The organism is Kaistia nematophila (assembly GCF_026343855.1).
Classification (GTDB): domain Bacteria; phylum Pseudomonadota; class Alphaproteobacteria; order Rhizobiales; family Kaistiaceae; genus Kaistia; species Kaistia nematophila.
On record NZ_JAPKNK010000004.1, the window covers coordinates 171,017 to 228,687 of the forward strand.

Here is a 57,671-nt window from a genome sequence, read left to right on the forward strand (position 1 = left end):
GAGCGTCGCCTTCGGGTCGGCGCCGTTGCGGACGTCGCTGAACGCCTTGTTCATGACTTCCTCGAAGGCGACATAGCCGATGGTGCGCGGACGGCTGACCGAGGTCTTCGACAGTTCATAGGCGAGCAGGTCGCCATAGGGGGCCGTCGAAGCACCGCCGAGCTTGGTCTGTTCCTCGACGTTCTTGACGAAGGCAGCCTTGTTGGCCGGCGGCAGCGGGTTGGCGGCCGTGGTCAGCAGCGCGCCCTCGTCGTCGATCGTCGTATAGGCGGCGAACTTCAGCGCCTCTTCCGGATGCTTGCTGTGCGGGCTGATGCCGACCGCCCACGAATCCGTCGCCGTGACCGGCTTGCCACCCGTGAAATAGGGATGCGGCGCGATACCCCACTTGAGGCTCTCGGACTTGCCGAAATCGTAGAAGTTCCACGGGCCGGCGACGAAATAGGCGATCTGGCCATTCAGGAACAGGGGCGACATCTGCTCGGCCGGGATGCCGCGCGGCGACAGGCCCGACTTGTAGAGATCACCGTACCAGGTCAGGGTCTCGACCCATTTGGGGCTGTTGACGTCCGGCGTCAGCAGGTCGTCGCCCTTCAGGCCCGAGCCCGCGCCGCTCGATTCGAACAGCGGCTGCAGCTGGTAGTAGCGGTCGACCTGCTCGAAGCCGAAGCCGTACTTGGCGCCGGCCGCCTGCGCCTTCTTGGCATTGGCAAGCAGCTCGTCCCAGGTCATGCGCTTCGCCGGATCGGCCGAGGGCGGCTCGATGCCGGCCTTCTCGAGCAGTTCCTTGTTGTAGAAGAGCAGCTGCGTCGAGGTCCATTGCGGCAGCGCGTAGAGCTTGCCGCCGGCGCTGGTCGCCGAAACGGCCTCCGGCGTCGTCGCGGCGGTGACCTTCTCGGTCTCCGACGACAGGTCCTTGAGCAGGCCGCGCTTGGCGAGAGCCGGCACGCGCGGCTCGTCGGCGCCATAGATGTCGATGCTGTCGTCGCCGGCGCCGATGCGGGCCTGGATCTGCGCATTCAGCTGGTCGAAGGGCACGATCTGCTGGCGGATCTTGATACCGGGATTGGCCTTCTCGAACGCCTCGATCGCCGGACCGTAGGTGCGCTCGTTCTGCGCATGCAGGAAGTTGATGGTGACGTCTTCGGCCTGGGCCGGCGCGAGCGACAGGGTCGCTGCCCCGGCGAACAGGATCGCCGCCGTCAGTCTTAGGGTAAGCGAACGATGCTTCATGTTGGTCTCCTCCCAAAAGACCCGGAGATGCGATCGATTTTCCTGGATCGAGCGCCCGGGCGTCGAACAGTGGGCCGGCGGATCGCTCCGCCGGTATTCCAGGACCTGTTTCCGGCCGTGGCGGCCGTCCGCCGGCCTATTTCGACTTCGCGAACGCCGCGAGCTTCACGAAGAAATCGCGGAAGATCGCATCGCGATCGATCCGGTGGACGTAGCGGATGAGGTGGCGCGAATTGTCGAAGCTCCACGTCACTTCCGGGGTGAGGATCGGGCTCGGCACCAGCGTCGAGGGGGTCCAGCTGGCGTCGATCAGGTAGGCGACCGGCGCCATGTCCCAGATCGGCTTCGACCAGCCGATATGCTTGTCCTCGTCCTCGTAGCCCTTGACGCGGCCGGCGAGGAAGGCGCCGAGCGGACCCGACGGCTCGACATAGCGTTCGAGCTCGGGAATCGTGGTGCTCAAGGTCGAGACGACGCCCTCGCAAGGCAACATCACCAGCGGCACGCCGCTGTCGAACAGCACGCGGGCGCCGGGGACGTCCTGCTTCAGGTTGAACTCGCGCGTATGCGGCCACTGGAACGAATGGCCGCCCAGCCAGCAGACGACGATCCTGTCGATGATGCGCGGCTCGATCATGATGGCCGAGGCGACATTGGTGATCGCCGCCAGAGCGATGATGTAGAGCGGGTCCTCCGGGGTCGAGGCCATGGCGCGCGCGATCAGGTCCTCCACCGCCGCGTTGCGCTGTGGCTTCAGGCCGGCGCCGACATAGTCGGTCGAGCCCTTGAACACGAAGCCGTCCGCCGGGCGGCCCATCAGCTCGAGCAGGCGGAGGATTTCCTCGTAGCTCTTCTCCATGCCGTCGGCGGGGCCGGTCGAGCGCGAATTGAAATAGGGAGCCGCATAGATGGCTTCCGTCGTCATGCGATCCTCGGAAAGAAGCGCGTAGACGATGGCGAACTGATCATCGATCTCGTTGAACGTATCCGTGTCGATCACGACCCGGGCCTTGCGGACATGCGGCGCGAGGCGGGCAACCCGGACGCTTTCGTCGATGGCCGGAAAATTCATCTTGGGACTCTCTCCTCCAGGTTACGCAAACGTTTGCGTAGCATCTACAGAACGCCGGGATTTTTGAAATATTCCCAGCGAACGACAAGACGGAGCGCAGCAAAGCCCGAAGCGCCCGAAAGTGCAAGTCCGGGTTTACACTTTGGGATCCAAACTAAATACACGGAGTGTTCCGCAGACATCGACGGAACGAATTCCTGGACTTGATGCATCGCAGCATCGACTGCTGCGATGCAATATCTCGATGTCTGGCGGGATTGCCCTGAAGATGGCCGGCGGCCAAGACTGTTCCGGCCGAAGCGGCGCGACGATCGGCCAAGCCGTCGCGCTGGAGATCCCGCGCAGGGCTAGCGCAGGGTCTTCAGCACCGTCTCGGCGATATCGAGGGTGCGCTCGACATCGGCCAGCGTATGCGCCGCGCTGATGTGATTGCGCTTCAGCGCCATGGGCAGCATGAAGATGCCCTGGTCGACCATGGCACTGCGGAACGCCACGTCGCTGGCGTTGTCGTTGCGCAGCAGGTCCTCGTAGCGGTCGATCGGCCCGTCCATGAAATAGGGCGTGAACACCGAGCCATAGCCGCCGACCGTCATCCGGATGCCGAGGCGGTCCGCGATCGACTGGATACCGCTGCGCGCATGCTCGCCGAGCGCGAACAGGTGCCGGTGCACCGAGCCGTCCTCCATGGCGGCGATGGTGGCGAGCGCCGCTGCCGCGCCGACCGGGTGGCCATTATAGGTGCCGCCGACGAACACCTTGCCGCCGGGCGCCGTCGAGAACTGCATCATCAGGTCGCGACGGCCGGCGATCACGGCGCAGGGATAGCCATTGGCGATCGCCTTCGCCATGGTGGTGAGGTCCGGCGTGACGCCGAGCTTGGCCTGGTAGCCGCCGAGGCCGTGGCGAAAGCCGGTGATCACCTCGTCGAACACCAGGATGATGCCATGCGCATCGCAGATCTGGCGCAGGCCCTCGACGAAGGCCTGGGTCGGCAGCACGCAGCCGATATTGTGCGGGATGGCCTCGAGGAAGATCGCGGCGATCTCGCCGGGATGGGCGGCGATCGTCCGTTCGACGGAATCAAGGTCGTTGAAGCGGCAGATCAGCGTGTTCTCGACCGCATCGGCGAGCTGCCCGGCGCATCCCGGATCCTTCTGGCCGATCTTCTCGGCCGGGGTGATGACGTTCATCAGCAGATAGTCGTGCCAGCCATGGAACGTGCCCTGGAACTTGATCAGCTTGGTGCGGCCGGTGACGCCGCGCGCCAGGCGCACCGCCATGTAGGTCGCTTCCGAGCCGGTCGAGAAGGCGAGCGCCATCTCGGCCGACGGCACATGCTCGACCACCTTCTCGGCGAGCTGGATCTCGCGCTCCGTGACGCCGACGCCGACCATGTCGAGGCCCTCGATCGCCTCGGCCACGGCGGCGGTGACGCCCGGATGCCTGTGGCCGAGCACGATCGGCCCGAAGGCGGCGTGATAGTCGAGGAAGGTGTTGCCGTCGACGTCGCGCATATAGGCGCCCTCGGCCCATTCCCACGCCATCGGGCGGGCGAGGCGGCGCGTGGCGGAATTGACCCCGCCCGGGATCACCCTTGTGGCGCGGGCATAGAGATCGGCGGAATTCTGGAACGTCATGGCAGAGTTCTGAAAGGTCATGGCGGAATCCGGGTCCTGTGGCGTCAGTTCAGGCCGAGCAGCGCCAGGCTGTCGCGGTGGATGATCTGCTCGATGCGGTCGAGCGGGACGCGCGGCAGCCTGGTGCCTTCGACGATCGCGTTGACGTTGCACAGGCCTTCGAGGGTCTCGGCCGGCGTGGTGATCGGGTAGTCAGAACCGAACAGGATCTTGTCGAGCACGTTCCACTCGGTCGCCTTGATCATCGCCTCGTAGAATGTGTAGGGGCGGTAGAGCAGGCCCGAAATGTCGGTGAAGACGTTCGGATGCTTGCGCACCACCACCGCCGTATCGACCGTCCAGGGATGGCCCATATGGGCCATGACGATCTTCAGATTGGGGTAGCGCATGGCGATCTCGTCGACGACCAGCGGATGGGCCGAGGCGATCGGCGCCATGCGCACCGCCGAGGTGCCGATGTGGAACAGGATCGGCAGGCCGTGCTCCTGGGCATACTGGTAGATCGCCAGCGCCCGGCTCTCCAGCGGATCGAAGATCTGGTAGTTGGCGCCGAGCTTGACGCCGCGCAGCCCGAGATCGACCCGGCTGCGCTCCATCTCGTCCAGCGCCTTGCGGTCATGCGGGTGCACCGCCATGAAGCCGATCAGCCGATCGGGGAAGGCGCGGACGAAGGCGGCGGTGGAATCGTTGACGCCATCGGCGACGTCGCCGACATCGCCGAAGCCATTGGTGCCGCCAACGCGTTCGCCGGGCTCCCAGGCGATGCCGAAGACGATGGATTTTTCGGCCGGCGCCTGCGCCGCCATGTAGTCGTTCCAGCTGTAGTTGCCCTGCACCGGGCGGTCGGGCCGCCAGGCCGTGTTGATCACCAGCTTGTCGGCGGGAACGCGGTCGCGGAATTGCGGCGTGTGACTATGGACGTCGATGATCATCGGGCAGGCTTCCTGGCAAGATATCCGAGGGCGGCGGAGATGCGGGCGGCGTGCTCGCGCACGACCCCGACGAGATCGCGCATGGCGGCTTCGTCGAGGCGATAAGTCGGCCCGGAATTGCTGATCGCGGCGACGACCTTGCCGGTGTGGTCGCGGACCGGCGCGGCGACGCAGCTCAACCCGTCCTCGATCTCCTCGTGGTCGACCGCGTGGCCGAGCGCCACGATCTGGCGCAGATGCGCGCGCAGCGCCGCGGGGTCGGTGATGGTGCGCTCGGTGTGCTTCTCGAAGCCGATCCTCTCGATCAGCGCCTCGCGCGCCGCTTCGTCCTGGAAGGCGAGCAGGATCTTGCCGACGCCGCTGCAATGCAGCGGATCGCGGAAGCCGACATAGGACGACATCCGCACCGCGCGCTTGCTGTCGATCTTGTCGATGCAGAGCGCCGACCGCTCGTTCAGCACCGACAGGTGCACCGTCTCGCCGGTCGCTTCCGCCAGCTGCTCGATGATCGGCCGGGCGACGCGCTTGACGTCGAGATCGCCGAGCGCCCGCACCCCGACCAGCAGCGCCAGCGTGCCGAAGCGGAAGGTCTGCCGCTCCGGGTCGCGATCGAGCAGCCCACGCCCGAGCAGAGTCGCCAGCACGCGGAAAACGGTGCTCTTGGGCAGGCCGATGGCGGCCGCGATCTCGTCGGCGGTCAAGGCCGAGTCGCTGGCCGCGAGGCACTGGATCACGTCGATCGCGCGATCCACGGCCCGGATCGAATATCGGTCACTGTCGGCAATTGAGTTCATCTGGTAAACTCACGTTTCATATTTGATAGCGTAGCTGCGAACGCCCGCTTGTCAAGCCGCCAGAGCCCCTCGTCCCGACGCCGAGAACGCCCCGGATGACGGCGCGCGCAGACGAGAACGTCCCCCGGAATCCGATCCGGAGGACGTCATGGTCCGTCTGGAAAATGCGGCGAGCGGCCTGGCGCTACTCGCCCCAGACGTCGCGCCAGGCCGGGAGCGTGCCGGGCTGCGGCAGGGCGGTCGCCTCATGGACGGCGCGAGCCGAGGCGCGGGCGAGCGTGCGCACGATGGCGTCGCCGATCAGCGCCAGGTCGAAGACCGGATCGGCGAGCGGCTTGCGGGCGGTTGCGGTGGCGAAGATGGTGTCGCCATCGAGCGGCGTGTGCACGGGCCAGATGGCGTGCGCGTAGCCGTCATGCGCCATAACGGCGAGGCGCTTGCACTGCGCCTTGGTCAGGACAGCGTCTGTGGCGACGACGGCGATCGTCGTGTTGGCGCCGGACGACAGCCCCTTCAGCGGCGGCCGCGCCGGCAAGGCGGGCAGCGGATGCGGCAAGCCGAGGCCGCCGAACTCGCCCGCCTGCTCGAATGGCGCCGCCCAGAAATGCGGTCCTTCGCCCAGATTGACGGAGCCGCAGGCATTGACCGCGACGAGCGCGCCGACCCGGTGGCCGGAGGCCGCGATCATCGAGGCGGAGCCGAGCCCGCCCTTCAGGTTGACGGTCGTGGCGCCGGTGCCGGCGCCGACCGTGCCGAGCGGAAAGTCGAGCCCGGCCGCCTCGACGGCAGCGTGGCCGAGATCGCGATAGGGCGGAAACCGGCCCCAATCCTTGTCGCCGCCATTCAGCAGGTCGAACAGGACCGCGCCCGGCACGATCGGGACGCGGGCGGTGCCGACCTCGAAGCCAACCCCGCGTTCGGCGAGCGCGGCCATGACGCCGGAAGCGGCGTCGAGCCCGAACGCCGAGCCGCCGGAAAGCACGACCGCATGGATGGCGCCGACCGTCTCGTGCGGCTCGAGCAGATCCGTCTCGCGCGTTCCCGGGCCGCCGCCACGCACATCGACCGAGGCGACGGCGGCCTCATCGAACACAACGACGGTGACGCCGGAGGCAAGTCCGAGGTCGGTGGCGTTGCCGACCCTGAGGCCCGGAACGTCGGTGATCAGATTGCGCATCGGGACGGAAACCTCGCAGCCAGCATGATGGCCGCCCAGTCGACGGGCGTTCGCCCCCAGCGTCAAGCCGGCGCAGATCGCCGGCCCGCGGCGGATGCGACAGGAGGCCGGCTCGGATGCTGCGGGCGGCCGAAGAGTTCGACAGCCGAAATAAGTCGCTCATGCTAGCGAAGGCCAGGGAGAACGCCGCGGGCTGGCCTCTAGACGAATGTGATAGAAAATAATCCTGAATATCACTTTGCATTGGAATTAAATGCTTCGACGACGCAGGGCCGTTCGAGGAGACTTCGGCCCGAAACGAGTCCCGGCCACCATGTTGGAAGCGCGGGCGGAGCAGGAGAGACAAACCGATGTCGCGGTCGCGCAACGAGTTCGGCGGCGTAAGCCGTCGCGGGTTCCTTCAGGGTGCGGCCGCCGCGGCCATGCTGCCGATCCTGGCCGGTCCCGGCTTCGCCGCCGACAAGCCGCTGGCCGGGCAGAGCCTCAACCTGCTCGTCATCCAGCCGCACACGGTCTCCGGCAACAAGCTGGCCGCCGATTTCGAGGCGGCGACCGGCGCCAAGGTCAACGTCACCGTCGTTCCCTACGACCAGATCCAGGCCAAGGCGACGCTCGACGTCCAGTCCGGCGTCAACGAGTTCGACGTCGTCGACTATTGGTACCCGACCAAGGGCCAGCTCGCCGAGGACGGCGTGATCGAGGACGTGACGGCGTGGATCGAGCGCGACAAGGCCGAGGTCAAGCCGGACGATTTCCTGCCGCTGGTCTACGACGCCTACACGCTGCACGACGGCAAGCGCTTCGGCCTGCCCTATGATGGCGACGCGCATCTCCTCTTCTACAACAAGGAGATCCTCGACCGGAACGGCGTCGCCGTGCCGAAGACCTGGGAAGAATACCTCGCCGCGATCGAGAAGATCACCGCCGCAGAATCGAAGAACGGCATCTATGGCGCGGCCGTGCTCGGCGGCAAGGCGCCGATCATCATCGGCTCGAGCTACGCCAACCGCCTCGCCGGCTTCGGCGGCAAGTTCCTGAACGACGACGGCAGCTCGGCGCTCGACAGCGAGGCGGCGGTCGCCGCCGCCAAGGCGCTCGTCGCCGCCAATCCCTACGCTCTGCCGACGCCGCTCGAGACCCGCTTCGAGGAAGGCCTGCCGGCGTTCCTCGGCGGCAAGGTCGGCTTCATCGAGTTCTGGAGCGACCTCGGCGTCTATGCCCAGGATCCGAAGGGCTCGCAGATCGTCGACAAGTGGGGCGTGACGCAGATCCCCGTCGGCGGCAGCAACACCCAGCCGCGCCTGGCGCTGAACGCCGGCTTCGCACTTGGCGTCTCCTCCGGCTCGGCCAAGAAGGACGCCGCCTGGCAGCTGATCAAGTTCGCGACCAGCCCGGCATACCAGGAGGAGCTGCTGCTCCTGACCGGCAGCGGCATCGATCCGGCCCGCCAGTCGCTGCTCGATTCCGACAAGTACAAGGCTTTCGCGCCGCAAGTGCAGGCGGCGCTTTCGAACGCGCTCGGCCAGAGTCTGCCCTGGCCGACGACGCCGGCATCGCCGAAGCTCCAGCAGGCGCTGGCCGACGAGCTGGCGCTGGCGCTCGCCGGCACCAAGACCGCCGAGGAGGCGATCAAGGACGCGCACACCCAGTGGCAGCAGATCCTGGCGGAGTAACGGCTTGATTTGACACGATCCCACCCGCTTTCGCGGGTGGGATCTTTCTTTTGTGACAGAGCATGCTAATGGCGTCGCGACCGTCGCCATGCCATCCGGGCCGGGCGTCGCAATCTGAGATCGCGGCCGGGCGGCTCGAGGCGCCTCGCCGCCAGAGGAAAAGCATGACCAGCATTCCCGAGGCCGAACGCGCCGATCCGGGCCGTCTTGCCGCAGCGCGGGGCAACGCGCCGACCCTGCCGCGCGACTGGCGAAAGTTCCTCTGGGTCGCGCCGCTCGTCGTCTCGCTCCTGGTCACGACCGTCTATCCGACGATCTTTCTTGTTAGCCTTGCGTTAACCAAGAGCACGCTCGGCAAGCCATTCGGCGCCTTTGTCGGCCTGAAGCAGGTCACCCGCGCGCTGCTCGACCCGAATTTCCACAGCGCCGTGCTGAAGAGCATCGCCTTCGCCTTCGCCTCGGCGACGGTCGAGCTCGTCATCGGCTTCGCGCTGGCGAGCCTGTTCGTCGCCCTGCTCAAGGCCGGCCGTTTCCTGCTCACCCTCGTGCTGCTGCCGCTTATGACGCCGCCGGTCATGGTCGGCATCGCCTGGAAGCTGATCCTCGCCCCCTCCGGCGGTCTTGTGAACGGCATCCTGCTCTCCTGGGGCGTCATCGACCAACCGATGTCGTTCCTCGCCAGCCCGACTCTGTCCTGGATCTCGATCGGCATCGCCGACCTCTGGCAGTGGGTGCCTTTCGTGACGATCCTCTGCTTCGCCGCGCTGGTCAGCCTGCCCGACGGCGTGCGCGAGGCGTCGATGATCGACGGCGCCGGCCGCTGGCAGCGCCTGCGGCATGTCATCCTGCCGCTGGTCGCGGCCCCCCTCGCCTCGATCTTCCTCCTGAAGCTGATCATCGGCTTCAAGCTGTTCGACCTCGTCTATGTGCTGACCTTCGGCGGCCCCGGCTTCACCACCACCAACGCCACCTTCGGAATCTGGCGGCTCGCCTTCGAGCAGTTCGACGTCGGCCGCGCCGCCGCGCAGACGCTCATCTTCGCCATCGTCATCGGCATCGTGACGATCCCCGTCGCCAGGCTGCACCAGCGCGCGTCGGAGTATTATTCATGACCCGGCCGTCGATGCGCGCCCTGCAGGTCCTGGCCGCCGTCTTCGCCGTCGGCTTCTTCCTGCTCCCCGTCGCCTATCTGCTCTCTGTCTCGTTCAAGCGGCCGGACGACGTGCTGGCGGGCCGGTTCTGGCCGACCGACCCGACGCTCGCCAACTGGCCGGCGGCGTTCGAGGCGACGTCGCTCTCGACCTTCATCCTGAATTCGGTCGTCGTCTCCGTGCTCTCCGGCGTGCTGACGATCGCCATCACGCTGCCGGCCGCCTATGCGATGATCCGGCTCGGCATCGGCAAGAAGTTCCTGCCGCAGGCGACGCTCGCGAGCTACATCGCGCCGCCGATCGTGGCGCTGCTGCCATTCTTCTTCCTGTTGAAGACGATCGGGCTCCTGAACACCCATGCCGGGCTGATCCTGGTCAACGGCCTCCTCAACATCCCGGTCGCCTTCTGGCTGCTGGCGCCCTTCCTGCGCCGCGTGCCCGTCGAGATCGAGGAAGCGGCGGCGCTCGACGGCGCCGGCCGCCTGCGCACGCTGGTCTCCATCGTCGCGCCGATGATCGCGCCGGGGATCGCCGCCACCTCGCTCATCGTCGTCATCCTGAGCTTCAACGAATTCCTGCTGGCGTCCGGCCTGACGCTGTCCGACAGCATGCGCACGCTGACCGTCGGCATCTCGCTGTTCCAGGGCGACCGACTCGTCAATTTCGGCCAGATGGCCGCCGCTTCCCTTGCCGGCATCGTGCCGATCTATGCCATCGCCCTCCTGATGCAGAAGCATCTGGTCGAGGGTCTTGCGCATGGCGGCGTTAAATGATGTCAAGGCGCGATCAGGAGGATCCATGTCCGCAGTATTGAACGCCCGCACCGACGGCTATCGCGTCCTGGCCCAGGCCGACATCATCCCGCATCTGGCGACCCTGACGGAGATCGCCGCCATCCTCGGCGGCGCCCCGTCCGAATGGACGATCCGCGACGTCGCCGACGGCTATATCAACGCGGTCTATCTCGTCGACGGTCCGAAGGGCGGCATCTGCGCCAAGCAGGCGCTCCCCTGGGTGCGCTATCACGGCGAGAGCTGGCCGCTGGCGGAAGACCGGGCGTTCTTCGAGGCGAGCTACATGCGCCGGCTCGATCCGATCGTCGGCGCGCTGGCGCCCAAGCTGCTGCATTTCGATCCCGTGCTGCAGTTCCTGGTGATCGAGAAGCTCACGCCGCACATCGTGCTGCGCGGCGGCCTGATCGAGGGCCTCCGCTACCCGAAGGCCTCCGCCGATGTCGGCCGCTATGTCGCCCAGGCCGCCTTCCACACCTCCGACCTCGGCGTGCCGTTCGAGCGCAAGTTCGAGGATATCGGCCTCTTCGCCGCCAACCGCTCGCTGCTCCGCATCAGCGTCGACCTGATCTTCCTCGATCCCTACCAGGAGACGTGGCGCAACCGCTTCGTGCCCGAGCTCGACGCCTGGGCCAAGGCGTTCCGCGACGATATCGAGCTGAAGACGGCCGTCGCCCGCCACCGCAGCGCCTTCCTGAGCAACCGCCAGGCGCTGCTGCATGGCGACCTGCATTCCGGCTCGGTGATGGTGACGGAGGACGACACCCGCGTCATCGACGGCGAGTTCTCGACCTTCGGCCCGATCGGCTTCGACCTCGGCGCCTATGCGGCGAACCTGATCCTGAACTGGTATGCGCAGGGCGGCTATGACCGCCCGGCCGATGAGCGCGACAGCCATCGCCAGTGGCTGCTCGAACAGGTCGCCGTGCTCTGGGACAGCTTCCGGCACGAATTCGTCGCCATCTGGGAGCAGAACCCCGACACCGGCGGCGACCTCTACCCCGCCGCGCATTTCTCCGGCCCGGCCGGCGCGGCGCGCCTCGCCACGATCCGGCGCGACTATGTCGACGCGATCTTCGCCGATTTCGTCGCCTTCGCCGCGATCAAGATGATCCGCCGCGTCATCTCCTACGCCCAGATCGCCGATTTTGGCGTGATAGAGGACACGAAGCGGCGCGCCGAGATGCAGGCCGACGCGCTGGCCTTCGCCCGCGAGGTGCTGAAGAACCCGGGCCGCTTCACCGACCTCGGCGCCTTGCTCGACGCGATCCCGCGCTTCGAGGGCACCGGCCTCGATCCGCATGCGAAGGGCTGAGCCGGCATGACCCAGCTGACCTTTTCCCCGGACGTGGTGCTGCTCGACATCGAGGGCACGATCAGCTCGCAGCCCTATGTGATCGAGGTGCTCTACGGCTATCTGCGCCGGCACATGCCGGCCTATGTCGCGGCGCATCGCGACGATCCGGTGATCCAGAAGATCCTGGCCGACACGGTCGTGCTTTCCGGTTCGGATGCCGATCCGGTCGAGACGCTGCTCGGCTGGCTCGCCGAGGACAGGAAGGCGCCGCCGCTGAAGAAGATCCAGGGCCTGATCTGGGAAAACGGCTATGCCGAGGGCGCCTTCAAGGGCCACATCTACGCCGATGCGCTCGCCGTGCTGAAGCGCTGGCACGCCGCCGGCATCCCGCTCTACATCTTCTCGTCCGGCTCGATCCAGTCGCAGGTGCAGTTCTTCCAGTTCAATAGGGCTGGCGACCTGCGCTTCCTGTTCAAGGGCCATTTCGACACCGACACCGGCGCCAAGGTCGAGACGGCCTCCTATGGCAAAATCGCCGAAGCGATCGGCGTCGCGCCGGAGCGGCTGCTGTTCTTCTCCGACAATCCGCGCGAGCTGGTGGCGGCGACGGCGGCCGGTGTCCCCAATGTGCATGTGTTGCGCGAAGACACCCCGCCCGATGCCCGCTTCGCGGAAATCCGCTCCTTCGAAGAGGTGGAACTGACCCCGGGGGCAAGGTGAGCCCCGGCGAACCGACGCTCGACCGGCGGCGGATGGAGGCGGAGATCGCCGCCGACAACCGCTTCGACGCGGTGGTCGTCGGCGGCGGCATCACCGGCGCCGGCACATTTCGCGACCTCGCCCTGCAGGGGCTTCGCGTGCTGCTGGTCGAGCGCGACGATTTCGCCAGCGGCGCCAGCGGCGCCCTCACCCGCATCGCCCATGGCGGCTTCCGCTATCTCGAGCGCGGCGATGTCGGCCTCGTGCGGGAATCGGTGATCGAACGCGACCTGCTGGTCGCCAACGCCCCGCATGTCATCCGCCCGGTTCGCGTCGTGCTGCCGCTCCGCACGCGCCTTGGCGGGCTGCTCGCCGCGCCGTTCCGCTTCCTGAAGCTGATGCCGGGACGCGGCATGCCGGGCGTGGTGCCGATGACGATCGGCGTCCGCCTCTATGACGCGCTGGCCGGCCGCAGGCGGGCGCTCGCCCGCGGCGGCGCGGCGATGGGCGCGAGCGCGCGGCGTCTCTTCCCCTATCTCGGCCAGGCCTTCGCCGGCGCGATCTGGACCCAGGAGGGCCGCATCCACGCGCCGGAACGGATCGCCGTCGAACTGGTCGAGGACGGTGTCGCGGCAGGAAGTGGTTCCGCCGCGCTCAACTATTGCCGGCTTGCCGGCGCCGACGGCTGCACGCTGACGCTGGAGGACCGCCTCTCCGGCGCGACTTTCACGGTTGAGGCCCGCGTCGTCGTCAATGCCGGCGGCGCCCATGCCGACAAGGTGGCGGCGCTGTTCGGCATCACCGGGCGCATGACCGGCGGCGTCGCCGGCATCCATGTGGTCATCGATGCGCCATCGATCGCCGCGAGCCTCAGGGACGACCTGCTGTTCTTCGAGGACCATCACGCCGACCCGGCCAAGCGCCGGCTCTGCGTGCTTTATCGACTGGCCGGAAATCGCCTGCTGCTCGGCACCACCGAATTCGCCTGCGACGATCCGGACGAGGCGACCATCCGCCCGGCGGACGAAGACTATCTGCTCAAGGCGCTCGACGCCGCCCTCCCCGGCCATGGCGTGACGCGAACGGCCATCACCGGCCGGATCGTCGGCGTGCGGCCGCTGATCCGCTCGAAGACGGCCGACCTGACCAGTCGCAGCCGCAGCCACGCCGTCATCCAGCACCAGCCGAAGGGCGTGGCGCTCATCACCATCATCGGCGGCAAGTGGACGACCTTCCGCCGCATGGCCGAGGATGCCGCCGACGCCGTCCTCGCCGAGCTCGGGCGGGCTCGCACCCTCTCGACCGCGCATCTCGCCATCGGCGGCGGCCGCGACTTTCGGCGGGCGGACATCATCCGGGATCTGGTCGCGGGCGGGCTCGACGCCGCGCTCGCCGAGCGCCTGGCCGACACCTATGGCAACCGCGCTTCGCGTGTGGCGGAATGGATCCGGAAGGAAGGCGGCGAGCCGGTCTCGGCCGATGGCCGCCTGACCCGCGGCGAGATCGCCTTCTTCGCGCGGGCCGAACTCGCCGCCACGGCGGAGGACATCGTCCGCCGGCGCAGCGACCAGTTCTTCCGGAGCGACGACCTCGAGACCCTGACGGCGCGGGTCGCCGACGAACTCGATCGGTGGTCATAGGGCGCCTGCGGCCCTCCTCCGCTTGAGGAGGACAGGCAGCGGTGGTGATCGGGAGGTCGGTCTTCACGCGACCGGCCTCCCGTGGCGATCTCAGAGGACGTCGAGTTCGATCTCGTCCGCCAGCGCCTCTTGCTTCTGCTCGTCCGTCAGGGTGACTTCCTCGGATTCGCCTTCGGCATTCTTCACCTCGAAGGTGTCCGGCAGCTCGTCGTTGAGCGACCAGTAGGCCAGCATCGCCGCTTCGGTCGGGTTGCTGGCGATCACGTCGACGGTGATCGTCACCTGATAGTGGTCGCCTTCGAATTCGTCGAAGTCCGTGTCGAGCTCGGCTTCCGTCTTGTCCGACATCCATGTCTCCGCAACTTTGTCGGCGAGGTGGTTCCCGCCGATCCAGCTGCTCTCCTACGCAGTTTGCGTGTCAGCGGAAAGACCTCTTCCGGCGCGATCCCCCACCGCCCCCGCTAGCAGAGCGGCCGGCCGCCATCGATCGGGATGATCGAGCCGGTGGTGAAGGTCAGAAGGCTCGCCACCGCCAGCACCGCATTCGCCACCTCTTCCGGCTCGGACAGCCGGCCGAGCGGCGTCTGCGCCGCCTGCCGGTCGCGCCATTCCGGGTCGAGGCCCCTGACGAATTCCGTGTCGACCAGCCCCGGCGAGACCGAGACGACGCGGATCTCGGGCGCCAGCGCGCGCGCCAGCGACTTCGTCAGATTGTCGACCGCCGCCTTCGAGGCGCAGTAGGCGATGTTGCTGCCCATCGCCGTCACCGCGGCGATCGAGGAGATGTTGACGACGAGCCCGTCGCCGGACGCCTTGAGCAGCGGACGGAAGGCGCGGACCATCGCGATCGGGCCGCGCACATTGACCGCCAGCACCTGGTCGATCAGCGCATCGTCGAGCCCGTCGAGATCGCCATGGGCGACGAAGCGCGTGGTGCCAGCGCAGTTCACCAGCATGTCGAGCCGGCCATAGCCGGCCTCGACCTCCACGGCGAGCCGGCCGATCGCGGCCGTATCGGTGACCGGGGCGGCGAGCGCCCGATGCCCATCGCCCGGCAGCGAGGCGGCCAGCGCCTCGGCCGCCTCGGCGGAGGCGTTGTAGCCGACGACGACGGTCGCGCCCGCCGCCGCCAACGTCCGCACGATCGCCGCGCCGATGCCGCCCGCCCCGCCCGTGACGAGCGCGACCCTGCCCTGAAGCGCCTTGGCGCCGATCGATGCTGAGGCGGTCATCTCAGTCCTTCTGGGCCTGCTTGTGCGCCACGAGCCGCATCAGCCGGCCGTCCCGCCAGGCGCGGCGATCGGCGAGGGCCTCGCTCGGCAACGCACCGCGCCGCTCGGCCGCGACCCGCCCGACGAGCTCGTCCGACCAGGGCTTCGGATCGGTCCTGTCCTGCGCGACCGAATGATAGAGCGGCCCGAGGCGCTCTGCGTAGTCGGCGACGCCGCCCGGAGCGTTCAGGTCGATCGTCTCGAACGGCCCCATGAACGACCAGCGCAGGCCGAGGCCATGCGCGACGGTGGCGTCGATGTCGGCGGCGCTGGCATAGCCATCCTCGAACAGGGCCCAGGCCTCGTTCAGCAGCGCGCCCTGCAGGCGGTTCAGGATGAAGCCGGCAATCTCGCGATTGACCACCACCGGCACCTGGCCGAAGCGTTCCATCTCGGCCCGCAGGAACGGCACGATCGCCGGGTCTGTCCAGGGCGCCGGCACCAGCTCGACCACCGGAACCAGATGCGGCGGATTGACCGGATGGCTGATCAGGAAGCGGCCGCGATTGCGGCAGCCCTCCGTGAAGGCCGAAGCGGGAATGCCGGAGGACGAGCTGCCGACGATCGCATCCGGCCGCATCGCCGCGTCGATCGCCAGCGAGATCGCCGTCTTGACGTCGACGCGCTCGAACACCGACTCCTGCACATAGTCGGCCTCGGCCACCGCCTCGGCGAGGCTGTCGGCGACCGAGATGCGTGCGAGGATGGCCTCGACCTCGTCGACGAGCCCGACCGAGCGCATCTCGGCCAGGCTTTCGCGAATGCGATCGAGCACGGAGGCGCGGATCGACGCCTCCGCATCGAAGACCCGTACGGTCGCGCCGGATCGGGCGAAGACGATCGCCCAACCCGAACCGACCAGCCCGGCGCCGACGATGGCGACGTTGCGGATCGGCTGCATCAGTTCACCTTCGAGGCTTCGCCGTCGGCGAGGCAGATCTCGGTGATGCGCAGGCCGTCGGCGGTGATGCGCGAGGGGAAACGGTCGCGCAGCCGCTCCTCGTGGATCGGGATGACGCGGCGGGATTCGTAGCCGACCTGCTTCATCATCTCCTCGGTCGCCAGCACCAGATTGGTCTGGCTGCCGGTGGCGAGGCCGACCGGCACATAGATCGGATCGTTGACGTCGACGGCGCCGCCCGGGCCTTCGATGTTGTCGAACACATAGACGAGGTCGCCGGCGAGCACCCAGGTATCGGACGAATCCTTCTCGCCGTCATTGCGGACCGTGATCCACTGCGAGCCGAAGGTGTGGCTGTCGAAGGCGGCGTGCAGGTCGACGCCCGGCAGCACGTCGGCGCGGGCGCCGTCGACGGTGACGAGGCGGCGCTGGCGGGCGAGGTCGAGGCCGCGCACGATGTCGCCGGGATCGACCGCCGTCATCATCCACCGCATGCGGTCTGGCAGCGCCATCGCCCAGGCCCATTTCGCGACCTCGCGCTCCTGGATGTAGAAGGTGGCGTTGGGGAAGTCCTCGACATTGCCGAAATGGTCGAAATGGGCGTGCGTGACGAAGACGGTGTCGACTTCCTCCGGCTTGACGCCGACCCCGCCGAGCACGGCGCGCGGCGAGCGCCAGTTCTCGACGCCGAAGCGGTCGCCCAGCACCTTGCCATAGTCCTTGTCGTTATAGCCGACGTCGATCATGGCCGTATGGCCGTTGCCCTTGATCAGGGCATAGCAATAGGGAAGCTTCACATAGCCCTGATTGTGCGCGCCATAGAGCACGCCGCTCTTGTGGTAGTTGGTGACATAGCTGTATTCGAGCACCCAGATCGAATAGTCGCCCATATAGTCTTCCTCCCTAGCATCGTGTTGGTTGGACCATGCATGAACAGCAGGCCTGGCTGAAATCGACCATGCTCAAGCCCGCCTCCATGTCGGAGGCGCTCCTCAGGGCTTGATAGGCCGCGTTGATCTCGTTCGAGGCGATCGCGAGCGCCGCCTCGCCGCCGCCGATCTCGCCGAAGCGGCGGAAATGCCGAAGGCCGGCGCCGATATGCGCGAAGGTGGCGTCGAGCCTGGCCTTGTGCGCGGCAAGCCCGCCCGGTGCGTCGAGCGCCGCCAGCGTTTCGCCCGCCTGACGCCAGCGCTCGTCGGCGATCGGCAGATCCGGCAGGTCGAGCACCTCGCGCCGACCACTGGCCTGGACCAGGATCAGCAGCCCGGCGAGCTGGCCGATCAACCGGCGGAACGCCTCATAGGCCTTGCCGGCCTCGACGCGATAGACGACGACCCGATCGGCCAGCGCCTCTTCTGCGGCGCCCGGCAGCGCCACGGCGCTGGCCGTGAAGCGCGCCGGCTCGGCGAGCGCCGAGCAGTCCTCGCGATGCAGCGTCACGGCGCGCTCGAACAGCGCCCGCCCGGCCTTGTCAGTCCGCATGGCGGTTCCTCGTCGATTGCCGTTCGACCAGCACCGTCGGCGCGATGCGCTGCACGAAAGGTTCGGCCGCCGGTTGGGCGGAAACCTTGCGCGCGATGTCGACCGTGCTCTTCAGCATCGCCTCGACCGGCTGGCGTACGGTCGTCAGCGCATGCGACGGCCAGGCGGCCATCGCGACATCGTCGAAGCCGACGACGGAAAGATCCTCGGGAATGGCGAGCCCGAGCTCGCGGCGAACGCCGTCCATGAAGCCGATGGCGAGAATGTCGTTGGCGCAGAAGACGCCGTCAGGGCGAGAGGCCAGCGCCCCGAAGGCCGCCGCCGCGCCATAGCCGGCTTCGTAGGAGAACAGCCCGGCCTCGACGCAGACCGGCTCCTCCAGCCCGCGCTCGATGGCGCGCTGAACGAACCCGGCCCGGCGTTCGACATTGGTCGAGGCGTCCGGCCTCGCCGCGATATAGGCAAGACGTTGATGGCCGCGATCAATGAGGAAATCGGCGACCATGGCGCCGCCGATGCGGTTGTCGCAGCTGACGCCGAAGCAGTGATCGTCCTCGGACAGGCGGTTGAAGAACACCACCGGCGTCCCCTGCGCCTCGCATTCGTCGCGCACCTCCGGCGACAGACGCGAGGCGAGGATGATGGCGAGGTCCGGCTGATAGGTGAGCAGGAGACGGACCGCGTCGTCGATCTCCTTCGGCGCCTGCGCGGCCACCAGCATGACGTTCATGCCGAAGGCGCGCAGGTCCTCGGTCATCCGCGTGACGACTTCCGGGTAGAAAGGATTGGTGATGTCCGACACCACCAATCCGACAATGCGGGTCTTCTTGGTGATCAGGCTGCGGGCGAAGGGGTTCGGCCGGTAGCCGATCTCCTGCGCCCGCTTCAGGACCACGTCGCGCGTCTGCTGCGCGATGACGGCGTGGGGATGGAAGGCGCGCGACACGGTCGACACGGACATGTTCAGGTCGCGCGCCAGATCCTTGACCGTGATGCGCGGCTTGCGCTCCCGGCCCTTCGCGTTGTCAGCCATGATCATCCCTCCGCGGTCCATGGTGCTCAGGCGGCGTTGCGCCCCCCGAATCGACGGACGCGGATGTTCGCCTGTTCGGCGTGGCCGTGGAATCCTTCCAGCATGCAAAGGCGCGAGCAAACTTCGCCAACCAGCGCGCTCGCCTCGTCCGTCAGAACCCGCTGATAGGTGCAGGTCTTGATGAACTTGCCGACCCACAGGCCGCCGGTATAGCGCGCCGCCTTCTTGGTCGGCAGCGTGTGGTTGGTGCCGATCACCTTGTCGCCGAAGGCGACATTGGTGCGCGGGCCCAGGAACAGGGCGCCGTAGTTGGTCATGTTGGCGAGGAAATAATCGGGATCGCGGGTCATGACCTGGACATGCTCGGAGGCGATCCGGTCGGCTTCCGCCACCATCTCCTCGTAGCTGTCGCAGACGATGACCTCGCCATAGTCGGCCCAGGACTGGCCGGCCAGCGCCGCCGTCGGCAGCGTCTGCAGCTGGCGCTCGATCTCCGCCATCGTGTCGCGGGCGAGCCTTTCCGAATTTGTCAGCAGCACCGCCGGCGAGTTCTTGCCGTGCTCCGCCTGGCCGAGCAGGTCGGTCGCGCAGATCTCGCCGTCGACGCTGTCGTCGGCGATCACCAGCGTCTCGGTCGGGCCGGCGAAGAGATCGATGCCGATGCGGCCATAGAGCTGGCGCTTGGCCTCGGCGACGAAGGCGTTGCCGGGGCCGACGATCATGTCGACCGGGGCGATCGTCTCGGTGCCGAGCGCCATGGCGCCGACGGCCTGGACGCCGCCGAGCACATAGATCTCGTCGGCGCCGGCGAGGTGCATCGCCGCGACGATCGCCGGGTGCGGCCCGCCCTTGAACGGCGGCGCGCAGGCGACGATGCGCTTCACGCCCGCCACCTTGGCGGTCACCACGCTCATATGGGCGGAGGCGACCATCGGATACTGGCCGCCCGGCACGTAGCAGCCGACGGCGTTGACCGGGATGTTCTTGTGGCCGAGCACGACGCCGGGAAGCGTCTCGACCTCCAGATCGAGAATGCAGGCGCGCTGCTTCTCGGCGAAATTGCGAACCTGGGCCTGGGCGAAGCGGATGTCGTCGAGATCCTGCTTCGAGACCTTGGCGAGCGCTGCCTCGATGTCGGCGTCGCTCAGACGGAAGGTCTCCGGCGACCAGGCGTCGAAGCGCTCCGAAAGCTCGCGCACCGCCGCGTCGCCGCGCTTGCCGATATCGGCCAGGATGCCCTCCACCGTCGCGCGGACCTTCGCGTCATTCTCGGCGACAGCGCTCGAATCCTGACCGCGCTTCAGATACTTGGCCATTCTCGTTCCTCGTCTCGTCAATGGGATGGTGGACGGCCGGAGCCGTCCACCGGTTGCATCAGGGGGTCACGGTCGGCTGGATCTTCGTCAGCTTGTAGAGATCGGCCGGCGGCTCGCAGTTCTGGCAGTTGATGCCGGGCTCGTTCGGAGCCTTGACGACGTCGGCCGGCAGCGGCTGGATCGTCGCACCCGGGGTCGGCTTGCCGTCGAGGGCCGAGGTCAGCGACAGCTCGGGCAGCAGCTCCGGATTGAACACTTCGGTCACGAAGGAGGACGGCACCTTGCCTTCCGGGAAGACGTTGCAGCCATTCTCGAACGTGTCGCCGGCGCAGACCTGGACCGAGGCGGCCGGAACCCACGGCAGCGGGTATTCGATGTTGGTCGGCTCCAGCGTGCGCTTGCCGGTCAGGATTTCCATCAGCAGCTTGAAGGCATAGCCCGACTGCGCCGGCGGCGAGCCGGCCGAAACGCCCTTCAGGCCCTTTGCCTGCATGTCCGGATTGGCGAGCGCGAGGCGGAGCCCGTTGGAGTTCTCGCCGGTGATCGGCACGAGCTTGGAGCCCGCGTCCTGCAGCGCCTGGATCGCGCCATATTCGCCGGCCTGCGCCCAGATGCCATCGACATCCGGATGTGCGGCGAGCGCCTTGGCGGTCTCCTGCTGGGTCGTGCGGTCGTCCCAGTAGGAATAGTATTCGGCGGCGATCTCGATACCCGGATACTGCTTGAAGATGTGCATCGCGCCGTCGGTGTGGCGCTTGTCGACCGAATTGCCGGGCACGCCGCGGCTCAGGAAGATCTTGCCCTTGCCGCCGAGCTCGTTGACCAGCGCCTGGGCCGAATTCTCGCCGAAGCCGGAGGTGATGTAGCTGACATTGTAGGCGCAGGGCTCGGTGACCGTGGCGTCGTAGGTGAAGAACTTCACGCCCTGCTCGCAGCCGCGCTTGATGACGCGGTTGAGCGCCGTCGAGGAGATCGGGAAGGTGACGATGCCGTCGGCGCCCGCCTCGATCATGCTTTCATAGGCGGAGATCTGCGCCTGCGGGTCGGTGCCCGAGATCACCTCGATCAGCTCGACCTGCTTGTCATAGGGCGGCGTCGCGGCCAGCGCCTTGACGATGTTCGCCGCCTCGGACTGCCACGCGTTGCCGCTGTAGCTGAGGCTCAGATAGATCTTGAACTTCTTGTCCTCGGCATGGGCCGACCCGACCAGACCGGCCAGGGCCACCGCCGCCGTGGTGCAGAGCATCGTCGCCCTGCCAAGACGCTTCCAATTCCGCATGTTTCCTCTCCTCTTTCTTCGCTTTGGACGGCCCGACGATGCAGTGAGAACGTTCTCACCCGAAGACAAAGACGTGCATCGACCGGAGCGACCTCCCCTTCAGCTCCGCTTCGGCCGTCGCAGCCGAGCGAAGAACTCCTCGCGCATGAAAAACAGGGCGGCGACGATGATCCCGCCCTCGATCACGGTCCGCCAGCCCTGCTCCAGGCCGATCGCCGCGATCACGGTGCCGAGCGTCGTCAGCAGGAAGGCGCCGCCCACCGTGCCGATGAAACTTCCGCGGCCGCCGAGGATCGACGAGCCGCCGATCACCACCGCCGCGATGCTGGGCAACAGGTAGTTGTCGCCCATCCGGAGCGTCGCGCCATTGGCGTAGCCGACCAGCATCATGCCGACGAAGCCGGCGCAGACCGCGCTGACGACATAGGCCTGAACCGTGACGGAACCGACCGAGACACCGGCGACACGCGCCGCCTGATCGTTGGCGCCGACGGCGTAGAGCTTGCGGCCGAACACGGTCCGGCTCTGCAGCAGCCAACCGGCGACGACGAACAGGACGACGAAATAGACGACCACCGGCACGCCGAGCCACGTCGTCTTCATCAGCGCCGTCAGTACCGCCGGCGAGGCGCCGCGCGGCGTGCCGCTGGTATAGCCGAGGGCGGCCGAGGCAAGGATGATCGACGTCGCCATGGTCATGATGAAGGGCGGGATCCTGAGCACGGTGACGCCGAGACCGTTGAAGACGCCGACCAGCGCGCAGACCGCCAGGATCGCCGGCAGCACGTACCATTCGCCAGCGCCGGACCAGCCGGTCGCCAGCACGCCGCCGAGCGTGATCACCGAGGGGATGGAGAGATCGAGCCCGCCGACGAGGATGACCAGGCCCTGGCCGAAGGAGAGCACGATCAGGAACGAGGCGAGCATCAGCACGGTCAGCACCTGGCTCCAGGAGCCAAGCGCCGGGCTGACGAAGCGTGATCCAAGGATCAGCAGGATGGCGAGCCCGAAGACGATGATCGCATTGGCGGTCTCGCGCGACATGCCGCCGCCGCGGCGAAGGTCGGCCGACGCCTGGAAGGCGGCGCTGTTGGGTTCCGATCCGCTCATTTCTTCGCTCCGGCGTTGAACAGGCGTGGCATGAAGCGGCCGAACAGGATGGCGAGGATCAGGACGAAGCCCTGGAAGATGCCGGTGTAGAAGGACGACACGCCGCCGGAGAACAGCACCTTCTGCAGCAGCATCAGGCAGCCGGCGCCGACGATCGAACCGATCAGGCCGCCGCGACCGCCGGAGAGCGAGGTGCCGCCGAGCGCCACCGCCGCGAAGACCAGCATCAGGAAGGGTGCGCCGGCGTTCGGATTGCCGGTGGCGGTTTGCGCGCTCAGCATGAAGCCGGCGACGCCATAGAGCATGCCCGCGCCGACGAAGGCGGCGAAGCGAACGCGCGTCACCGAGACGCCGGAAAGCATGGCGGCCTGCTCGTCGGCGCCAACCGCATAGATGCCGATGCCGGTATTGGTGCGTACGAAAGCGAGCCAGGCGAGCGCGACGGCGCCGACGATCAGGCCCGCGACCGGCACCACGCCGAACAGCGTTCCCGTCAGTTCATAGGATACCCAGTCGGCGACCATGCCGCCCGGCGCGTCGAGCACGACCAGCGCCAGGCCCTGGCAAACGATCATCGTGCCGAGCGTGGCGGCGATGGTCTGAAGACGCAGCACCGCGACCAGCCAGCCATTGACCGTTCCCACCGCCGCGCCGATCGCGCAGCAGCCGAGCAAGCTCAGCAGCGCGCCGCCCGGACCCTCCATCGGCTTGACCGCCATGAAGACGTTGGTGAGCGACACGACGCCGGCGACTGAGAGGTCGAAGCCGCGGCTCAGCACCACCAACGTCTCGCCGGCGGCGGCGATCGCCAGCGGCGCGGCGTTGTTGATCAGGTTGGTGAAGGTATAGGAGGAAAGCGCGCGCGGCTCCCACATCGCATAGAGCGCATAGAGCACGACATAGAGCAGCGTGACGATCGCCGCGCCGCTGGTCAACGCCCGTACCCATCCCGGCCGCCGGCCACCCCGCTCACCCTCGAGCGACCCCACCGCACTCACACTCATGACGCTTTCTCCAGACCGGCGGCATGCGCTGCGCCCTTCGGTGCTGCCGCATGCCCCACCAGCGCGCCGACAAGGCGCTGTTCTTCCAGTTCGTCGCCGCTGAATTCCGCGAAGATGCGGCCGCCATAGAGGACGAGGCAGCGATCGGCGAGGTCGGTGACCTCGGGCAGTTCGGACGAATAGAAGAGCACCGAGCCGCCGGCGTCGGCGAAGCGCCGGATCGCGGCATAGATTGACTGCTTGGTGCCGACATCGACGCCGCGGGTCGGATCGAACAGGAGCAGCGTGCTGGCGCCCGTCAGCAGGGTGCGCGCCAGCAGCGCCTTCTGCTGGTTGCCGCCGGAAAGATCGGCGATCGGAAAGGCGAGATAGCGCGCCGCGAGATCGACGCTCGCCGCGACCGACGCAGCCGCCTCCGCCTCCAGTCCGCTCCAGACCAGGCCGCCGCGCGCGATCCGCCCCGCCACCGGCAGCGTGATGTTGCCGGCCGCCGTCAGGCTCGACAGAATACCCTCGGTCTTGCGCTCCTCCGGCACATAGGCGATGCCGCGGCCAGCCTTCAGCGCCGCCTGCGGATTGCGCAGGGTCGTCGGCTTGCCGTCGACCCGAATGACGCCGCCCGCCGGCTTCGCGAGGCCGGCCAGCATGCGGAACAGGTCGCGCTGGCCCTGCCCTTCCAGCGCCGCGACGGCGAGAACCTCGCCCTGGCGGAGCGCGAAGGTGACGTCCTTCAACTGGCCGCCGGACAATTTGTCGACGGCGATCGACGCCGCTGCGCCGGCGGCCCGCACCGGCCGGTCCGCCTTCTCGCTGCGGACGGCGCGCCCGACCATCATCTCGAAGATGTCGGCATCGGACGCCCCGGCGAGATCGACGGTGGCGATGCTGCGGCCGTTGCGAAGCACCGTCGCGCGGCTGCAGAGAGCGCGCACTTCGGCAAGCCGATGCGAGATGTAGAGGACCGCGACGCCGCGCGCCGTGGCCTGGCGGATCAATCCGAACAGCCAGTCGACCTCGGCGAGCGCCGCCGTCGGCTCGTCGAGGACGAGAACCTTGGTAGCGTGCTCCATGGCGCGGACGATCTCGAGCCGCTGCCGGTCGGCAAGCGACAGGTCGGAGACGATCTCGCCGGCATCGATGCGCGAAAGCTCGTAGCGCTTCAGGATCGCCGCGGCGGCGGAGCGTGCGGCGGAAGCGGAGGCGAGGCCCGCAACGCCGCGCGGCATGCGCGGCAGCATCAGGTTCTCGGCCACCGTCAGATTGGGAAGCAGGCTCAGTTCCTGGAAGGCGGTGGCAACACCGGCGCCGCGCGCCTCAAGGATGGTGCGCGGCTGGAAGGCGCCGCCGTCGAGCGACATGCTGCCGCTATCCGGCCGCACGACACCGCTCAGGACCTTCACCAGGGTGGACTTGCCGGCGCCGTTCTCGCCGAGCAGCGCATGCACCTCGCCCGGCTTCAGGACCAGATCGACGCGCTCGAGCGCGACGGTGGCGCCGTAGGATTTGGAAACAGCGCCGACCGCGAGCGCAATTTGCCCGTCTCTGACCATGCGCCCCTCCCAAGGTCCATATCGTCAGTGAGAACGTTCTCTGAGAACGTTCTCACCATGCTGCAACCAGATTGCGCTGTCAACCGCCGCCGTGAAGGCGCTGCGTCTTTCGAAGCCGTTCGCGGCCATGCGGGTTCGGCCGGACGCGTCGAATGACGAAGCCCGAGCAACGGGAATTGGCGGTTCTTCCAGAGGATTCAGGGCCGGACCAGCGTCGGCGAAATCATCGCGAAAGGCAGGGGGAAAGCCTCGCGGAGCGGACCGACGGAACAACCGTATCGGCGAGGCCCGCCAGCGCCGGACGCGCCGCTAGAGATCGGCGCGTCCGGATACGGGAAGCGGCTCAGACCGCCAGCGGACGGACGCGCATCTTGATGTGCTTGGATTCGCGGAAGGCGGCGAGGCCTTCCGGACCGAGCTCGCGGCCCATGCCGCTCATCTTCCAGCCGCCGAACGGCGCCTGCAGTTCCGTCGTGTCGTTGACGTTGACGCCGATCGCGCCCGCCTCGATCCGGTCGGCGAGCGCCCAGGCCCGCTCCAGATCGCGTGAATAGACATAGGCCGCGAGGCCGTAGGGCAGCGCGTTGGCGACGCGGAGCGCCTCGGCGTCGTCCGCCACCGGGCGGATGGCCGCGAGCGGGCCGAAGGTTTCCTCCGTCAGCGCCAGCGCATCGTCCGGCGCATTGTCGACGAGGGCCGGCTCGTAGAAGAAGCCCTTGGCGAATTCCTCGCCGTCCGGGATCCGGCCGCCGACCAGCAGCTTGCCGCCCTTGGCGACGGCGTCGGCGACATGGGTCGTCACGCGCTGGCGCACGCCCTCATGCAGCATCGGGCCGTAGAGCACGCCGGGCAGGCTGCCATTGCCGAGCTTGATCTTGCGGGTTTCCGCCACCAGCGCCTCGACGAACTCCTTGTGGATGCCCTTCGAGACGAGGATGCGGTTCACCGCGATGCAGATCTGGCCCATGTTGGAGAAGGAGCGGCGCGCCGCGGCCGCCGCCGCCTCGACCGGATCGGCGTCGTCGAGCACCACGAACGGGCTCTGGCCGCCCAGCTCCAGCGACAGCCGCTTCAGCGTGCCGGCGGAGGCGCGCATGATCGACTGGCCGGCCGGCACCGAGGCGGTCGCCGTGATCATCCTTATGTCGGGATGTTCGGCCAGCGCCGCGCCCACCTCCGGGCCGGTGCCCGGAATGTCGTTGACGACGCCTTCCGGCACGCCCGCGTCGACGAAGCACTGCACCACCATGCCGATCGCCAGCGGCGTCTCGTGCGGCGGCTTGGCGACGAGCGTGCAGCCCGCCGCCAGCACCGGCGCGATCTTCCAGCAATAGAGATCGACCGGATAGTTCCACGGCACGATGGCGCCGACGACGCCGACCGGCGCCGTCGTGACGATGCTCTTGATGTCGGCGCGCGACGACGGCCGGATAGAGCCGCCGAGGCGACGCCCCTCCTCCGCATAGTAGCGAATCACCTCGATGCCGAAGCCGATCTCCTTCTTGGAGTCCGGCACCGGCTTGCCCTGCTCGCGCGTCAGCGTCGCGGCGATGGCGTCGATGCGCTCGGCGACGAGATCGGCGGCGCGGTGCAGGATCTTCGCACGCTGGTCGGCGTGCATCGAAGCCCAGGCGGGTAGCGCGCGGCCGGCAGCGGCGACGGCGAGGTCGACATCCGCCCTCGACGCCAGCGCGCTGGAGCCGACAAGTTCGCCGGTCGCCGGATCGCGGATCTCGATCCGCTCGCCCTTGGCGGCGTCGCGCCAGGCGCCGCCGATGAAAAGTCCTCGTTCCATCTGGCTCACCGCGACTTCAGCCTCCGCCACAGTTCCTCGTAGTTGCGGTCATTCTGGGCGTTGGCTTCCGCCTTGCTGGTCGTGTTGGGATTGACCATCACGAACGGCTTGATGCCCTGCTGAACGAGCTTCTCGGCCGTCGTCGCCACGATCGCGTGGGCGATCGCAATGGTGACGCTGGTCGAATTGGCGCCGACCGGATGCTCCAGGCCGTCGATCACGAGCGAGGCGTCGGCCTTCGGAATGCCGGTGTCGATGACGACGTCGGCGACCTCGAACAGGCGCTTGCCGGAGGAGTGGCGCGACGGGGTGACGCTCGAATGCGGCAGCGACGTCACGCCGACCACCTTCATGCCGCGCGCCTTGCACTCGAGCGCGATGTCGAGGATCACGGCGTTGATGCCGGAATGGGAGAACAGCACCATGGTGTCGAGCGGGTCGAGCTGGTGCGAGTTCAGGATCGCCTTGCCATAGCCCTCGACGGCGTGGATGAAGCGATACTGGCGCGCGCCCATGTCGCCGAGCACGCGGTGGAACGAGATCATCGTGCTCTCGACGATCGGCCGGAAGCCGGTGATCGTGCCGGTGCGCGGGAAGCTTTCGAGAGCCGGCAGCGCGCCGTGGCCGGTGCCGAAGGTGAAGGCCAGCTTGTCGGCGGCGATGCTCGCCGCGCAGAGCTCGGCCGCCTCTTCGATGGCCGCGGCCTGGGTGGTGCGGACCCTTTCGAGCCGCTCGGCCAGCGTGTTGAAATAGCGGTCGACCATCGACGTCATGACGTCACCTCGTTCTTCTTCGTTGCAAATTCCGCGATCGAATCGAGCGCGACCTCGAACAGTTCGCGCTCGGCGACGGCCATCGCCGCGTCGTCGATCTTCTCCTGGCTGAAGGCGTCGACCGTCGCGACGCAGAGCGTCGAGGCGCTGGCGCCGAGCACGCGGGCCGCCACCAGCAGCGCCGAAGTCTCCATGTCCGTGCCGATCAGGCCGAGGCGCTGGATGTCCTGCTTCAGCGTGTCGATCATCGCCCGGCTCTGGCCGGAAAGGCCGAACATCTCGGTATAGAAGCCGTCATAGGTGCCGTAGATGCCGGCGTGCCAGGTGCGGCCGGAGCGGCCGAGATGCTGGCGCAGCGTCGTGTTGAGCTCGAAATCGGCCATCGCGGGGAAGCCGAGCGGCGCATAGGTGTTGGAGGTTCCCTCGGCGCGCAGCGCGCCATCCGCCAGCACGAAATCGCCGAGCTTCGCCGGCGGCACGGCCATGGCGGTGCCGATGCGCAGGAAGCTGCGCACGCCGAGCGCGAACAGTTCGTGCAGGACGATGGTCGCGATCGGCGCGCCCATGCCGAAGGCGCTGACGGTAATGCGCTGGCCGTTGCGGGTGCCGGTGACCGTGCGGAGGCCACGGTTTTCCGGCAGGAACTCGACATCGGTCAGGTGCTCGGCGATGCGGCCGATGCGGGCGGGATCGCCGACGAGAATGGCACCGCTGCCGACCTGGTCGCGCTTCGCGCCGATGTACCAGGCGGTGTTGGTCTTTTCGTCTTGCTTGGTCATTCTCTCAATGCACTTTCATTTTCGGAAGTCTGGCGTGCGAGCAGCAGCCGGCGCGCGGCGGCATGGCCGGAGCGCACGACGGCAGCGAGATCGGTCTCGCCCTTATCGGTCTCGCCCTTGGCGAGCGCCGCCAGCACGCCGCCGGCGAAGCTGTCGCCGGCGCCGGTCGGATCGGTAACGGCGAGGGGCTCGGCCGAAACCGCGATGGAGCGCTCGTCGCGCGTGATGGTGGCACCGGCGCCGCCGCGCGTCTCGATCAGCACCTGGCCCGGCCGCGCCGCGCCCGCTCCGGCCAGCGCGGCTCGCACGAAGCCGGCCTCGGCATGGCTGAAGCAGATCAGGTCGGCGCGCGCCGCGAAGCGGGCCGCCTGCGCCACCGACAGGACGCGCGGGTCGTGCTTGACGATCCAGGCGAGCCGCGTGCCGGGGCGGATCGCGTCGAGCACGGCGTCGTTGACGGCGGCGGGGCCGATGGTGATGCAGACCCAGTCGGCCGTGCCGACCAGCTCGCGCTGCGCTGCCGACAAGGTCAGCCCGGCCGGCATGCCGGGATCGTAGAGGCAGATGCAACCGCCGTCCGGCTCATAGGCGAGCACGGAGACGGGCGTGCGGGCGCCGGCGACGGCGTCGAGCCCCCGATCCGGCACGCCCCTGGCGGCAAGCTGGTCGCGATAGGCGTCGCCCGCCGCGTCGTCGCCGATCCAGCTGACGGGGATCGCCTGCGCGATGCCGTCAGCGACCAGCGCCATGGCGACGAAGGCGGGGCCGCCGCCGAGGCGCGGCCAGGCGTCCTGCGGCCGCTGCAGGATGGTCGTCGTCCGGCCGGCGCTCGGCGACCCGTCGAGAACAGCGACATGGTCGAGACTTGCAAAGCCGGTGATGGCGATGGTGGTCATGCCAGCATCCCGAGCGCTTCGCCGAGCGGCACGACGCGACCCATATAGCGGTCAATGTCCTCCAGCGACGCCTCGGCCAGGTGCGGCCGGTTGGAGTTGGTCGCCTCGCGCGGCACCACCGGCTCGAAGCCGTTGGCGAAGGCGTCCTGCGCCGAGGCGCGGATGCAGACATTGGTCTTGACGCCGGCGATGACGACGCGCGTCACCTTCTGCTCGTGCAGGAACAGCGCGAGATCGGTGGCGAAGAAGGCGCTGAAGCGGCGCTTGAAGATCGTCGTCTCGTTCGGCCCCTCGGGGCGGAACTCCGCGAAGAAGGCCGCGTCATGCGCGTCTTCCAAGTGATGGACCGGGAGCTTCCGCCATTCGAAATCGTCGAACCCGGCCGGCCGGTGCTTCTCGACCGCGTGCACGACGATGGTGCCCGACTTCCGCGCCGCGTCGAGCAGCGCCCGCATCGGCTCCAGCACGGCCTCGACGCCGGCATAGTAGTTGGGCTGGCCGGGCTCGAAGAACGAGTTGATGACATCCACCAGGATGAGCGCGGTCTTTGTCTTTTCGACCATGTCAGGCTCCTTTGTTCCGCGCACGCTTCAGGGTGATGGCGACCAGGGTGAGGATGACGATGACCATCACGTAGGGCAGCGTCTGCACCAGCTCTGCCGGCAGGCCACGCCCCTGCAGGCGGATCTGGATCGCGTCGAACAGGCCGAACAGCAGCGCGCCGAGCGCCGTCGGCCAGGGCCGGTTGCGGCCGAAATAGAAGGCGGCGAGCGCCAGGAAGCCGCGTCCGGCGGTGATTCCCTCGTTGAAGATGCCGACGACGCCGATGCAGAGATAAGCGCCGGCAAGGCCCGACATCGCGCCGGCGAAGACGGTGGAGGCGTCGCGCAGATTGAGCGGGTTGAGGCCGAGCGCACGCGCCGCCTGCGGCGCCGCGCCGGCCGCCCGCAGGCGAAGGCCGAGGCGGGTCCGCGCCAGGAACCAGGCCGTCGCCGGCACCAGCAGCCAGGCGGCCCAGGTCAGCGGGTCGTGGTCGGAGAAGATCGCGCCCAGCACCGGGATGTCGGCGACGACGGGGATGTGGATGCGCGGCAGCATGGCGACGTCGGGCAGGCTGAGCGTGCCCGAGGTGCCGTACCAGCTCTTCAGGAAGAAGCGCACCAGCCCGGCGACGGCGATGTTGAAGCCGAGGCCGACGATGATCTCGTTCGCCTGCAGCCGCGTGACGGTGAGCGACATCAAGAGGCCGAGCAGGCCGCCGACGAGGGCGGCGGCGACGAGCGCCGCCGGCCAGCTTCCCGTCTGCGAGGCGACCATGAGCCCGACCAGCGCGCCGGCCAGCATCATGGAATCGAGGCCGATATTGACGAGGCCGGCGACGCGATTGACCAGTCCGCCGAGGGCGGCGAGCAGGATCGGCGTCGTCATGAGGAACGCCGCATGGATGATGTTGTCGATCATTTGCCGCCCTGCCGCTGTTTCAGGAGCCAGCCGAAGCGGGCGACCGCGAAGATCATCACCGTTCCCTGCAGGATGTTGACGATCTCGATCGGCACGTCGCTGAAGAGCTGGATGGTGGCGCCGGACGTCGCCAGCGCGCCGAAGAGCAGCGCCGCCAGCAGGATGCCGATCGCCGAGCCGCGACCGAGCAGCGCCACGGCGATTCCGGTGAAGCCGTAGCCGGGCGAGAAGCCGACGACGAAGCGGTTGACGGTGCCGAGCGCCTGGATGCCGCCGGCGAGGCCGCCGATGGCGCCGGAGAGCAGCATCATCTTGATGATCAGCATCGGCACGTTGATGCCGGACGCGATGGCGAAGCGCGGGTTGAGACCGGCGAGCCGGGTCTCGAGCCCGAGCGCCGTGCCGCGGCCCCAGAGCCAGTAGAGCACGAGCAGCGCGATCGCGATCAGGAAGCCGGCATTCAGCGTCGAGGGCGGCATCAGGCGCGGCAGGCGCGCCGCCTCGACCACCATCGGCGTCGCCGAATTGGCCGAGCCCGGCGCCAGCAGCGGGCCGTTGACCAGCCAGGCGGTGAGGCTGACGGCGATGAAGTTCAGCATCAGCGTCGTCACGACCTCGTCGACGTCGAGCCGCGCCTTCAGAAGCGCCGGCACCAGCATCCAGAGCGTGCCGGCGATGACGGCGGCGCCGAGCGCGAAGGGCAGCAGCAGCGTGGCCGGCAGGCCGACAAAGGTGAAGCCGACATAGGCGGCGGCAAGACCGCCGACGAGCACGCAGCCCTCGACGCCGACATTGAACACGCCGGAGCGGAACGCCACGGCGGTGGCGAGGCCGGTCAGGATCAGCGGCGTCGAGGCGGCGACCGTCGCGGCAATGCGCTTGACGCCGCCGAAGGATTCCTTGAGCAGCAGCCAGTAGACTTCGAGCGGATTGTGGCCGGCGACGGCGAGCACGATGCCGGCGACGACGAGCGCCAGCACCAGCGGCGCGACCGCCAGCGCGACGTCGCGCCAGCCGATCGCCGGCGCCGTCCTGGCCGTGGAAGCAACGGCGCTCATGCGGCGATCTCCGCGCGGGTTTCGCCCAGCATCATGCGACCGAGCTCCTCGACCTTGGCCGAGCCGCGCGACACCTCGCCGGTGACGCGGCCGTCATAGAGGACGACGATGCGGTCCGACAGCGCGATGAGTTCATCGAGTTCTTCCGAAATGACCAGCACCGCCCCGCCCGCCTCGCGGTAATCGAGCAGGCACTGGTGAATGAAGGCGATGCCGCGAATGTCGACGCCGCGCGTCGGCTGGCAGGCAACGAGGAGCTTCGGATCGCCGTCGAGCTCGCGCGCCATGGCGACGCGCTGCTGGTTGCCGCCCGAAAGGCTGGAGATCGGCAGCGCCGAGGAGGCGCGCTTGACCGAGAAGCGGTCGAGCAGGGTTTCGACATGGCGCCTGATGGCGCCCTTCTGCAGCACGCCGCCCTTGCAGAGCGCGGCCGCGCGATGCCGGCCGGCGATCAGGTTTTCCGAGATCGGCGCGGCGAGGCAGAGCCCCTCCGCCGCGCGGTCCGGGCTCAGATAGGAGAGGCCCCGTTCGCGCCGGTCACGCAGGCCGAGCCTGGTGACATCCTCGCCGTCGAGCCGGACCGAGCCGCGCTCGATCCGGCCGAGGCCGGTGACGGCGGCGATCAGCTCGTCCTGGCCGTTGCCGGCGACGCCGGCGATGCCGACGATCTCGCCGGCGCGGATATCGAGATCGAGTTCCTTCAGGCGCAGCACGCCGCGCGCATCCTTGGCGGCGAGGCCGCGCAGCTCCAGCACGGTGCGTCCGACCGCGCTCGGCCGGGCGTTCGGCCGGCTCAGGATCTCGCCGATCATCATCTCGGCGAGGGCCGCCTTGCTGGTCTCGGCCGTCTTCATGGCGCCGATCACCTTGCCGGCGCGGATGACGGTGATCTCGTCGGCGAGCGCCATCACCTCGTCCAGCTTGTGGCTGATGAAGAGGATGGTGCGGCCTTCCGAGCGCAGCTTCTGGAGCAGGACGATCAATTCCTGCACCTGCGCCGGCGCCAGCACCGCCGTCGGCTCGTCGAGGATGAGCACGTCGGCGCCGCGATAGAGCAGGCGCAGGATCTCGACGATCTGGCGCACATGCACCGGCGCGTCGTCGACCGGCATGTCCCAGTCGAGCGTGACGCCCGCCTCGCGCTCCAGCTTGCGCGCCGCGTCGAGGGCCTTCCGGCGATCGATGCGGCGCAGGCCGTCGAGCGGTTCCTGCGCCAGCACCAGGTTTTCGAGCAGCGTCAGCCCGGGCACCAGCATGAATTCCTGGTGCACCATGCCGATGCCCTTCTGGAAGGCATCGGCGGGTCCGAAGAAGACGGTCGGCATGCCGTCGACGAGGACGACGCCCTCGTCCGGCCGGTCCATGCCCTGCAGGATGCGCATCAGCGTCGACTTGCCGGCGCCATTGCCGCCGACGATGGCATGGATGGTTCCGCGATGGGCGCGGAAGGTGATGCCATCATTGGCGACCAGCGCGCCGAACCGGCGGGTGACGCCCTGCGCCCCCAGTCGGATCGTCGTGTCCGGCTGAAATTCATCCATCGACATGGACCGTCCCTACGCGTGGATCGTGCTTACTTCAGGAAGTCCGGGTAGCCCTGGTCGACGACGTTCCAGACCTTGATCTTGCCGGAGAGGATGTCCTGCTTCGCCGCCTCGACCTTTTCCAGGATCGCCGGGGGGATGCGGTCCTTGGTGTACTTCATCTCCGACAGGCCGACGCCGTTCTCCTTGAGGCCGAGCGTGATCGTCTGGCCGCCCGGGAACTTGTCGGCGGCGTAGTCCTGGATCACCGTCTCGACGGCGTTGTCGGAATGCTTGACCATGCTGGTAAGCACGTTGCCCGGGGCGATGCCGTCCTGGTCGGTATCGACGCCGATGGCGTAGACGCCGGCTTCCTTGGCCGCCTGGATGACGCCCATGCCGGTTCCGCCGGCGACGTGGTAGATCACGTCGGCGCCTTCCTCGATCATCGCCTTGGCCATCTGCAGGCCGACGGCCGGATCGCCGAAATTGTTGGAATAGGCGATCTTGACGACGATTTCGGGATTGGCCGCCTTGGCGCCCTCGACATAGCCGGCAATGAACTTGTCGATGCCGGCCGACTTGGTGCCGCCGATCACGCCGATCACCGGCTTGTCGTTGATGCCCTTGATCGAGGTATCGGTCGTCACCAGGGCGGCGAGCGTGCCGGCGAGGTAGGAACCTTCCTGCTCCTGGAACAGCACGGAGGCGATGTTCGAGCCCTCGCGCACCTGGTTCAGGATGACGTACTTCGTGTCGGGATAGTCCTTGGCGACCTCGAGCATCGGCTCACCATGGGCATATTCGAGATCGACGATCAGGCCGAAATCGGCGTCGGACGCACGGCGCAGGATCTCGGTCGCCTGCGAAACCACTTCCTTGGATTCGACCGCCTTGCCCTCGAGCCCGGTCTCCTTCAGCGCGCGCAGAAAGCCGGAATGGGCGAGGTCGTTGTAGGACTGGTCGCCGAGGCCGCCCTGCGAGACGATCAGGGCGACGGGCTTGTCCTCGGCGCGGGCGCTAGCCGTTCCAAGGGCCGAGGCGAGGACCATCGTGGCGAGCGCCATCGAAGTGGATTTCATCTGACTTCTCCGTGTTGGTTCCAGGGTTCCGCGGCTGGCGCATGAGCGTCGCCTCGTAGGAGTAGCGGCGCGCGTCATAGACGGCGTTGACGGCGTCGAGCGGCGTGCCGTCGGCGGCGAAGGAATGACGTGTCACGGCGACGACGACCGCGTCCGCGCCCAAATTGAGCAGCTCCCGGTCGCCGGGTTCCGCCGTGCAGGCGATCAGGCGCTCGGTGGCGCCATGCACCGAAAGACCGCGCTCCTCGAAGAAGCGGTACAGCGAGAAGGAATGCGACGCGGCGACGTCGCGGGTGAGGCCGATCGACCGCGCCAGCTCGGCCGAGATCAGCGAGCGGTGCAGCGCCACCGCCATGCCGTCGACGAGACGCAGGCGATCGAGCCGGACCAGCGCCGTCCCTTCCGGATAAGGCAGGCCGGGCTGCCAGGACGCCTCGCCGAAGGCGAGCAGCTGGTGCGTGGCCTTGTGGCCCGCCGCCTCGACCGCCTCGGTGAAGCTCAGCAGATAGCCGGGCTGGCGGCGCAGCGGCGCGGCGGCGACGAACGAGCCGCTGCCCTGGCGACGGGTGATCAGCCCCTCATCGGCGAGCTGCTCGACCGCCTTCGCCACGGTGAAGCGGCTGACGCCCCAGTCGCGGGCGAGCTGCGGCTCGCTCGGAATGCGCGCGCCCTCGCCGAGCGTGGCGATGTCCTCGCGCAGTCGATCCGCGATCTGCAGATAAAGCGGACCGTCGCGGTCCCGCATCCCTGCCGCCATGGCTTCCTCCTAACTTGTCCAGTCAACTGTACAAGCAGGTTTCGGGATTTCAAGCGGTCTCGCTGGTTTGCCGCGAAATTATTCTTCGGCGGCGCGGCGCGGAGGAAAGCGCGCCCCGGCGGCTACGCCGGCGCAGCAACCATCGGGCCAAGGGCCGACGCCCCGCGCCCGCCGGTGACGGCGGTCGCGGGGGGCCTGGCAGCAGCGACGACGGGGAGAGAAAGGCGGGATCGAGGGGCGGCGCAGGTCCGGCCGGCGGTCAGGCCGTCGCGTCCTGCACGGGCTGCAGCCCCGCCGGGATCGCCTCGCTCTCGTCGATCTCGCGCGAATGCGGGGCGATCGCCGCGGTAGCGGCGGTGACCGTCGACACGCTGGCAAGCGTCATGAACGTGTCCGTGACCGCGTCGACGGCGACGAACAGGGCGAAGGCCGCCTCGAAGGGCAGTTGCAGATAGCTGCAGAGGATCGACATCTGCGACAGGATCACCAGCCCCGCCATGCCGGTGGTGGTGAGCGCCAGAAGCGCCGAGGACACGCCGATCAAGGCGAGGTCGGGGATCGAGAGCGTGCGTCCGTAGAGCTGGGCGATGAAGATGACGCCGCCGACATAGAGGAAGATCGCGCCGGTGCGCAGCAGCGCCGCCTGCAGCGGGGCCAGCAATTCGACGATCACCTGGCTGAATTTCAGCCGCTCCACGAGCAGGTTGATGATCCACGGGATCGAGGCGATGGTCGAGCGCGTGGTGATCACCACCATCAGCAGCGGCTGGAACGCCTTGATTGTGGACCAGTAGCCGCGGCGGGAACGAACCGCGACGATGGTGACCGCCGCGATCATGACGGCGAGGGTCGAAAGTCCCATCACGACGAGGAAGCGGCCCATCAGGGTCAGCGGTTCCGGCCCAACCTGCGCGGTCTGCTCGGCGATCAGGATGAAGGTCGCGATCGGCAGGCCCCAGACGAACCAGTTGGTCAGGATGATGCAGGCGCGGTAGATCGCGTCGAGGCCCTGGGCCAGGCTGGTCGCGGATTTCCGCGGCACCTGGCCGACGGCGAGGCCGAAAAGCAGGCAGAACAGCAGCACCTGGATCGTCTCGCCCTTGGCGAGCGCGCCGAAGACGTTGCTCGGCACGAGCTGGAGGAAGATGCCGAGCGGGCCGGCCTCCTTGCCGGCGTCGGCCGGCTCGGCCAGCGACAATTGCAGGTCGGTCGACACCGCCCCCTGCGAATTGATGAACATGCCGAGGCCGATGCGCGACTGCGGATCGTCGATCTGGCCGGGCTGCATGACGAGCGACAGCGTACCGATCAAGGCCACGCCGAGAACCGAGACGACCACGACCGCGAGCGCGATGCGGGCGAGATACCGCACCGAGCGCGGATCCTGCACCATCGAGGTGATCGAGAAGATCACTGACGAGACGAGCAGCGGCAGCACCACCATCGTCAGCAGGTTCAGATAGACCTTGGCGACCGGTGCCAGCGCATGGGCGACCGCCGGCGCGTGGATACCGCAAAGAATCCCGGCCGCGATCAGCACCAGCGTGGTGACGGGCGAGCGCAGCACGCGCTTGAACAGGGTGAAGCCTTTCGAGCGCGACACCGGCTCTGCGAGGGTTTCGTCCGTAGGCACGTCAAACACCCCGGCTGGCGCGATAGCGCGCGATGATTTCATCGGTCTTCGTCACGGCGCCGCCCTGCGAGATGTCGAGGAACAGGTCGACGAAGGCGGCGAGATGCGCGGCATCCGGGCGGATGCCGATCGCCAGCGTGTCGGTCTTGTCGTTCAGCGTGATCGACCGCGCCACGACGGTGAGCGAGGGATCGTCGACGAGCAGCTTCTTGATCTCGAAATCGTCGCGATACGCCATGTCGATCTCTTCGGCCCGGACCGCGTCGATCATCGACGTCCAGTCGGCGAACTCGCGGATGCTGGCCTTCGGGAAACTTGCGCCGGCGAATTCGGCGAAGGCCGAGTGGCCGATGACGCCCAGCACGCCGCTGAAATCGCGGATGACCGGCTCCACCGGCTGGCTGCCGGCCATGCGCGCCAGCCGGACGCGGTTGGCGATCAGGCCGTGGTTGAATACCGCATAGGGCCGCGAATAGCGGATCAGGCGCCCGCGCCGCACCGTGCGGCTCAGCTTGCAGATGGCGAGATCGGCGGCGCCATCGGCGATCTGGTCGACCGCTTCGTCGAAGGTCCTCGGCTGCCGGTCGAAGGTGACATCGGCCTCGAGCGTGCGCGCGATCGCTTGCGCGAGCGTGACGTCGATACCGGCATTGTCGGCGCCGGCGGCCTCGAAGAAGGGCGGCGACGCGAAGCTCGGCATCACGACCCTGAGCGGCGTCTCGCGATAGATGCGGGAGAGATCGCTGAGCGGTTCCGCGAAGGCGCGCGGCATGGCGATGGCGGCCAGCGCCCCGCCAAGCAGACCGCGCCGGGAAAGCGTCAGAGGGCGCCGCATTGCGAACATCGATGTCATGGGTCCAGCCGCCAGATCAAAGATTGGCGCCACCCGTCATCCAGCGCCCTGCAACTCACGCTAGAGCAGCCTGGTTAAGAAACTTTCGTAAGGGAACCCTCCTGCTGCCATTCCCGGCCGTCGCCTGCGCGACGGCCGGGAGCCACGATCAGCCAGCCTTCTGCGCCTTCCGGCGGCGCCAGGGGGCATCTCTCCCGATATCGCCGGCCATGATGCAGCCATAGGGCAACACCTCGTCGACGATCTCGGCCAGGCCATAGTGCTCGATCTGCGCCCGCATGGCCGCAGCGTTCTTGTAGGCGCTCGGCAACTCGGACACGTCGGCGTTGCCGCAGAAGAAGCGGACGTCGAGGCCTGCCGTCTCCCTGGCCAGGATCGCGGCGATGTTGTTCGGGCTCAGCCCCCGGGAATCGGCGCCATGTTCCTCGGCAAGCGCCCGGATATGGGCGCTGCGCGAGACGTTGCGTCCGGCTCCATGCGGCGAGAAGCCGAGGCCCCGCGCCGCATTCGATCCGCGGACGACGAGCACGGGCTCCGCCATGTTGAGCGGTACGAGCGTCAGCGCGGTGGCGTCGTCGGCCCAGCCGTCGAAGGCCGGCGTCGCCCCCTTGCCGTGGTAGAACAACCCGTCGGACTTTCGGAAGACGAAGTTGTGCTCGTTCCAGAAGCGGTCGCCAACGCGCGTATCCAGTTTTTCCGCCGCCATGTCGTGCAGCGCATAGTGGCTCTCCCTGGTCCAGAGGCGGATCGCCTGCAGGGCGGACCAGTAGGCCTCGCCCTCTTCCGTATCGGCCGGGATCCAGGCGTTGATCGGCGCGGTCTCGGGGGAAAGCCGTTCGCGAAACCGGTTCGCGACCTTGATCCCCCGATCATAGAGGCGGGCTCCCGGCCCCCGCGATCCATGATGGGTCACGAGCGCGGTCTCGCCGCTCGACTTCAGCGTGCCGACGAAGGCGAAGTGGTTGCCGTCGCCCTGAGTCGCGAAATGCGCGATCGCTCCCTCCAGGCCGCTATAGAGATAGCGGTTCTCCGAAAAAGCGGCGAGCGTCGCGTCGGAGGGACGGAAGCGCCCCATTGGAGAGCGCCCTCCCGCACCGAAATGCGTGACCGCATGGATCGCATCGAGAACAGACTCCGGATCCAGCCCCGGAAAGGTCGAGATCGCCATGGAGCAGCAGATGTCGGCGGAATGCATGCCCGGGTGAATGCCGTCCGACGCGACGACACCGCCCACCGGGATCGTCCCCACCGGTCCAGACGGGCAGGCATCGGGCATGATCGCGGCCGCGCGCACCACGGGCGTGCGAACCAGCGCGCGCATCGTCGCGCTGACCTTCTCGACATTACCGAGCTCATAGGCCGTCTCCGCGGCAATGTTCGCGTAGATCGGGACATCATTCTCACCCTTCAGGGGCAAAGCGGGCGCGGGCTCAAAACGTCGCGCCGCCGCGAGGGCATCGGCCATCGAGCCGCCCTGCCTCAGGATCGCATTGGCCGCGTCGAGAGCCGGGCGAAACCACTTGCCCTGCGCCATACCCGCATCGATCAGGTCCTGTCCGCTGATTACTTCGATCATTTCACATTCTGCTTCTGTCGCAGTCCTTCTGGTTTTCATTTGTCGTGCATCGCTCGAATGACGGCGGCGACGGGAATGGACGAAATGCGGATGACCCCGCTCATCCCTCGCTTCCGGTCACGCCCGGATCATTTCAAGCGATGTGCCAACCGAAGCAACGCTGCCTTTCCAGCACCGAATTTTCTGTTATCTATCTGAATTATATAGATAATATATGCCATAGAAGCAGCAGCCATTCGAATTTGCGGCAGTGGGGATGCTCCATTATTCTATCCAGAGAGATAGAAAAATATCGAAATGGATAAGCCATGAAGCGGCGCGTCGCGATCAGCATCCTCGGCACGACCCTCGATGTCGGCCGTCGGCCGGAGCGGTGGGAACGCTGGCGCCCCAACGTGGCGCTCTGCCAGCAATCGGGCCTCTTCATCGACCGGCTGATCCTGATCCACGACGACAGGGCGGAGCCGCTGGCGCGCAGCATCATCAAGGACATCGAGACCGTCTCGCCGGCCACGGACGTGCGCCAGCACATCCTCAACTTCCGCGATCCCTGGGATTTCTCGGAGGTCTATACCGGCCTCCGCGACTTCGCCCATGGCTATCCGTTCGACCCGGATTCCGAGGATTATCTCGTCAACATCACGACCGGGACCCATGTCGCCCAGATCTGCTGGTTCCTCCTCACCGAGGCGCGGATCATACCGGCGCGACTGCTGCAGCTGTCGCCGCCGCGGGACCGGCAGGCGGAAGGGGACTATTCGGGCACGCATGCCGTCATCGACCTGGACCTCTCGCGCTACGATGAGATCGCCAGGCGCTTCGCATCGGAAAAGGCGGAGGCGACATCCTTCCTGAAGTCCGGCATCTCGACCCGCAATCCCGCCTTCAACCGGATGATCGATGAAATCGAACGGGTCGCCATCCGCTCTGCCGCCCCGGTCCTGCTCACGGGGCCGACCGGCGCCGGCAAGTCGCAACTGGCGAAGCGGATCTACGAACTGAAGAAGTCGCAGCGAAAGGTCGGAGGCGCCTTTGTCGAGGTCAACTGCGCCACGCTGCGCGGCGACCAGGCGATGTCGACGCTGTTCGGCCATGTGAAGGGCGCCTTCACCGGCGCGGCCACCGATCGGGCCGGACTTCTCAGATCCGCGGACAAGGGGGTGCTGTTCCTCGACGAAATCGGCGAGCTTGGTCTCGACGAGCAGGCCATGTGCCTGCGCGCGATCGAGGAGAAGCGCTTCCTCCCCGTCGGCAGCGACCGGGAGGCCTCGGCCGATTTCCAGCTGATCGCCGGCACCAATCGCGATCTGGGCGAGGCGGTGCGCCAGGGCCGGTTCCGGGAGGATCTCTTCGCGAGGCTGAATCTCTGGACGTTTCGGCTGCCGGCGCTGCGCGAGCGCAAGGAGGATATCGAGCCGAACGTCGAGTTCGAGCTCAGGCGCTTCCTCGAGCGCGAGGGTCAGAACGTCACCTTCAACAAGGAAAGCCGACAGCGCTATCTCGCCTTCGCGACCGGGCCGGAGGCCAGCTGGAGCGCGAATTTTCGCGATCTGTCGGCATCCGTCACCCGCATGGCAACGCTGGCCGCGCTGGGGCGCATCACCGTCGACGTGGTCGACGACGAGATCGGGCGGCTACGCACGGCCTGGTGGCCCGCCTCCCGATCGGCAGCAGACGCCATCCTGACGGAGGTGCTCGGAACGGAAGCGGCGGCGCGGATCGACCCTTTCGACGCCGTGCAACTCGCGGCGGTCCTGCATGCGTGTCGACGTCATGCCAGTGCGAGCGCCGCCGGCCGCGAATTGTTCGCCCGCTCGCGCGAAGCGAAGAGGAGCAACAATGACGCGGATCGGCTGACGAAGTATCTCGCCCGCTATGACCTGCACTTCGATCAGGTGAAGCAGCGGTGACGCGCTGAGCAGCCGACGCGCAAAACCGGAACGCCCTGGCCGCGCGCTGCGCGCCGGGCAACAGGCCCGACCGGCCGACTAGCGAGCGCTTGCTGCTCACAAAACGGGCGCAATGCCCGCCATCTCACTTTGTTTTGTGATATCATATCTGATTATCATCACGGCCGTGTCTGTCCCAGGTCGGCCGGTTCGCTTGTTTTCTTCCATCCTCTCATCGGCAACTTCCCTTCGGATCAAGCGGCTTCACGGCCGGATCGGCGCCGGGCGCGGAAGCGCCGCCGCATCGGCCGCGCTCCGTCGCAGGAACCGGATCGCAGGCTGTCGCGCCGGAGCGAGGATCGGGCCCGGAGACAGCCCATCATCCCATCCCGATCCCGGAGCGCCATGAGCATGACCGCCATCGACAGCGACGCGGCGCGGATTCGCGCGCGCATTCCCTATTCCCCGATCACCGACCGCCCCGCCCTGCGCCTGCCGGGCGACGCGCGCATCGCCGTCTGGGTCATCGTCAATGTCGAGAACTGGAGCCCGGCCGCGCCGCAGCCGCGCACGGTGCTGCCGCCGCCGATGGGACAGCCGCTGCTGCCCGACATTCCGAACTGGGCCTGGCACGAATACGGAATGCGCGTCGGCTTCTGGCGTTTCGTCGAAGTGTTGCGCCAACGCGGCATCAAGGCGAGCTTCGCCGTCAACGGCAGCGCGCTCTCGCTCTATGAGCCGGCCTGCCGGGCGGCGCTAGAAGCCGGCTGGGACTTCATGGGCCATGGCTATGTCCAGCGACCGATGCACCGGCTCGACGACGAGGCCGAAGCCATCCGCGCCACCATCGAAGCGATCACCGCCTTCACCGGCAAGCCGCCGCGCGGCTGGGAAAGTCCCGGCCTGACCGAGACAATGGCGACGCTCGACCTGCTGCAGGCGGCCGGCATCGAATATGTCTGCGACTGGTGCCTCGACGACCAGCCAGTGACCCTTCGGGCCGAAGGCGGCCCGATCGTCTCCGTGCCGTATACGGTCGAGATCAACGACGTCGTGATGAGCGCCGTGCAGAACCAGCCTTCCGACGAGATCTTCCGGCGCGGCGTCGACCAGTTCGACCGGCTCTATCTCGACGGCGAAGCCGCGCCGCGCGTCATGGCGATCACCATCCATCCCTATCTGACCGGCGCGCCGCACCGGATCAGATATCTGGAGAAGCTTCTCGACCACATCCTCGGCCATGAGAAGGTCGTGACGTGGACGGGCGCGGAGATCCTCGACTGGTATCAGGACGAGCAGCGCCGCCTGGCCGTCGCGGGCAACGCGCCATGAAGCCGGTGACGGTCGAGCCGATCGACGCCGTCGCCTTCGCGCCCTTCGGGTCGATCGTCGCCCATGCCGGCGGCGACGACCGCGACTACCTGCCGCTCAACCTGACGGCGGGCGAGGATCTGCGGGCGCGGAACTGGACGATGCGCCTCGCCGGGCATCCGGGCGACGGGCTCCTCGTCTCGACGCTAGAGCGACACCCCGCGTCGACGCAGGCCTTCGTCACGCTGGGCGGCGACGGGCTGCTCGCCGTGGTCGCGCCGACGGCGGCGGATGGCGGTCCGGATGCGAGCGGGCTCCGCGCCTTCCGCGTCCCGCCCGGAAGCGGCGTCATCTACCACCGCGATACCTGGCACCACGGCATGGTCGCGCTCGGCCGTGGCAGCGACGTCTTCATCGTCATGGGACTGCGCGCGGATGGCCGCGACACCGTATGGGCCGAGCTTTCAACGCCGGTGCCGGTCACCGGCCTGATGGGGAACTGACATGGACGACGCCCATCTCGCGCGCGACTTCGTCGGCTACGGCCCGATGACGCCGGACCCGAAATGGCCCAATGGGGCCCGCCTCGCCCTCAACCTCGTCATCAACTACGAGGAAGGCTCGGAAGCCTCCTTCCCGGATGGCGACGGGGTCAGCGAGTCCGCGCTGACGGAGGGGGGCGCCGGCGGCTTCGCCGGCCGCGACCTCGCGGCGGAGTCGATGTACGAATATGGCAGCCGGGTCGGCATATGGCGCGTCGTGCGCCTGCTGGAGGCGCGCCGGATGACGGCGACCGTGTTCGGCTGCGCCGTCGCGCTGGAGCGCAATCCACAATTCGCCCGGGCGATCCCCAAGCTCGGTTTCGACGTCTGCTGCCATGGCCTGCGCTGGGAGCGGGTGCAGAACCTGAGCGAGACGGAGGAGCGCGACCACATCGCGCGCGCCATCGCCAGCATCGAGGCGACGACCGGCACCGCGCCTTCCGGCTGGTATTGTCGCTACGGGCCGAGCCTCAACACGCGGCGCCTGCTGGTCGAGCATGGCGGCTTCCTTTACGATTCCGACGCCTACAACGATGAGCTACCCTACTGGACGCGGGTGGGCGGCAAGCCGCACCTCGTCGTTCCCTACAGCCTCGCCACCAATGACGTGAAATTTGCGCGCGGCGGCATGTCGACCGGCCAGCAGTTCGCCGAATATCTCTGCGACAGCTTCGACATGCTCTATCGCGAAGGGGCGACGGCGCCGAAGATGATGTCCGTCGGCCTGCATCTGCGGCTTGTCGGCCACCCGGGCCGGGCCGCCGGCCTCGAGCGCTTCCTGGATCACGTCGCCCGGCACAAGGACGTGTGGGTCTGCAATCGGGCGGATATCGCCCGGCACTGGCGCGCCACCTTTCCCCCTCCGGAGGCGTAGGCGGCCTTCGCTGCCGTGCGGTTCTCCGGGATCGGCGGGCTGTCCGCGTGCGGATGGCCCGTGCCGCCCGCCTAGACTCGCTCCTCGCTTGCCCGCGCGCTCATCAGCGCCCGGGCCCACGCCACCTTGATCGCGCTCAGCCGGTCGACCAAGAGCCGCTCCAGTCCGGCCGAATCGCGGGCCTCGATCAGATCGACCATGCGACGGTTCTCGACCGGCAGGAGCCGCTTGCGCTCGGGCATCAGGTCGAAGAAGGAGGCGGACGAGGACTGCCAAGCCCTGTCCCACAGTTCCTCGACATGCTCGCGCAAGAAGGCGTTCGGCGTTCGCGCCATCACCGCCGTGTGGAAGGCGCGGTTGCGGCGCGCCACCGTGACGGGATGATCGAGATCCTTCTCGAGTTCCTCGATCAGGGCGCGCAACTGCCGGATCGATTCGGCGTCATGCTCGGGAACCGCCATCACGCAGGCGGTGATTTCGAGATGCAGCCGGACCTCCTCGATTTCCCACGCGGTGCGGAACGAAAGGCGCGCGACCTCCGCGCTCCGGTGCAGGTTCATGATCACCAGCCCGTCCTTCTGCAGGAGGCGCAGCGCCTCGCGCACGGGCATTTCGCTGAGGTTGAGCTCGCGCGCGATATGCGTGAGTCGCAGCGGATCGCCCGGACGGAAGACGCCGTCCAGGATCTGCCTGCGGATCATCTCATAGGCGTGTTGGGTCTTGGAAAAGTTCATCTAGGGCGCTCGCCTCGGCGACGGTTCGGGCCTGTCCATTCGATAAATCCCGTTGCCATCCTGTCCGCTACGAAGCTCCGAGTGTCAACCGGCGGATCGGCGGGAGCCGAGCCGACCGGCGCCTCGGCGCAGGCCTTCCAGGCACGCTCGCGCCGGTTGCACCAACAAGTCGCAGCCATGGCCCATTTCCGCGGCGGATTGCGCATCCGCCCGGCAGCGCCTCGACGCTCGAAGGTCGGCCGCCTCATATAGCGCCCATCGTGCACAAAATTCAATCTTGCCCAATATGCGCTCTCCAGTTTGATATCATATCAAATATCGGATCGCGGCGACGGCCTGTCGGGCGCCGGACCGCGACAGGCTGGAAGGAAGGCAACGCATGCTGACGTCGAACTATATCCCGAGCGAGCGCACCGCCCGCTCCAAGGCACTATGGGAAAGGGCCAGCCGGGTTGCGCCGATGGGGGCCCAGGGCGACGGCAAGTTCTATGCGCCCTATCCGCATTATCTGGCGCGCGGCGCCGGATCCCGCCTCTGGGATGTCGATGGCAACGAATACATCGACTACTGGAACGGCGCCGGCCCCTGCGTGCTCGGCCATGCCGACGCCTTCGTCGATGCGGCCGTGGCCGAGACGATGCGGACGCGCGGATCGGTCTTCTGCGCGCCGCACGAGCTCGAAGTGGAACTGGCCGAGAAGCTCGCCGAGATCATTCCCTGCGCCGAGGTCTCGGCCTTCCTGAATGCCGGCTCCGACATCCTCTACATGGCCGCGCGCCTCGCCCGCGCCGCCACCGGCCGCAAGATCCTCGTCAAGTTCGCCGGCTCCTATCACGGCTGGTACGAGGACCTGCTGTTCAATGTCTCGTCCTATGACAAGCCGGCCGACAATCGCGGCCAGTACCAGCCGATCGCCGAATCGGTCGGCATCACCGACGAGACCCGCGCCCAGATCCGCGTCCTCGAATACAACGACATCGCCGCCATCGAGGAACTGTTCCGCACCGAAGGCGACCAGATTGCCGGCGTCGTCGTCGAGCCGGTGATGCACGGCCCGATGACGGGCAACATCGATCCGCTTCCGGGCTTCCTGGAAAAGCTGCGCGAGGTCTGCACGCAGTATGGCGCGCTGCTGATCTTCGACGAGATCCTGACAGGCTTCCGCCACGGCCTCGGCGGCGCGCAGAAACTGCTCGGCGTGACGCCGGATCTCGCAGCCTTCGGCAAGGCCATCTCGAACGGCACCCCGATCGCCGCGCTCTGCGGCCGCCGCGATGTCATGGAGCATCTCGCTCCCGCCGGTCGCGCCTTCTTCTCCGGCACCTATAACGGCAACGCCGCCTCGGTCGCGGCCGCGCTCGCCACGATCGAGCGCCTGTCGGACGGACAGGTCTTCGACAGGATCTGGACGCTGGGCGAGCGCATGCGGGCCGGCATCGCGGCGTCGATCGCCAGGCACGGCGCGGTCGCGAATGTCCGCAACTACGGCTCCGTCGTCGCGCTGCACAGGACGAATGTGCGCGTGAACTCGTTCGGCGACATCTGGCGCTATCACGACATGTCGGATGCCGTCGATCTGGCCTCGTTCCTGTTCGAGAACGGCATCTACGCCAAGCCCCGCCGCACGCAGCGCCTGCTGATCTCCGGCGCCCACACCGAAGAGGACATCGACCGCACCGTCGATGTCTTCGATCGATATTTCGCCGGCAAATAAAAACAGGAACTGGTACCCAGATTATGCAACGAGTTGGAATCGATATCGGCGGCACCTTCACCGACATCGTGGTGTTCGACGAGAGCACGGGACAGGTCCGCCGCTCCAAGACGCCGTCGACGCCGAGTGCCCCCGAGGATGGCTTCATCAACGCGCTCGAGAAGGCCGGCGTCGCCGTCGACGATGTCAGGGCGCTGGTGCACGGCACCACGATCGTCACGAACCTCATCCTGGAGCGCGACGGCGCCCGCGTCGCGCTGATCACCTCGCACGGCTTCAGCGACGTGCTCGAGATCATGAGGGCTACCCGCCCCCTTCCCTATGACCTCGGCTGGCGCAAGCCGACGCCGCTGATCCCGCGCGCCATGTGCTTCGAGATCGACGAGCGCATCATGGCCGACGGCACCGTCGTGCGGCCGCTCGATCCGGAAAACGTCGCTGCTGTCGTCGACCGCATCCTCGCCGAGGATGTCGACGGCATCGCCGTCAGCCTGATGCACGCCTATCTCGATCCCAGCCACGAGCAGATGGTCGAGGCAATCATCCGCGCGAAGGCGCCGCACCTGCACGTCTCGATCTCGTCGGCGATCTGCCGCGAGATCCGTGAATATGAGCGCGCCAACACCACGGTCGCGAACGTCTATTCGATGCCGCGCGTCCGCCGCTATGTCTCGGCGCTGCGCGAGCGCGTCGGCAGCGACAGCCTGGTCAACTATCTGAGCTCGGAAGGCGGCATCCAGGACGGCGAGGAAGCCGCCCGCCGTCCCGTCACGCTCTGCGTCTCGGGTCCCGCCGGCGGTGTCCTCGGCGGCGCCTTCGTCGGCGAGATGACGGGCCATCGCAACCTCGTCACCGTCGACATGGGCGGCACCAGCTTTGACGTCGCCGTGATCCGCGACGGCCGCTTCGAATTGAAGAACACCTTCGAGATCGAATGGGGCCTGCCGGTCAAGACGCCGACCATCGACATCAAGACGATCGGCGCCGGCGGCGGCTCGATTGTCTGGATCGACGAGGGCGGCGCCTTGCGCGTCGGACCGCAGAGCGCCGGCGCCGAGCCCGGCCCGGCCTGCTATGGCCGCGGCGGCACCGAATGCACCGTCACCGACGCCAATCTCGTGCTCGGCCTGATCAAGCCGGACGGGCTGATGCCGCTCGACAGGAGCCTGGCCGAAAAGGCGGTAAAGAAGATCGCCGACCATTTCGGCGTCTCGATCCAGGAAGCGGCCGAGGGCATCTACCGCGTCGTCAATGCGCTGATGGCGTCGGCGATCCGCCAGATGACCGTCGAAAAGGGCGTCGATCCACGCAGCTTCGCGCTGGTGCCGTTCGGCGGCGCCGGTGGCCAGCATGCCGCGGTGCTGGCGCGCGAGGTCGGCATTCCCACCATCCTGCTTCCCAACATGCCGAGCGTCTTCTCGGCCTTCGGCATGGTGAGCGCGCCGATCAAGATCAGCCGCTCGGCCAGTATCATGAAGCCCCTGGCCGAGTTGACCGTCGCCGACCGCGCGGCATTCTTCGCGGCGCTCCGGGCCGAGGTCGCGGCGACCGCGCCCGGCATCGACGCGGGACCGCCGCGCTTCGAATGCGTGCTCGACCTCAAATATTCGAAGCAGGCGCACGAGATCAGCGTCGTCGTCGAGGAGGACTGGTCGAACGAGCAGATCACCACCGCCTTCGAGGATCGCCACTTCGAGCTCTATGGCACGCGCCTCGGCCATGCCGTCTCGGTGGTGACCGGGCGCCTGACCGCCATCTCGGAGCTTCCGCGCCTGTCGCTGGGCACGGATTCGGCCGCTGTCGAAACTGACGCCGTGCCGACCTCGCAGACCGCGCTGACCGGCGTCGACGCTCCGGTCGCCGTCTTCGATCGCACCACCCTGCTGCCCGGCATGCGACTTGCCGGACCCTGCCTCGTCGAGGAGGTCGACACGTCCTTCTACGTCCCGGAAGGCATGGTCGGAACCGTCGACGCCTACCGCAACCTGATCATCGCCACCTGAAGGGCACCGAAAAGACCATGTCCAACCTCGATCCCTTCACCCAGCAGATCATCCGCAACTATCTCTTCTCGACCACCGAGGAGATGATCCAGACCACGGTGCTGACGGCCTATTCGCCGACCTTCTCGGAAGGCTTCGACTTTTCCTGCGCGCTGTTCGACCGCTCCGGCAAGATGGTGATCCAGTCGCGCGGCGTCGGCGTGCACCTCGGCTCGCTCGTCGGCGCCATGCAGGCGATGGTCGCGAAGTTCCCCGAACCGGTCTCCGGCGATGTCTTCATCACCAACAACCCCTATCTGGGCACGCACCAGTCCGACGTGATCGTCGCGCGGCCGATCTTCTGCGAGGCGCGGCATGTCGGCTACGCGGTCAATATCGGCCACTGGACCGATATCGGCGGCATGAGCGCCGGCGGTTGCGCCGGCACCTCCACCCATGTCGTGCAGGATGGCCTCATCATCCCGCTGTCGCGGCTGTTCCGCGCCGGCGTGCTGGTCGAGGAAACGCGCGACTTCATCCTCGCCAATGTGCGCCTGCCGGAGGATGACTGGGGCGACCTGATGAGCCAGCTTTCGGCGACGGCCATCGCCGAGCAGCGCATCCAGTCGCTCGCCGAGCGCTACGGCGTCGACGCCGTGATCGACGGCATGAGCGCGTCGATCGACTACTCGCGCGCCCGCTTCCTCGCCAAGATGCAGGAGGTGCCGGACGGCGTCTACGAGGCGGTCGACTACATCGAGGACGACGGACTCTCCGACGCCCGCTACCCGATCCAGGTCAAGGTCACCAAGAGCCCCGAAGGCTTCCTGATCGATTTCGAGGGCTCGGCGCCGCAGGCGCCGACCCCGGTCAACGCCACCTTCACCTCGGCTCGCGCGTCCGCCTATGCCGCGATCGTCGCGATCGTCGATCCGGCGACCCCGGTCAATGCCGGCATCTTCGACCTGATCGAGATGCGCGCGCCGGAACGCAGCATCGTCAACGCCGCTTGGCCGGCGCCGGTCTATGGCTGCACCTTCGAGATGGCGAAGCGCGTACCCGAGACAATCCTGAAGGCCTTCGCCGACAAGGTGCCGGAGCGCGTGGCGGCCGGAAGCCATGCATCGGGCAACAATCTCGCCGGACGCGCCGTCGATCCAAAGACCGGCGAAGACCTCGTCTGGTACAACTACTACGAGGGCGGCCAGGGCGCGACGACCGCCGCGGACGGCAACGACGCCGTCTATTTCTGGGGCGAAACCTCGCACAACCAGCCGATCGAGGTCTGGGAGCACAAGTACCAGGTGCTCGTCGAGCGCTACGGCCTGCGCGATGGATCCGGCGGCAACGGCAAGCACAAGGGCGGCCGCGGCACGGTGCACGAATACAAGCTCCTGCAGGACCACTACCTCTCCGGCCTCGGCGATCGCCACCGGGTCGCGCCCTGGGGGCTCTCCGGCGGTGAGCCGGGCGCGCCGAACCGCTGGACGCTCCGCCGCGACGGCATCACCAAGGATCTGGCCGAATGGTACGGCCTGAAGAGCCCGTCGAAGTTCTACAATATCCACCTCCAAAAGGACGATGTCCTGATAATCGAAACCGGGGGTGGCGGGGGATACGGCAAGTCAGAGGCAGCGTAGCATCCAGACTATACCTTTTATACATCGATCAAAACGATACAAAAGAGAGTGGGACGAGCTATGAAGTTGTTGCGATCTGTAATGCTAGCCTCGGCGCTTGCGCTGAGTTCAGGAGTGCCGTCCTTTGCGCAGGACGTGACGGAGACACTGGTCGTCGCCGGGCCGCGCACGCCCGAGTCGCTCGAGCTGGATTATCCGTCAACGGAAGCCGTCCAGGAGGCGCGCAAGAACGTCTATGAGCGCCTTCTCGCCTACGAGATGGTGAAGAACGAAGACGGCGTCATGGTCGAGAACTTCGACAAGCTGGTCGGCGCGCTCGCCGAAAGCTGGGAAGTCTCGCCCGACCGGACCAGCATCACCTTCAAGCTGCGCCCGGCCAAGAGCCATGCCGGCAACACGCTGACTGCCGACGACGTGATGTGGACGTTCAAGCGCGGCTGGGACCTGAAGGCGACCTTCTACTGGTACATGCACCAGATGCTGAAGATCCAGGACTTCGACACGGCGTTCCAGAAGATCGACGACATGACGGTCAAGGTCCAGCTCCCGGGCCCGTCGCCGCTGATCGAACGGCTCTGGGTCAACTCCGACCTCGGCATCATCGACGCGACCGAAGTGAAGAAGCACCTGACGGACGCCGATCCGGTCGGCCAGACCTGGCTGTCGACCAACACCGCCTCCTATTCGCCCTACAAGGTCACGACCTACACGCCGGGCCGCGAGATCGTCTATGAGGCGAACGACGACTATTACCGCGGCGCGCCGAAGCTGAAGAAGGTGATCTTCCGCGAGATCCCGAACTCGTCGAACCGCGTGGCCGCCCTGCAGGCGGGCTCGATCGACGTGGCCGAATGGCTGCTGCCGCGTGAGCTCGACCTGCTGAGCAAGGCCCCGAAGGTCAAGGTCGAGAAGGTCTTCGGCAACTACATCCACCGCATCGATCTCAACAACACGATCGAGCCCTTCACCAACCCCAAGGTCCGCCAGGCGCTGAACTACCTGGTGCCGCGCGACCAGATCGGCAAGGCGATCTACTTCGGCACGGCGCGCCAGACGAAGAGCCCCGTTTCCGAGATCTATCCGGGCTACACCGACGAGTTCTTCGCCTATTCGGAAGACGTCGAGAAGGCGAAGGCGCTGCTCACCGAGGCGGGACTGGCCGAGGGCTTCAAGACCGAGCTCGGCTATCGCACGGGCGACGAGATCGAGGAGCAGATCGCCGTCATACTGAAGACCGCCTTCGCCCGCGCCGGCATCGACGTGCAGCTCAACAAGCTGCCGAGCTCGACGCTCGTCGAGCGCTATTCGAAGGGCACGATCCCGATGTATTTCCTGCGCGACATGGCGATCGTGCCGGATGCGGCCTATGTGACCAACCTCTGGCTCAACAGCGCCTCGATGGTCGATTTCTCGCGTTTCAAGAACGAGGAAGTCGACAAGCTCATCGACAAGAACCTGACGGCGACCGACGAGGCCGCGCGCCTCGCCGACATGAAGCGGGTGCAGGAACTGGTCGTCGAGAACGCACCCTGGGTGTTCCTCTTCAACCCCGGCTACCAGCTCGCCCTGCGTGACAACATCAAGGGCTACTCCTGGTACACGCCGAACGGCAATGCGTGGTTCGACTTCCACAAGGAGTGATCCCTGCCGGCCCCGGCGCCCCGGGCGCCGGGCCCTTCCTGCCCGCCGACGGTCGCGGCAATTGCCGCGGCCGGAAAGCCTAGCAAGCCACGAGGTCGACCATGAATATCCTGGCCGTCTGGCGGCGCATGCCGCGCGTCAGCAGGATCGTCCTGACGAGATTGGCGCTGATCATCCCGCAGATGTTCGGCGTGATGCTGGTGACGTTCCTGCTGGTGCGCATGCTACCCGGCGATCCCGCCCGGCTGATGCTCGGCAATTTCGCGACCGAGGATTCGATCGCGCTCTACCGCGAGCGCCTCGGCCTCGACAAGCCGGTCTGGACGCAGTTCATGACCTATGTCGAGAACGTGTTCCGGGGCGATCTCGGGACGTCGCCCTTCACCTCGAACCCGATCCTGACGGACCTCGCCGAACGCGCGCCCGCCACGCTCGAGCTCATCACCTGCGCGATGATCCTGACCCTGATCATCGGGATCGGCATCGCCGTCGTCTCGGTCGTGCGCAAGGGCGGCGTCGTCGACTACGGCGCCCGCCTCTACGGTCTCGCCGCCGGCGCCATTCCCGACTTCTGGATGGCGCTGATCCTGATCTTCGTCTTCTTCTACCTGCTCGGCTGGGCGCCTGCCCCGTTCGGCCGCATCGATCCGATGCTGTCCCCGCCGGTGCGGATCACCGGCTTCTACACCCTCGACAGCCTCGCCTCCGGCAACTGGACCAATCTCTGGTCGGCGCTCGGCCGACTGGTTCTTCCCGTCCTGACCATCACGGCCGTCAACGCCGGCGCCGTGATGAAGATGGCGCAGACGGTATTCGGCGGCGTCTATGAATCCGATTTCGTGCGCCACATGCGCGCCAGCGGCCTGACCGAGCCGCAGATCATCCTGAGCGGCCTGCGCAACAGCCTGCCGCCGATCATCACGATCGCCAGCTTCACATTCGGCTTCCTGCTCGGCGCGGCGGTGCTGGTCGAGACCCTGTTCTCCTGGGGCGGCCTCGGCCAGTACGCCGTGCAGGCGGTCATCAACAGCGACTACGCGGCGCTGCAGGGCTTCGTGCTCGTCTCGTCCGCCTTCATCCTCATCGTCTATTCGGTCGCCGACATCCTCTACGAGATCGCCGACCCCCGGATTAGGATCTGATCCTTGACGTGGAAAGCTCTCCTGCGCGAACTCGCGGCGCGTCCCGGCGCGCTGATCGGCCTGTCGCTGCTGACCCTGCAATTGTTCGCCATCCTGTTCGCGCCCTGGATCGCTCCCTATTCGCCGGTCGAGGCCAATCTGCTTGACGCCATGCAGCCGCCGAGCGAGCTGCACTGGTTCGGCACCGACGAGGTGGGCATGGATGTCTTTTCCCGCGTCGTCTACGCGACGCGCGTCAATCTCCTGATCGGCTTCGTGGCGGTCTTCGCTTCGCTCCTCGCCGGAGTCACGCTCGGGCTGCTGGTCGGCTACTACCGCAACATCCTCAGCGCGCTCGTCATGCGCGTGTTCGACTTCATCCAGGCCTTTCCCGTCTTCGTGCTGGGCATGGCGCTTGTCGCCGTGATGGGACAGGAGATCTGGAGCGTCGCGATCGTTCTCGGCTTTCTCTTCGTGCCGATGTTCGCCCGCCTGGTCCGGGCCGAGGTTCTGTCCCTCCGGGAACGCCCGTTCATCACGGCGGCGCGGTGCAGCGGCGCAGGCGATGCGGCGATCATGTTCCGCCATATCCTGCCCAACGCGATGACGCCGGTGATCGTGCAGATCTCGATCGCGCTCGGCATGGCGATCCTGCTGACGGCCGGCCTCTCCTTCATCGGCGCGGGCGTGCGCATGCCGTCGCCGGAGTGGGGGCTGATGGTGAGTTCGGGATCGCAGCAGATGATCCTCGGCATCTGGTGGATCGCACTGTTCCCCGGCGTCGCCATCGTTCTCTCGGTGCTCTCCTTCGCGCTGGTTTCGGAGGCGACGCGCACGCTGCTCGATCCGCGCACCCACAGCGAGGCCGGCCAAAATGCGTGATGCGAACGAAACGCCGGCACCGGCGCCACGGCAGGGCCAAGCGGCCGAATCCGTGCTCCGTCTGGACGATGTCAGCGTCGGCTTCGGAGGCGACCGGCTCGCCCTCGACGGAATCTCGCTCGCGCTGCGCGCCAATGAGATCCTCGGGGTCGTCGGCGAGACGGGGGCCGGCAAGTCGCTGCTCGCCCAGGCGATCCTCGGCCTGCTGCCGAAGGGCGGGCGCCTGCTGAAGGGCGACATCACCTATGGCGGCAAGTCCGTCTCGGGCATGTCGCGATCGGAAATGCGCCAGTTCCGGGGCGGCGACATCGCCATCATCGGCACCAATGCCAAATCCCTGCTCGATCCCGTCGTGCCCGTCGGCAAGCAGATTGCCCGGGTAGCGCGGGCGCATAGCAGGATGAGCCGGCCGGAGGCGCGGGCGGCGGCGATCGCCCTCCTGCAGGATGTCGGCATCACCAATGCGGAAGAGCGCGCGGCCGCCTATCCGCACGAATTGTCCGGCGGCATGGCCCAGCGCGTGGTGATCGCCATGGCGCTGGTCGCCAACCCGAAGGTCCTGCTGGCGGATGACGCGACGCTCGGGCTCGATGCCACCGTCCAGGCGCAGGTTCTCGACAATCTCGTGCGGCGCTGCCGGGAACGCGGCATGGCGGCGATCCTGATCACGCATGATCTCGGCATCGTCCGCCACTACTGCGACCGCGTCGCGGTGATGCGGGGCGGCAAGCTGATCGAGACGGGCAGCGTGGAGGCGTTCCTCGAACGTCCCGCGATGGACTACAGCCGCGAACTCGTCGCGGCCGCACGCGCCCGACCGGCCATGCGGTCGCCGGAGCGGAACGACAGGCAGCGGAACCTGCTCGACGTGCGCGACCTCACCATGCATTTCGCCACCTCCGGCAATGCCGGACCGATCCGCGCCGTCGACGGCGTCAGCTTCTCGATCGCGCGGGGCGAGACGCTGGCGCTGGTGGGCGAAAGCGGCTCGGGCAAGACGACCACGGGCCAGTGCATCCTTCGCCTCCTGAATTCGACCAACGGGCGGATCTTCTTCGACGGCACCGACGTCTCCGACATGTCCGAACGCCAGTTCCGGCCGCTGCGGCGGCGGATCCAGATGGTGTTCCAGGAGCCCTATGTGGCGCTCAATCCGCGCTGGCGGGTCGCCGACCTGCTTTCGGAACCGTTCCGTCTGCTGGATCCGATGACAAGAGGCGAGCGCGCCAGGCGGGTCGCGCAATTGCTCGAGGCCGTGCATATCGATCCCGCTTTCGCCGGCCGCTATCCGCACGAACTGACGGCCGGCGAGCAGAAGCGCGTCGGGGTTGCGCGGGCGCTCGCCACCACGCCCGATTTCGTCGTCTTCGACGAGCCGACGACGGCGCTCGACATCCGCGTGCGGGCGCAGATCATCGACCTCATCCGCGATCTGCAGACGCGGATGAGCCTGTCGGCGCTCTTCATCACGCATGACCTCAACTCGGTCCGCTCGCTCGCGCACAAGGTGGCGGTGATGCATCTCGGCAAGATCGTGGAATATGGCGAGACCGAAAGGATCTTCGAGACGCCGAGCGAGGCCTACACGAAGAAGCTGCTGGCGGCCGAACTCTCGATCGACCAGAAGGCGGCCGGTTGATCGACGGCGCCGGCCTCCCCGCCTCCGGGGCCCTGTCGGCGATGGCTTCGGGAGAGCTCTCGGCCGTCGATCTGCTCGAGAGCTGCCTTGCCGCCATCGCCCGCCATGACGCAACGATCCGGGCCTTCTGCCATGTCGATGTCGAGGCCGCGCGGGCCGAGGCCCGTCTCGCCGACGCGAGACGAACGGAAGCGACCGCCACGGGCGAAGGGCCCGGCCTGCTCTGCGGCGTTCCCGTCGCCATCAAGGACGTCATCGATGTGCGGGGCATGCCGACGGGACATGGCGTGACCTACCGGGCGCCGCGGATCGCGGAGCGCGACGCGCGGGTCGTCGCCCTCCTGCGCCGGCAGGGAGCGGTCATCGTCGGCAAGACCGAGACCGTCGCCTTCGCGGCCGCCGGCGCGATCCCGCCGACGCGCAATCCGCGCGATCCCGCACGCAGCCCGGGCGGCTCGTCCTCGGGCTCTGCCGCGGCCGTTGCGGCGGGCATGGTTCCGCTCGCCATCGGCACCCAGACCGGGGGCTCGCAGATCAGGCCGGCCGCCTTCACCGGCATCTACGCCCTGAAACCGACATTCGGCACCGTCGCGCGCGAGGGCATGAGCCCCTTCGCCCCGTCGCTCGACACGATCGGCTGGTTTGCGCGGTCGGTGGACGACCTGTCGCTCCTGCTCGCGGCGCTCGCCGCGCCGGATCCGATGCAGGAAACGCGAGTGCCGGCGGCAGGCCGGGTCATCGGGATCTGCAGGGGGCCGCATTGGGCAGACGCCGGACCCGACATGCAATGGGCGCTGCTCGAAGCCGAGCGACGCCTGCGCCGGGCGGGAATGCAAATCCGGCCCGTCGATCTGCCGGCAGGCTTCGACGCCCTGACGTCGGACCAGGAAGTGGTGATGTATGGCGAGGGCCATCTCTCGCTGCGCGACGAGCATGTGAGGCACGGGGCGGCGCTCCACCCCGATCTCGCTGCGATCGCGACCAACGCGCGCGGCATCGGCCGCGCGGACATCTGGACTGCGGCGGCACGGATCTCCCGCCGCCGGACGCTTTTCGACGGCCTCTTCGGCTCGCGCCTCGATGCCATCCTGGCGCCGGGCGCGCCGGGCGAGGCGCCATCATGGGCGGACGGGACAGGATCGTCGCGCTTCAACAAGATGTGGTCGGCGCTGCATGCGCCCTGCGTGGCGCTGCCGGGCTTCAGCGGATCTTCGGGCCTGCCGCTCGGGCTTCAACTCGTCGGGCCGCGCTTCGGCGATGCGGACCTGCTCGCCTGCGCCACGGCGGTCGACCGCATCCTGAACGGATGAGGCGCCTATCCGCATGCACCGCCGGGATGGGCGGAGGCGGCGCAAGCGCCGCCTCCGGATTTGCTACTCCTTGGCCGCGGCCTCGACGTTCTCGGCGTTGTAGAGCGAGAACGGTCCCATCAGGATGCGCAGGCCCTTCTCGCGGGTCGGATCCTTGGTGATGGCGCGGTCGCCGAGACGACCGGCCTTGACCACGGCGCCCTCCTCGGCCTTGACGGTGCCGGTCGCCAGAGCATAGGCGGTCTGGTAGGCGAGATAGCCGAGATCCTTGAAGCTCCAGAGCGCGAATTCCGGCGCACAGCCGTTCTGCGTGTAGGAGAGCATCTCGGACGGCACGCCGAGGCCGGTGACCTTGATCTTCTCGCAGAGGCCCTCGTCCTGCAGCGCCTTGGCGGCGGACGGCGCGCCGACTGTGGTCGGGGCGACGATGAGCTTCAGGTTCGGGTGCTTGTCGACGAGCGCCAGCGCGAGGTTATAGCTCGTCTCGGCCTGGTCGTTGCCATAGACGGTGTCGACGAGCTTGAGCGAGGCGAACTTCGGATCGCTCTTCAGCACCTCGTTCATCGACTTGATCCAGGCATTCTGGTTGGCCGCATCGGCCGAACCGGAGAGGATGGCGAACTCGCCGCCGGCCTCGCCCAGGATCTTCAGCGCCATGTCGGCCAGCACGCGGCCGGTCTCGTCGAAGTCGACCTGCGCGACGAAGACGTCCTCGCCCTCGGCCGACGGGATCGGCGAATCCCAGGTGACGACCTTGATGCCCTTGTCATGCGCCGCCTTGGCGGCCGGGGCGATCTGGTCTCCGGAATTGTTGGAGATCATGATCGCGCCGACGCCCTGCGTGGTGGCGTTGGTGACGATCTCGATCTGGCCGGCGACGCTGTTCTCCGGGGTCGGGCCGAGGAACTGCAGCGGACGCTCGTTCTTGAGCTCCGCGGCGGCTTCCTGGGCGCCGTTGTTCGCCTGGTCGAACACGATGATGCCGAGATATTTGGGCAGCAGCACCATGTCGACCGGCTTCCCCGCGCCGGCGTCCTGTGCAACCGCAACCGAGCCCGCCAGCATGGAAATCGCCGCGGCGGCAGCCAACAACTTCGCTTTCATGGGTATTTTCCTCCCTATGCTACCCTGGAACGAACTTTCGAGACGAGGAACGGCACCGCC

Annotated in this window: 51 protein-coding genes (2 of these 51 running past the window's edge); 18 read left to right on the forward strand and 33 right to left on the reverse strand. The window is 67.5% G+C overall.

Annotated elements, in window-relative coordinates; all coding sequences use genetic code 11:
- The 6 genes from OSH07_RS11640 to OSH07_RS11665 form a co-directional block, all read right to left on the reverse strand.
- On the reverse strand, positions 1-1,233 hold the 5' portion of the coding sequence (locus OSH07_RS11640; protein WP_266338818.1) for a sugar ABC transporter substrate-binding protein. 48 nt of this gene lie to the left of the window's left edge; 1,233 of the gene's 1,281 nt are visible here — the first part of the coding sequence; the start codon lies at positions 1,231-1,233; its stop codon lies beyond the left edge, outside the window.
- 136 nt (positions 1,234-1,369) lie between these two features.
- A complete protein-coding gene (locus tag OSH07_RS11645; RefSeq protein WP_266338819.1) occupies positions 1,370-2,305 on the reverse strand; it encodes a nucleoside hydrolase in 936 nt (311 codons plus the stop codon).
- A 347-nt stretch (positions 2,306-2,652) separates the two neighbouring features.
- Positions 2,653-3,963, reverse strand: coding sequence for an aspartate aminotransferase family protein (locus tag OSH07_RS11650; protein WP_266338820.1), 1,311 nt, complete (start codon positions 3,961-3,963; stop codon positions 2,653-2,655).
- A 23-nt stretch (positions 3,964-3,986) separates the two neighbouring features.
- On the reverse strand, positions 3,987-4,874 hold the full coding sequence (locus OSH07_RS11655) for an amidohydrolase family protein (protein ID WP_266338821.1): 888 nt from the start codon (positions 4,872-4,874) through the stop codon (positions 3,987-3,989).
- Entirely contained in the window at positions 4,871-5,668 is a 798-nt protein-coding gene (locus OSH07_RS11660) for an IclR family transcriptional regulator (protein ID WP_266338822.1), read from the reverse strand. Before OSH07_RS11660 ends, OSH07_RS11655 begins: the two co-directional genes overlap by 4 nt.
- A 184-nt stretch (positions 5,669-5,852) precedes the next feature.
- Positions 5,853-6,845 (reverse strand): P1 family peptidase, encoded by a 993-nt coding sequence (locus OSH07_RS11665; protein WP_266338823.1) that lies wholly within the window; start codon positions 6,843-6,845, stop codon positions 5,853-5,855.
- A 350-nt stretch (positions 6,846-7,195) separates the two neighbouring features.
- Here OSH07_RS11665 and OSH07_RS11670 point away from each other — a divergent pair, with 350 nt between their 5' ends.
- The 6 genes from OSH07_RS11670 (at position 7,196) to OSH07_RS11695 (ending at position 14,096) form a co-directional block, all read left to right on the forward strand.
- On the forward strand, positions 7,196-8,518 hold the full coding sequence (locus OSH07_RS11670) for an ABC transporter substrate-binding protein (protein ID WP_266338824.1): 1,323 nt from the start codon (positions 7,196-7,198) through the stop codon (positions 8,516-8,518).
- Positions 8,519-8,682: 164 nt separating this feature from the next.
- Positions 8,683-9,630: a carbohydrate ABC transporter permease gene (locus OSH07_RS11675; protein WP_266338825.1), complete on the forward strand. Its 948-nt coding sequence runs from the start codon at positions 8,683-8,685 to the stop codon at positions 9,628-9,630.
- Positions 9,627-10,442, forward strand: a complete 816-nt coding sequence (locus tag OSH07_RS11680; RefSeq protein WP_266338826.1) for a carbohydrate ABC transporter permease — start codon at positions 9,627-9,629, stop codon at positions 10,440-10,442. Before OSH07_RS11675 ends, OSH07_RS11680 begins: the two co-directional genes overlap by 4 nt.
- A 25-nt stretch (positions 10,443-10,467) precedes the next feature.
- On the forward strand, positions 10,468-11,775 hold the full coding sequence (mtnK, locus tag OSH07_RS11685; protein WP_266338827.1) for an S-methyl-5-thioribose kinase: 1,308 nt from the start codon (positions 10,468-10,470) through the stop codon (positions 11,773-11,775).
- 6 nt (positions 11,776-11,781) lie between these two features.
- On the forward strand, positions 11,782-12,477 hold the full coding sequence (mtnC, locus tag OSH07_RS11690; RefSeq protein ID WP_266338828.1) for an acireductone synthase: 696 nt from the start codon (positions 11,782-11,784) through the stop codon (positions 12,475-12,477).
- A complete protein-coding gene (locus OSH07_RS11695) occupies positions 12,474-14,096 on the forward strand; it encodes a glycerol-3-phosphate dehydrogenase/oxidase (RefSeq protein WP_266338829.1) in 1,623 nt (540 codons plus the stop codon). The genes mtnC and OSH07_RS11695 overlap by 4 nt, the downstream gene beginning before the upstream one ends.
- 90 nt (positions 14,097-14,186) lie before the next feature.
- Here the strand turns inward: OSH07_RS11695 and OSH07_RS11700 are convergent, their stop codons facing one another.
- The 24 genes from OSH07_RS11700 to OSH07_RS11815 all read right to left on the reverse strand — a co-directional run bounded on the left by OSH07_RS11700 (position 14,187) and on the right by OSH07_RS11815 (position 39,228).
- A complete protein-coding gene (locus OSH07_RS11700) occupies positions 14,187-14,444 on the reverse strand; it encodes a hypothetical protein (RefSeq protein WP_266338830.1) in 258 nt (85 codons plus the stop codon).
- 113 nt (positions 14,445-14,557) lie between these two features.
- Entirely contained in the window at positions 14,558-15,328 is a 771-nt protein-coding gene (locus OSH07_RS11705; protein ID WP_266338831.1) for an SDR family NAD(P)-dependent oxidoreductase, read from the reverse strand.
- Between the two features lies 1 nt (position 15,329).
- Positions 15,330-16,268: a 3-hydroxyacyl-CoA dehydrogenase gene (locus tag OSH07_RS11710; RefSeq protein ID WP_277614242.1), complete on the reverse strand. Its 939-nt coding sequence runs from the start codon at positions 16,266-16,268 to the stop codon at positions 15,330-15,332.
- Entirely contained in the window at positions 16,268-17,158 is an 891-nt protein-coding gene (locus OSH07_RS11715; RefSeq protein WP_266338832.1) for an N-acyl homoserine lactonase family protein, read from the reverse strand. The genes OSH07_RS11710 and OSH07_RS11715 overlap by 1 nt, the downstream gene beginning before the upstream one ends.
- A gap of 13 nt (positions 17,159-17,171) precedes the next feature.
- Positions 17,172-17,750: a hypothetical protein gene (locus OSH07_RS11720; RefSeq protein WP_266338833.1), complete on the reverse strand. Its 579-nt coding sequence runs from the start codon at positions 17,748-17,750 to the stop codon at positions 17,172-17,174.
- Entirely contained in the window at positions 17,740-18,783 is a 1,044-nt protein-coding gene (locus tag OSH07_RS11725; protein WP_266338834.1) for a LacI family DNA-binding transcriptional regulator, read from the reverse strand. The genes OSH07_RS11720 and OSH07_RS11725 overlap by 11 nt, the downstream gene beginning before the upstream one ends.
- Positions 18,784-18,809: 26 nt before the next feature.
- Positions 18,810-20,099, reverse strand: coding sequence for a histidinol dehydrogenase (hisD, locus tag OSH07_RS11730; protein ID WP_266338835.1), 1,290 nt, complete (start codon positions 20,097-20,099; stop codon positions 18,810-18,812).
- A gap of 58 nt (positions 20,100-20,157) precedes the next feature.
- Complete coding sequence (locus OSH07_RS11735) at positions 20,158-21,378, reverse strand: sugar ABC transporter substrate-binding protein (RefSeq protein WP_266338836.1); 1,221 nt, start codon at positions 21,376-21,378, stop codon at positions 20,158-20,160.
- A 99-nt stretch (positions 21,379-21,477) separates the two neighbouring features.
- Positions 21,478-22,488, reverse strand: coding sequence for an ABC transporter permease (locus OSH07_RS11740; protein ID WP_266338837.1), 1,011 nt, complete (start codon positions 22,486-22,488; stop codon positions 21,478-21,480).
- Positions 22,485-23,492 carry an ABC transporter permease gene (locus OSH07_RS11745; protein WP_266338838.1) on the reverse strand — a complete coding sequence of 336 codons (1,008 nt, stop codon included), beginning with the start codon at positions 23,490-23,492 and terminating at the stop codon, positions 22,485-22,487. The genes OSH07_RS11740 and OSH07_RS11745 overlap by 4 nt, the downstream gene beginning before the upstream one ends.
- Entirely contained in the window at positions 23,489-25,042 is a 1,554-nt protein-coding gene (locus tag OSH07_RS11750; protein WP_266338839.1) for a sugar ABC transporter ATP-binding protein, read from the reverse strand. The genes OSH07_RS11745 and OSH07_RS11750 overlap by 4 nt, the downstream gene beginning before the upstream one ends.
- A gap of 343 nt (positions 25,043-25,385) precedes the next feature.
- Positions 25,386-26,837, reverse strand: a complete 1,452-nt coding sequence (locus OSH07_RS11755) for an aldehyde dehydrogenase family protein (protein ID WP_266338840.1) — start codon at positions 26,835-26,837, stop codon at positions 25,386-25,388.
- Between the two features lie 5 nt (positions 26,838-26,842).
- Entirely contained in the window at positions 26,843-27,610 is a 768-nt protein-coding gene (locus OSH07_RS11760; RefSeq protein WP_266338841.1) for an SIS domain-containing protein, read from the reverse strand.
- A complete protein-coding gene (locus tag OSH07_RS11765) occupies positions 27,607-28,389 on the reverse strand; it encodes a nucleoside phosphorylase (RefSeq protein ID WP_266338842.1) in 783 nt (260 codons plus the stop codon). The genes OSH07_RS11760 and OSH07_RS11765 overlap by 4 nt, the downstream gene beginning before the upstream one ends.
- Positions 28,386-29,285 carry a carbohydrate kinase family protein gene (locus tag OSH07_RS11770; RefSeq protein WP_266338843.1) on the reverse strand — a complete coding sequence of 300 codons (900 nt, stop codon included), beginning with the start codon at positions 29,283-29,285 and terminating at the stop codon, positions 28,386-28,388. Before OSH07_RS11770 ends, OSH07_RS11765 begins: the two co-directional genes overlap by 4 nt.
- Entirely contained in the window at positions 29,282-29,848 is a 567-nt protein-coding gene (locus OSH07_RS11775; RefSeq protein WP_266338844.1) for a cysteine hydrolase family protein, read from the reverse strand. Before OSH07_RS11775 ends, OSH07_RS11770 begins: the two co-directional genes overlap by 4 nt.
- Before the next feature lies 1 nt (position 29,849).
- Complete coding sequence (locus OSH07_RS11780; RefSeq protein WP_266338845.1) at positions 29,850-30,746, reverse strand: ABC transporter permease; 897 nt, start codon at positions 30,744-30,746, stop codon at positions 29,850-29,852.
- Positions 30,743-31,804 (reverse strand): ABC transporter permease, encoded by a 1,062-nt coding sequence (locus OSH07_RS11785; RefSeq protein WP_266338846.1) that lies wholly within the window; start codon positions 31,802-31,804, stop codon positions 30,743-30,745. Before OSH07_RS11785 ends, OSH07_RS11780 begins: the two co-directional genes overlap by 4 nt.
- A complete protein-coding gene (locus tag OSH07_RS11790; protein ID WP_266338847.1) occupies positions 31,801-33,351 on the reverse strand; it encodes an ABC transporter ATP-binding protein in 1,551 nt (516 codons plus the stop codon). The genes OSH07_RS11785 and OSH07_RS11790 overlap by 4 nt, the downstream gene beginning before the upstream one ends.
- A 26-nt stretch (positions 33,352-33,377) precedes the next feature.
- Positions 33,378-34,409: a BMP family lipoprotein gene (locus tag OSH07_RS11795; RefSeq protein ID WP_266338848.1), complete on the reverse strand. Its 1,032-nt coding sequence runs from the start codon at positions 34,407-34,409 to the stop codon at positions 33,378-33,380.
- Entirely contained in the window at positions 34,348-35,166 is an 819-nt protein-coding gene (locus tag OSH07_RS11800) for a GntR family transcriptional regulator (RefSeq protein WP_266338849.1), read from the reverse strand. Before OSH07_RS11800 ends, OSH07_RS11795 begins: the two co-directional genes overlap by 62 nt.
- Before the next feature lie 259 nt (positions 35,167-35,425).
- The gene (locus tag OSH07_RS11805; protein ID WP_266338850.1) at positions 35,426-36,799 is read right to left on the reverse strand and encodes a dicarboxylate/amino acid:cation symporter; all 1,374 of its coding nucleotides are present in this window, start codon (positions 36,797-36,799) and stop codon (positions 35,426-35,428) included.
- A 1-nt stretch (position 36,800) separates the two neighbouring features.
- Positions 36,801-37,634 carry a substrate-binding periplasmic protein gene (locus tag OSH07_RS11810; protein ID WP_266338851.1) on the reverse strand — a complete coding sequence of 278 codons (834 nt, stop codon included), beginning with the start codon at positions 37,632-37,634 and terminating at the stop codon, positions 36,801-36,803.
- Between the two features lie 166 nt (positions 37,635-37,800).
- Positions 37,801-39,228, reverse strand: coding sequence for an RtcB family protein (locus tag OSH07_RS11815; RefSeq protein ID WP_266338852.1), 1,428 nt, complete (start codon positions 39,226-39,228; stop codon positions 37,801-37,803).
- A 308-nt stretch (positions 39,229-39,536) separates the two neighbouring features.
- Between OSH07_RS11815 and rtcR the strand changes: the two genes are divergently transcribed.
- The 4 genes from rtcR (at position 39,537) to OSH07_RS11835 (ending at position 43,844) form a co-directional block, all read left to right on the forward strand.
- Complete coding sequence (gene rtcR, locus OSH07_RS11820) at positions 39,537-41,138, forward strand: RNA repair transcriptional activator RtcR (RefSeq protein WP_266338853.1); 1,602 nt, start codon at positions 39,537-39,539, stop codon at positions 41,136-41,138.
- A 384-nt stretch (positions 41,139-41,522) separates the two neighbouring features.
- The gene (locus OSH07_RS11825) at positions 41,523-42,449 is read left to right on the forward strand and encodes a polysaccharide deacetylase family protein (RefSeq protein WP_266338854.1); all 927 of its coding nucleotides are present in this window, start codon (positions 41,523-41,525) and stop codon (positions 42,447-42,449) included.
- Complete coding sequence (locus OSH07_RS11830; RefSeq protein WP_266338855.1) at positions 42,446-42,931, forward strand: ureidoglycolate lyase; 486 nt, start codon at positions 42,446-42,448, stop codon at positions 42,929-42,931. Before OSH07_RS11825 ends, OSH07_RS11830 begins: the two co-directional genes overlap by 4 nt.
- A gap of 1 nt (position 42,932) precedes the next feature.
- Positions 42,933-43,844: an allantoinase PuuE gene (locus OSH07_RS11835; RefSeq protein WP_266338856.1), complete on the forward strand. Its 912-nt coding sequence runs from the start codon at positions 42,933-42,935 to the stop codon at positions 43,842-43,844.
- A 71-nt stretch (positions 43,845-43,915) separates the two neighbouring features.
- Here OSH07_RS11835 and OSH07_RS11840 read toward each other — a convergent pair whose 3' ends face one another.
- Positions 43,916-44,578, reverse strand: coding sequence for a GntR family transcriptional regulator (locus tag OSH07_RS11840; RefSeq protein WP_266338857.1), 663 nt, complete (start codon positions 44,576-44,578; stop codon positions 43,916-43,918).
- A 379-nt stretch (positions 44,579-44,957) separates the two neighbouring features.
- Here OSH07_RS11840 and OSH07_RS11845 point away from each other — a divergent pair, with 379 nt between their 5' ends.
- The 8 genes from OSH07_RS11845 (at position 44,958) to OSH07_RS11880 (ending at position 56,507) form a co-directional block, all read left to right on the forward strand.
- A complete protein-coding gene (locus tag OSH07_RS11845; protein ID WP_266338858.1) occupies positions 44,958-46,292 on the forward strand; it encodes an aspartate aminotransferase family protein in 1,335 nt (444 codons plus the stop codon).
- Between the two features lie 23 nt (positions 46,293-46,315).
- Entirely contained in the window at positions 46,316-48,295 is a 1,980-nt protein-coding gene (locus OSH07_RS11850; RefSeq protein WP_266338859.1) for a hydantoinase/oxoprolinase family protein, read from the forward strand.
- A gap of 17 nt (positions 48,296-48,312) precedes the next feature.
- Complete coding sequence (locus OSH07_RS11855; RefSeq protein ID WP_266338860.1) at positions 48,313-49,914, forward strand: hydantoinase B/oxoprolinase family protein; 1,602 nt, start codon at positions 48,313-48,315, stop codon at positions 49,912-49,914.
- Between the two features lie 114 nt (positions 49,915-50,028).
- Positions 50,029-51,555, forward strand: coding sequence for an ABC transporter substrate-binding protein (locus OSH07_RS11860; protein WP_266338861.1), 1,527 nt, complete (start codon positions 50,029-50,031; stop codon positions 51,553-51,555).
- A gap of 101 nt (positions 51,556-51,656) precedes the next feature.
- Entirely contained in the window at positions 51,657-52,697 is a 1,041-nt protein-coding gene (locus OSH07_RS11865; protein ID WP_266338862.1) for an ABC transporter permease, read from the forward strand.
- Positions 52,698-52,700: 3 nt separating this feature from the next.
- On the forward strand, positions 52,701-53,558 hold the full coding sequence (locus tag OSH07_RS11870) for an ABC transporter permease (RefSeq protein WP_266338863.1): 858 nt from the start codon (positions 52,701-52,703) through the stop codon (positions 53,556-53,558).
- Positions 53,559-53,610: 52 nt separating this feature from the next.
- Positions 53,611-55,197, forward strand: coding sequence for an ATP-binding cassette domain-containing protein (locus OSH07_RS11875; protein ID WP_266338864.1), 1,587 nt, complete (start codon positions 53,611-53,613; stop codon positions 55,195-55,197).
- A complete protein-coding gene (locus OSH07_RS11880) occupies positions 55,194-56,507 on the forward strand; it encodes an amidase (RefSeq protein ID WP_266338865.1) in 1,314 nt (437 codons plus the stop codon). Before OSH07_RS11875 ends, OSH07_RS11880 begins: the two co-directional genes overlap by 4 nt.
- Positions 56,508-56,570: 63 nt before the next feature.
- Here OSH07_RS11880 and OSH07_RS11885 read toward each other — a convergent pair whose 3' ends face one another.
- Together OSH07_RS11885 and OSH07_RS11890 are read right to left on the reverse strand one after the other, a co-directional pair.
- A complete protein-coding gene (locus OSH07_RS11885; RefSeq protein WP_266338866.1) occupies positions 56,571-57,611 on the reverse strand; it encodes a substrate-binding domain-containing protein in 1,041 nt (346 codons plus the stop codon).
- A gap of 14 nt (positions 57,612-57,625) precedes the next feature.
- Positions 57,626-57,671: the 3' portion of an ABC transporter permease gene (locus tag OSH07_RS11890; RefSeq protein WP_266338867.1), read on the reverse strand. The gene runs 827 nt beyond the window's last position; 46 of the gene's 873 nt are visible here — the last part of the coding sequence; the start codon falls outside the window, past its right edge; its stop codon occupies positions 57,626-57,628.

Coding starts and splice junctions, on each gene's coding strand:
- OSH07_RS11700 (WP_266338830.1), bottom strand. CDS start 14,444: ATGTCGGACAAGACGGAAGCCGAGCTCGACACGGACTTCGACGAATTC.
- OSH07_RS11810 (WP_266338851.1), bottom strand. CDS start 37,634: ATGCGGCGCCCTCTGACGCTTTCCCGGCGCGGTCTGCTTGGCGGGGCG.
- OSH07_RS11710 (WP_277614242.1), bottom strand. CDS start 16,268: ATGCAGCCGATCCGCAACGTCGCCATCGTCGGCGCCGGGCTGGTCGGT.
- OSH07_RS11735 (WP_266338836.1), bottom strand. CDS start 21,378: ATGCGGAATTGGAAGCGTCTTGGCAGGGCGACGATGCTCTGCACCACG.
- OSH07_RS11775 (WP_266338844.1), bottom strand. CDS start 29,848: ATGGTCGAAAAGACAAAGACCGCGCTCATCCTGGTGGATGTCATCAAC.
- OSH07_RS11650 (WP_266338820.1), bottom strand. CDS start 3,963: ATGACCTTTCAGAACTCTGCCATGACGTTCCAGAATTCCGCCGATCTC.
- OSH07_RS11835 (WP_266338856.1), top strand. CDS start 42,933: ATGGACGACGCCCATCTCGCGCGCGACTTCGTCGGCTACGGCCCGATG.
- mtnK (WP_266338827.1), top strand. CDS start 10,468: ATGTCCGCAGTATTGAACGCCCGCACCGACGGCTATCGCGTCCTGGCC.
- OSH07_RS11780 (WP_266338845.1), bottom strand. CDS start 30,746: ATGATCGACAACATCATCCATGCGGCGTTCCTCATGACGACGCCGATC.
- OSH07_RS11755 (WP_266338840.1), bottom strand. CDS start 26,837: ATGGAACGAGGACTTTTCATCGGCGGCGCCTGGCGCGACGCCGCCAAG.
- OSH07_RS11705 (WP_266338831.1), bottom strand. CDS start 15,328: ATGACCGCCTCAGCATCGATCGGCGCCAAGGCGCTTCAGGGCAGGGTC.
- OSH07_RS11675 (WP_266338825.1), top strand. CDS start 8,683: ATGACCAGCATTCCCGAGGCCGAACGCGCCGATCCGGGCCGTCTTGCC.
- OSH07_RS11680 (WP_266338826.1), top strand. CDS start 9,627: ATGACCCGGCCGTCGATGCGCGCCCTGCAGGTCCTGGCCGCCGTCTTC.
- OSH07_RS11660 (WP_266338822.1), bottom strand. CDS start 5,668: ATGAACTCAATTGCCGACAGTGACCGATATTCGATCCGGGCCGTGGAT.
- OSH07_RS11645 (WP_266338819.1), bottom strand. CDS start 2,305: ATGAATTTTCCGGCCATCGACGAAAGCGTCCGGGTTGCCCGCCTCGCG.
- OSH07_RS11885 (WP_266338866.1), bottom strand. CDS start 57,611: ATGAAAGCGAAGTTGTTGGCTGCCGCCGCGGCGATTTCCATGCTGGCG.
- OSH07_RS11850 (WP_266338859.1), top strand. CDS start 46,316: ATGCAACGAGTTGGAATCGATATCGGCGGCACCTTCACCGACATCGTG.
- OSH07_RS11765 (WP_266338842.1), bottom strand. CDS start 28,389: ATGACCAAGCAAGACGAAAAGACCAACACCGCCTGGTACATCGGCGCG.
- OSH07_RS11750 (WP_266338839.1), bottom strand. CDS start 25,042: ATGGTCAGAGACGGGCAAATTGCGCTCGCGGTCGGCGCTGTTTCCAAA.
- OSH07_RS11790 (WP_266338847.1), bottom strand. CDS start 33,351: ATGTCGATGGATGAATTTCAGCCGGACACGACGATCCGACTGGGGGCG.
- OSH07_RS11655 (WP_266338821.1), bottom strand. CDS start 4,874: ATGATCATCGACGTCCATAGTCACACGCCGCAATTCCGCGACCGCGTT.
- OSH07_RS11865 (WP_266338862.1), top strand. CDS start 51,657: ATGAATATCCTGGCCGTCTGGCGGCGCATGCCGCGCGTCAGCAGGATC.
- OSH07_RS11665 (WP_266338823.1), bottom strand. CDS start 6,845: ATGCGCAATCTGATCACCGACGTTCCGGGCCTCAGGGTCGGCAACGCC.
- OSH07_RS11800 (WP_266338849.1), bottom strand. CDS start 35,166: ATGGCGGCAGGGATGCGGGACCGCGACGGTCCGCTTTATCTGCAGATC.
- OSH07_RS11795 (WP_266338848.1), bottom strand. CDS start 34,409: ATGAAATCCACTTCGATGGCGCTCGCCACGATGGTCCTCGCCTCGGCC.
- OSH07_RS11725 (WP_266338834.1), bottom strand. CDS start 18,783: ATGGCTGACAACGCGAAGGGCCGGGAGCGCAAGCCGCGCATCACGGTC.
- OSH07_RS11715 (WP_266338832.1), bottom strand. CDS start 17,158: ATGGGCGACTATTCGATCTGGGTGCTCGAATACAGCTATGTCACCAAC.
- OSH07_RS11845 (WP_266338858.1), top strand. CDS start 44,958: ATGCTGACGTCGAACTATATCCCGAGCGAGCGCACCGCCCGCTCCAAG.
- OSH07_RS11840 (WP_266338857.1), bottom strand. CDS start 44,578: ATGAACTTTTCCAAGACCCAACACGCCTATGAGATGATCCGCAGGCAG.
- OSH07_RS11670 (WP_266338824.1), top strand. CDS start 7,196: ATGTCGCGGTCGCGCAACGAGTTCGGCGGCGTAAGCCGTCGCGGGTTC.
- OSH07_RS11720 (WP_266338833.1), bottom strand. CDS start 17,750: ATGCGGACTGACAAGGCCGGGCGGGCGCTGTTCGAGCGCGCCGTGACG.
- OSH07_RS11785 (WP_266338846.1), bottom strand. CDS start 31,804: ATGAGCGCCGTTGCTTCCACGGCCAGGACGGCGCCGGCGATCGGCTGG.
- OSH07_RS11745 (WP_266338838.1), bottom strand. CDS start 23,492: ATGAGTGTGAGTGCGGTGGGGTCGCTCGAGGGTGAGCGGGGTGGCCGG.
- mtnC (WP_266338828.1), top strand. CDS start 11,782: ATGACCCAGCTGACCTTTTCCCCGGACGTGGTGCTGCTCGACATCGAG.
- OSH07_RS11830 (WP_266338855.1), top strand. CDS start 42,446: ATGAAGCCGGTGACGGTCGAGCCGATCGACGCCGTCGCCTTCGCGCCC.
- OSH07_RS11855 (WP_266338860.1), top strand. CDS start 48,313: ATGTCCAACCTCGATCCCTTCACCCAGCAGATCATCCGCAACTATCTC.
- OSH07_RS11760 (WP_266338841.1), bottom strand. CDS start 27,610: ATGACGTCGATGGTCGACCGCTATTTCAACACGCTGGCCGAGCGGCTC.
- OSH07_RS11825 (WP_266338854.1), top strand. CDS start 41,523: ATGAGCATGACCGCCATCGACAGCGACGCGGCGCGGATTCGCGCGCGC.
- OSH07_RS11770 (WP_266338843.1), bottom strand. CDS start 29,285: ATGACCACCATCGCCATCACCGGCTTTGCAAGTCTCGACCATGTCGCT.
- OSH07_RS11740 (WP_266338837.1), bottom strand. CDS start 22,488: ATGAGCGGATCGGAACCCAACAGCGCCGCCTTCCAGGCGTCGGCCGAC.
- OSH07_RS11815 (WP_266338852.1), bottom strand. CDS start 39,228: ATGATCGAAGTAATCAGCGGACAGGACCTGATCGATGCGGGTATGGCG.
- rtcR (WP_266338853.1), top strand. CDS start 39,537: ATGAAGCGGCGCGTCGCGATCAGCATCCTCGGCACGACCCTCGATGTC.
- hisD (WP_266338835.1), bottom strand. CDS start 20,099: ATGGCCAAGTATCTGAAGCGCGGTCAGGATTCGAGCGCTGTCGCCGAG.